This is a genomic window from Stenotrophomonas rhizophila (assembly GCF_000661955.1).
Classification (GTDB): Bacteria; Pseudomonadota; Gammaproteobacteria; order Xanthomonadales; family Xanthomonadaceae; genus Stenotrophomonas; species Stenotrophomonas rhizophila.
Genome location: NZ_CP007597.1, coordinates 1313852 through 1370868, shown reverse-complemented (window position 1 = coordinate 1370868; position 57017 = coordinate 1313852). Strand labels below are relative to the sequence as shown.

Annotated in this window: 52 protein-coding genes (1 of these 52 cut by a window edge); 32 read left to right on the top strand and 20 right to left on the bottom strand. The window is 68.5% G+C overall.

Annotated elements, in window-relative coordinates:
• Positions 1-95 precede the first annotated feature (95 nt).
• Both leuS and DX03_RS05740 read right to left on the bottom strand, forming a co-directional pair.
• On the bottom strand, positions 96-2735 hold the full coding sequence (gene leuS, locus DX03_RS05745) for a leucine--tRNA ligase (RefSeq protein WP_038687096.1): 2640 nt from the start codon (positions 2733-2735) through the stop codon (positions 96-98).
• Between the two features lie 138 nt (positions 2736-2873).
• Complete coding sequence (locus DX03_RS05740) at positions 2874-3479, bottom strand: DUF998 domain-containing protein (RefSeq protein WP_038687094.1); 606 nt, start codon at positions 3477-3479, stop codon at positions 2874-2876.
• A 130-nt stretch (positions 3480-3609) separates the two neighbouring features.
• On the opposite strand from DX03_RS05740, the gene trxA reads away from it, so the two are divergent.
• From trxA to DX03_RS05715, 5 genes are all read left to right on the top strand, one after another.
• Positions 3610-4467, top strand: a complete 858-nt coding sequence (trxA, locus tag DX03_RS05735) for a thioredoxin (RefSeq protein WP_038687092.1) — start codon at positions 3610-3612, stop codon at positions 4465-4467.
• A 205-nt stretch (positions 4468-4672) separates the two neighbouring features.
• Positions 4673-6337, top strand: a complete 1665-nt coding sequence (locus DX03_RS05730) for a FecR family protein (RefSeq protein WP_051598753.1) — start codon at positions 4673-4675, stop codon at positions 6335-6337.
• Complete coding sequence (locus tag DX03_RS05725) at positions 6334-7959, top strand: CHASE2 domain-containing protein (protein WP_038687090.1); 1626 nt, start codon at positions 6334-6336, stop codon at positions 7957-7959. Before DX03_RS05730 ends, DX03_RS05725 begins: the two co-directional genes overlap by 4 nt.
• A 63-nt stretch (positions 7960-8022) precedes the next feature.
• Positions 8023-8496, top strand: a complete 474-nt coding sequence (locus DX03_RS05720) for a DUF4442 domain-containing protein (RefSeq protein WP_038687088.1) — start codon at positions 8023-8025, stop codon at positions 8494-8496.
• 51 nt (positions 8497-8547) lie between these two features.
• Positions 8548-9264 carry a hypothetical protein gene (locus DX03_RS05715; protein ID WP_038691943.1) on the top strand — a complete coding sequence of 239 codons (717 nt, stop codon included), beginning with the start codon at positions 8548-8550 and terminating at the stop codon, positions 9262-9264.
• Between the two features lie 9 nt (positions 9265-9273).
• Here the strand turns inward: DX03_RS05715 and DX03_RS21475 are convergent, their stop codons facing one another.
• Entirely contained in the window at positions 9274-10590 is a 1317-nt protein-coding gene (locus DX03_RS21475) for a hypothetical protein (RefSeq protein WP_185753470.1), read from the bottom strand.
• Between the two features lie 75 nt (positions 10591-10665).
• On the opposite strand from DX03_RS21475, the gene DX03_RS05705 reads away from it, so the two are divergent.
• The 9 genes from DX03_RS05705 to rnfB all read left to right on the top strand — a co-directional run bounded on the left by DX03_RS05705 (position 10666) and on the right by rnfB (position 20036).
• Positions 10666-11343 (top strand): DUF502 domain-containing protein, encoded by a 678-nt coding sequence (locus DX03_RS05705; RefSeq protein WP_038687085.1) that lies wholly within the window; start codon positions 10666-10668, stop codon positions 11341-11343.
• 1 nt (position 11344) lies between these two features.
• A complete protein-coding gene (locus DX03_RS05700) occupies positions 11345-12118 on the top strand; it encodes a queuosine precursor transporter (RefSeq protein WP_038687083.1) in 774 nt (257 codons plus the stop codon).
• A 96-nt stretch (positions 12119-12214) separates the two neighbouring features.
• Positions 12215-14140, top strand: coding sequence for a DUF885 domain-containing protein (locus DX03_RS05695; protein WP_038687081.1), 1926 nt, complete (start codon positions 12215-12217; stop codon positions 14138-14140).
• A 58-nt stretch (positions 14141-14198) separates the two neighbouring features.
• Positions 14199-15260: a serine hydrolase domain-containing protein gene (locus DX03_RS05690; RefSeq protein ID WP_051598751.1), complete on the top strand. Its 1062-nt coding sequence runs from the start codon at positions 14199-14201 to the stop codon at positions 15258-15260.
• On the top strand, positions 15257-15664 hold the full coding sequence (gloA2, locus tag DX03_RS05685) for an SMU1112c/YaeR family gloxylase I-like metalloprotein (RefSeq protein ID WP_038687077.1): 408 nt from the start codon (positions 15257-15259) through the stop codon (positions 15662-15664). The genes DX03_RS05690 and gloA2 overlap by 4 nt, the downstream gene beginning before the upstream one ends.
• 89 nt (positions 15665-15753) lie before the next feature.
• Positions 15754-16197, top strand: a complete 444-nt coding sequence (locus DX03_RS05680) for a DUF2147 domain-containing protein (protein ID WP_038687075.1) — start codon at positions 15754-15756, stop codon at positions 16195-16197.
• Between the two features lie 662 nt (positions 16198-16859).
• Positions 16860-18932: a methionine--tRNA ligase gene (gene metG / locus DX03_RS05675; protein WP_038687073.1), complete on the top strand. Its 2073-nt coding sequence runs from the start codon at positions 16860-16862 to the stop codon at positions 18930-18932.
• Positions 18933-18995: 63 nt separating this feature from the next.
• On the top strand, positions 18996-19586 hold the full coding sequence (locus DX03_RS05670) for an HAD family hydrolase (RefSeq protein ID WP_038687071.1): 591 nt from the start codon (positions 18996-18998) through the stop codon (positions 19584-19586).
• 24 nt (positions 19587-19610) lie between these two features.
• Positions 19611-20036, top strand: coding sequence for an Rnf electron transport complex subunit RnfB (gene rnfB / locus DX03_RS05665; RefSeq protein WP_051598750.1), 426 nt, complete (start codon positions 19611-19613; stop codon positions 20034-20036).
• Positions 20037-20268: 232 nt separating this feature from the next.
• On the opposite strand, the gene DX03_RS05660 is transcribed toward rnfB, so the two are convergent.
• Positions 20269-20616, bottom strand: a complete 348-nt coding sequence (locus DX03_RS05660) for a RidA family protein (protein WP_038687069.1) — start codon at positions 20614-20616, stop codon at positions 20269-20271.
• A 193-nt stretch (positions 20617-20809) separates the two neighbouring features.
• Here DX03_RS05660 and mprF point away from each other — a divergent pair, with 193 nt between their 5' ends.
• Positions 20810-23368, top strand: coding sequence for a bifunctional lysylphosphatidylglycerol flippase/synthetase MprF (gene mprF, locus DX03_RS05655; protein ID WP_038687067.1), 2559 nt, complete (start codon positions 20810-20812; stop codon positions 23366-23368).
• A 487-nt stretch (positions 23369-23855) separates the two neighbouring features.
• Here mprF and DX03_RS05650 read toward each other — a convergent pair whose 3' ends face one another.
• The 4 genes from DX03_RS05650 to DX03_RS05635 all read right to left on the bottom strand — a co-directional run bounded on the left by DX03_RS05650 (position 23856) and on the right by DX03_RS05635 (position 26783).
• On the bottom strand, positions 23856-25199 hold the full coding sequence (locus DX03_RS05650) for a virulence factor family protein (protein ID WP_038687065.1): 1344 nt from the start codon (positions 25197-25199) through the stop codon (positions 23856-23858).
• A gap of 87 nt (positions 25200-25286) precedes the next feature.
• Positions 25287-25928, bottom strand: a complete 642-nt coding sequence (locus DX03_RS05645; RefSeq protein ID WP_051598749.1) for a DUF998 domain-containing protein — start codon at positions 25926-25928, stop codon at positions 25287-25289.
• 12 nt (positions 25929-25940) lie between these two features.
• A complete protein-coding gene (locus DX03_RS05640) occupies positions 25941-26126 on the bottom strand; it encodes an oxidoreductase-like domain-containing protein (protein ID WP_038687064.1) in 186 nt (61 codons plus the stop codon).
• 57 nt (positions 26127-26183) lie between these two features.
• Positions 26184-26783: an HD domain-containing protein gene (locus DX03_RS05635; RefSeq protein WP_038687062.1), complete on the bottom strand. Its 600-nt coding sequence runs from the start codon at positions 26781-26783 to the stop codon at positions 26184-26186.
• A 232-nt stretch (positions 26784-27015) separates the two neighbouring features.
• On the opposite strand from DX03_RS05635, the gene DX03_RS05630 reads away from it, so the two are divergent.
• Complete coding sequence (locus DX03_RS05630) at positions 27016-28155, top strand: tetratricopeptide repeat protein (RefSeq protein WP_038687060.1); 1140 nt, start codon at positions 27016-27018, stop codon at positions 28153-28155.
• Positions 28156-28162: 7 nt separating this feature from the next.
• On the opposite strand, the gene DX03_RS05625 is transcribed toward DX03_RS05630, so the two are convergent.
• Positions 28163-28498 (bottom strand): zinc ribbon domain-containing protein YjdM, encoded by a 336-nt coding sequence (locus DX03_RS05625; protein ID WP_038687058.1) that lies wholly within the window; start codon positions 28496-28498, stop codon positions 28163-28165.
• Between the two features lie 115 nt (positions 28499-28613).
• Here DX03_RS05625 and DX03_RS05620 point away from each other — a divergent pair, with 115 nt between their 5' ends.
• The 3 genes from DX03_RS05620 to DX03_RS05610 all read left to right on the top strand — a co-directional run bounded on the left by DX03_RS05620 (position 28614) and on the right by DX03_RS05610 (position 31509).
• Positions 28614-29975: an Hsp70 family protein gene (locus tag DX03_RS05620; RefSeq protein WP_038687057.1), complete on the top strand. Its 1362-nt coding sequence runs from the start codon at positions 28614-28616 to the stop codon at positions 29973-29975.
• Between the two features lie 1043 nt (positions 29976-31018).
• Positions 31019-31318, top strand: a complete 300-nt coding sequence (locus tag DX03_RS05615) for a YkgJ family cysteine cluster protein (protein WP_081797314.1) — start codon at positions 31019-31021, stop codon at positions 31316-31318.
• 11 nt (positions 31319-31329) lie between these two features.
• Positions 31330-31509 carry a hypothetical protein gene (locus DX03_RS05610; RefSeq protein WP_038687055.1) on the top strand — a complete coding sequence of 60 codons (180 nt, stop codon included), beginning with the start codon at positions 31330-31332 and terminating at the stop codon, positions 31507-31509.
• A 45-nt stretch (positions 31510-31554) separates the two neighbouring features.
• Here the strand turns inward: DX03_RS05610 and DX03_RS05605 are convergent, their stop codons facing one another.
• From DX03_RS05605 to DX03_RS05595, 3 genes are read right to left on the bottom strand one after another with little or no spacing between them, the layout of a single operon-like run.
• On the bottom strand, positions 31555-32439 hold the full coding sequence (locus DX03_RS05605) for a DUF4097 family beta strand repeat-containing protein (RefSeq protein WP_038687053.1): 885 nt from the start codon (positions 32437-32439) through the stop codon (positions 31555-31557).
• A 13-nt stretch (positions 32440-32452) separates the two neighbouring features.
• On the bottom strand, positions 32453-32968 hold the full coding sequence (locus tag DX03_RS05600; protein ID WP_038687051.1) for a hypothetical protein: 516 nt from the start codon (positions 32966-32968) through the stop codon (positions 32453-32455).
• Positions 32965-33549, bottom strand: coding sequence for an RNA polymerase sigma factor (locus DX03_RS05595; protein WP_038687049.1), 585 nt, complete (start codon positions 33547-33549; stop codon positions 32965-32967). Before DX03_RS05595 ends, DX03_RS05600 begins: the two co-directional genes overlap by 4 nt.
• Before the next feature lie 135 nt (positions 33550-33684).
• On the opposite strand from DX03_RS05595, the gene DX03_RS05590 reads away from it, so the two are divergent.
• Positions 33685-33867, top strand: coding sequence for a hypothetical protein (locus DX03_RS05590; RefSeq protein WP_038687047.1), 183 nt, complete (start codon positions 33685-33687; stop codon positions 33865-33867).
• 80 nt (positions 33868-33947) lie between these two features.
• Complete coding sequence (locus tag DX03_RS05585; RefSeq protein ID WP_038687045.1) at positions 33948-34529, top strand: mechanosensitive ion channel family protein; 582 nt, start codon at positions 33948-33950, stop codon at positions 34527-34529.
• A gap of 100 nt (positions 34530-34629) precedes the next feature.
• On the opposite strand, the gene DX03_RS05580 is transcribed toward DX03_RS05585, so the two are convergent.
• From DX03_RS05580 to DX03_RS05570, 3 genes are all read right to left on the bottom strand, one after another.
• Entirely contained in the window at positions 34630-35058 is a 429-nt protein-coding gene (locus DX03_RS05580) for a hypothetical protein (RefSeq protein WP_038687043.1), read from the bottom strand.
• Positions 35059-35205: 147 nt separating this feature from the next.
• Positions 35206-35472, bottom strand: a complete 267-nt coding sequence (locus DX03_RS05575) for a DksA/TraR family C4-type zinc finger protein (protein WP_038687041.1) — start codon at positions 35470-35472, stop codon at positions 35206-35208.
• Positions 35473-35581: 109 nt separating this feature from the next.
• Positions 35582-36133 carry a DUF2058 domain-containing protein gene (locus tag DX03_RS05570; protein ID WP_038687039.1) on the bottom strand — a complete coding sequence of 184 codons (552 nt, stop codon included), beginning with the start codon at positions 36131-36133 and terminating at the stop codon, positions 35582-35584.
• Between the two features lie 73 nt (positions 36134-36206).
• Between DX03_RS05570 and DX03_RS05565 the strand changes: the two genes are divergently transcribed.
• From DX03_RS05565 to DX03_RS05555, 3 genes are all read left to right on the top strand, one after another.
• A complete protein-coding gene (locus DX03_RS05565; protein ID WP_038687037.1) occupies positions 36207-36704 on the top strand; it encodes a M48 family metallopeptidase in 498 nt (165 codons plus the stop codon).
• A gap of 871 nt (positions 36705-37575) precedes the next feature.
• The gene (locus DX03_RS05560) at positions 37576-38286 is read left to right on the top strand and encodes an rRNA pseudouridine synthase (RefSeq protein WP_038687036.1); all 711 of its coding nucleotides are present in this window, start codon (positions 37576-37578) and stop codon (positions 38284-38286) included.
• A gap of 57 nt (positions 38287-38343) precedes the next feature.
• On the top strand, positions 38344-39921 hold the full coding sequence (locus tag DX03_RS05555; protein WP_038687034.1) for a phospholipase D family protein: 1578 nt from the start codon (positions 38344-38346) through the stop codon (positions 39919-39921).
• Between the two features lie 42 nt (positions 39922-39963).
• Here the strand turns inward: DX03_RS05555 and DX03_RS05550 are convergent, their stop codons facing one another.
• Positions 39964-41061, bottom strand: coding sequence for an HDOD domain-containing protein (locus tag DX03_RS05550; RefSeq protein WP_342342001.1), 1098 nt, complete (start codon positions 41059-41061; stop codon positions 39964-39966).
• 327 nt (positions 41062-41388) lie between these two features.
• On the opposite strand from DX03_RS05550, the gene DX03_RS05545 reads away from it, so the two are divergent.
• Entirely contained in the window at positions 41389-42486 is a 1098-nt protein-coding gene (locus DX03_RS05545; RefSeq protein WP_038687030.1) for a Glu/Leu/Phe/Val dehydrogenase dimerization domain-containing protein, read from the top strand.
• Between the two features lie 94 nt (positions 42487-42580).
• Here the strand turns inward: DX03_RS05545 and DX03_RS05540 are convergent, their stop codons facing one another.
• On the bottom strand, positions 42581-45436 hold the full coding sequence (locus tag DX03_RS05540) for an autotransporter serine protease (RefSeq protein ID WP_038687028.1): 2856 nt from the start codon (positions 45434-45436) through the stop codon (positions 42581-42583).
• A gap of 180 nt (positions 45437-45616) precedes the next feature.
• On the opposite strand from DX03_RS05540, the gene DX03_RS05535 reads away from it, so the two are divergent.
• From DX03_RS05535 to DX03_RS05525, 3 genes are all read left to right on the top strand, one after another.
• Complete coding sequence (locus DX03_RS05535; RefSeq protein WP_038687026.1) at positions 45617-46792, top strand: thiolase family protein; 1176 nt, start codon at positions 45617-45619, stop codon at positions 46790-46792.
• A gap of 124 nt (positions 46793-46916) precedes the next feature.
• Positions 46917-47258, top strand: coding sequence for a hypothetical protein (locus tag DX03_RS05530; RefSeq protein ID WP_038687024.1), 342 nt, complete (start codon positions 46917-46919; stop codon positions 47256-47258).
• A gap of 161 nt (positions 47259-47419) precedes the next feature.
• The gene (locus DX03_RS05525) at positions 47420-47824 is read left to right on the top strand and encodes a hypothetical protein (RefSeq protein WP_038687022.1); all 405 of its coding nucleotides are present in this window, start codon (positions 47420-47422) and stop codon (positions 47822-47824) included.
• Positions 47825-48368: 544 nt separating this feature from the next.
• On the opposite strand, the gene DX03_RS05520 is transcribed toward DX03_RS05525, so the two are convergent.
• Positions 48369-50000 carry an isovaleryl-CoA dehydrogenase gene (locus tag DX03_RS05520; protein ID WP_038687020.1) on the bottom strand — a complete coding sequence of 544 codons (1632 nt, stop codon included), beginning with the start codon at positions 49998-50000 and terminating at the stop codon, positions 48369-48371.
• A 109-nt stretch (positions 50001-50109) separates the two neighbouring features.
• On the opposite strand from DX03_RS05520, the gene DX03_RS05515 reads away from it, so the two are divergent.
• The 4 genes from DX03_RS05515 to pdeM are packed head-to-tail and all read left to right on the top strand — an operon-like array spanning position 50110 to position 55814.
• Positions 50110-51117, top strand: coding sequence for a ligase-associated DNA damage response exonuclease (locus DX03_RS05515; protein WP_038687018.1), 1008 nt, complete (start codon positions 50110-50112; stop codon positions 51115-51117).
• The gene (locus tag DX03_RS05510; RefSeq protein ID WP_038687017.1) at positions 51114-52718 is read left to right on the top strand and encodes an ATP-dependent DNA ligase; all 1605 of its coding nucleotides are present in this window, start codon (positions 51114-51116) and stop codon (positions 52716-52718) included. Before DX03_RS05515 ends, DX03_RS05510 begins: the two co-directional genes overlap by 4 nt.
• A gap of 14 nt (positions 52719-52732) precedes the next feature.
• Entirely contained in the window at positions 52733-55180 is a 2448-nt protein-coding gene (locus DX03_RS05505) for a ligase-associated DNA damage response DEXH box helicase (protein ID WP_038687015.1), read from the top strand.
• Positions 55170-55814, top strand: coding sequence for a ligase-associated DNA damage response endonuclease PdeM (gene pdeM, locus DX03_RS05500; protein WP_038687013.1), 645 nt, complete (start codon positions 55170-55172; stop codon positions 55812-55814). The genes DX03_RS05505 and pdeM overlap by 11 nt, the downstream gene beginning before the upstream one ends.
• Positions 55815-55838: 24 nt before the next feature.
• Here pdeM and DX03_RS05495 read toward each other — a convergent pair whose 3' ends face one another.
• Positions 55839-56105, bottom strand: coding sequence for a hypothetical protein (locus tag DX03_RS05495; RefSeq protein WP_038691935.1), 267 nt, complete (start codon positions 56103-56105; stop codon positions 55839-55841).
• Between the two features lie 109 nt (positions 56106-56214).
• Positions 56215-57017 carry the 3' portion of an FAD-dependent oxidoreductase gene (locus DX03_RS05490; protein ID WP_038687011.1) on the bottom strand. Its footprint extends 481 nt past the window's final position, so only the last 803 of its 1284 coding nucleotides appear in the window; the start codon falls outside the window, past its right edge; the stop codon is at positions 56215-56217.

Here is a 57017-nt window from a genome sequence, read left to right as displayed (position 1 = left end):
CGGGGGGCGCCGGGTAGAACCCGGCTCTACGGGGGTGCTGCAGCCGGGTGGAACCCGGCTTTACGGTAGCCGGGTAGAACCCGGCTCTACGTGGATCAGGCAGCGACGATGTTCACGATCTTGCCGGGCACGATGATGATCTTGCGCACCGTCAGCCCGTCCAGGAACTTGGCCGCGTTCGGTTCGGCCAGGCCCAGTGCTTCGATCTGGTCGCGCGGCGCATCGGCGGCCACCTCGATGGTGCCCCGCAGCTTGCCGTTGACCTGCACCGCCAGGGTGACCGCATCGCGCACCAGCGCACTGCTGTCGACCTGCGGGAACGCCTGGTCTTCCAGCAGCGTTTCGCCGTGGCCCAGCACCTGCCACAGCGCATGGCTGGCATGCGGGGTGATCGGGTTGAGCAGCAGCACGGTGGCCTGCAACGCTTCCTGGCGGACCGCACGGCCCTGCCCGCTTGCATCGTCGAACTTGGCCAGCGCGTTCATCAGTTCCATCACCGCGGCAATGGCGGTGTTGAAGCTGTGGCGGCGGCCATAGTCGTCGCCGACCTTGCCGATGGTTTCGTGGGTCTTGCGGCGCAGCACCTTCTGCTCGGCGTTCAGCGCGGCCACGTCCAGCGCCGGGGCCGGGCCTTCGGCAGCGTGCTTCTGCACCTGCGTCCACAAGCGGCGCAGGAACCGCGCCATGCCATCCACGCCGGCCTCGTTCCACTCCAGCGACTGCTCCGGCGGCGCGGCGAACATCGAGAACAGGCGCACCGTGTCGGCGCCGTACTTGCTCACCATCACCTGCGGGTCCACGCCATTGTTCTTGGACTTGGACATCTTCTCGGTGCCGCCGATCACCACCGGCTGGCCGTCGGCGATCAGGGTGGCGCCGGTGATGCGGCCGCGCTCGTCGCGCTGCACGTCCACGTCGGCCGGGTTGATCCAGTCCTTGGAGCCGTCCGGGTTCGGGCGGTAGTAGGTCTCGGCGATCACCATGCCCTGGCACAGCAGGTTCTGCGCCGGTTCGTTGCTGTCCACCATGCGCGCATCGCGCAGCAGCTTGTGGAAGAAACGGAAGTACATCAGGTGCAGGATGGCGTGCTCGATACCGCCGATGTACTGATCCACCGGCAGCCAGTAGTTGCCGCGCTTGTCCACCGCGTCGCGGGCACCGGGCGAGGTGTAGCGCGCGTAGTACCAGCTCGATTCCATGAAGGTGTCGAAGGTGTCGGTTTCGCGCTCGGCCGCGCCGCCGCAGTCCGGGCAGGTGGTCTTGCGCCATTCCGGGTCGGCCTTGATCGGCGAACCGGTGCCGACGAAGTTGACGTTCTCGGGCAGTACCACCGGCAGCTGTTCTTCGGGCACCGGCAACGCGCCGCACTTGGGGCAGTAGATCACCGGGATCGGGCAGCCCCAGTAGCGCTGGCGGCTCACGCCCCAGTCGCGCAGGCGGTAGTTCACGCGGCGCTGGCCCTGGGCCTTGCGCTCGAAGCGTTCGGCCAGCGCCTCGAAGGCGCCCTGGAAATCCAGGCCGTCGAACTCGTCGGAGTTGACCAGTTCGGTGTCGCGGGTCTTGTCGCCGTACCAGTCCTGCCAACGGCTGGCGTCGTAGGCGCTTTCTTCCTTGCGCAACGCCTTCAGCGCGATGACCTGGCGGATCGGCAGGCCGTACTTGGTGGCGAACTCGAAGTCGCGCTGGTCATGGCCCGGCACGGCCATCACCGCGCCGGTGCCGTAGCCCATCAGCACGAAGTTGGCCACCCACACCGGCACCTGGGCGCCGGTGACCGGATGCACGGCGCGCAGGCCGGTATCCATGCCGCGCTTTTCCTGGGTTTCCAGTTCGGCTTCGGACACGCCGCCCTGCTTCATCTCGGCCAGCAGCGCGGCCAGGGCCGGGTTGGACTTGGCCGCGTGCTGGGCCAGCGGGTGTTCGCCGGCGATCGACACGAAGGTCACACCCATCACCGTGTCCGGACGGGTGGTGAACACGCGCAGCGAATCCAGCGCACTGCCGTCGGCGTCGCGCACGTCGAACTGGATTTCCAGCCCTTCGGAGCGGCCGATCCAGTTGCGCTGCATGGTCTTGACCGAGTCGGGCCAGCCCGGCAGTTCATCCAGGCCGTCCAGCAGTTCCTGGGCGTAATCGGTGATGCGCAGGAACCACTGCGGGATCTCGCGCTTTTCCACCAGCGCGCCGGATCGCCAGCCGCGGCCATCGATGACCTGCTCGTTGGCCAGCACGGTCTGGTCGATCGGGTCCCAGTTCACCACCGCGTTGCGGCGGTAGGCCAGGCCCTTGCGCATCAGCCGGGTGAACATGCGCTGCTCGTGCACGTAGTACTCCGGCGTGCAGGTGGCGAACTCGCGCGACCAGTCCACCGCATAGCCCATGGCCTTGAACTGGCCCCGCATGTGCTCGATGTTGGCGTAGGTCCACTTGGCCGGCGCGGTCTTGTTCTTGATCGCCGCATTCTCGGCCGGCAGGCCGAAGGCATCCCAGCCCATCGGCTGCAGCACGTTGTGCCCGGTCATCCGCTTGTAGCGGCTGATCACGTCACCGATCGTGTAGTTGCGCACGTGGCCCATGTGCAGCGCCCCGGACGGGTACGGCAGCATCGAGAGGCAGTAGTACTTCGGTTTGTCCGAAGTCTCGCTCACCTCGAAGGCACGGGTGGCATCCCAGAACTTCTGGGCGGCGGATTCAACCTGCTGCGGATCGTAAACGTTGGGTTCGACGCTGGTCATGGAAACGCTAGTGCGGCGGCAAAGCGGGACAGGGTACCGCAGTGCGGCATGGGGCTCCAATCGAGCGCAGCTACCCTGCCCCACAAAGCCCTCATCCCGTTGAATCGCCAAGGGTTTTCCCCGGACGACGGATTCCGCTCAGCGCAGGCGATGCGCCAATGGCAGCGCCGCGACCAGCCACACCGCCCAGACGGCAAAGGCCAGCCGCTGCGCCAGCGGTGCCGGCATCCAGGCCTGCAGCACGAACGCGGCCACCACCATGCCCACCGCGCAGCCCAGGTGCAGCAGCGCCTGTGGCCGCCAGCCCCGCACGCGCAGCGCGCCCAGCCCGTACAGCAGCGTGCCCGGCACGAACGCCAGCACCCACACCATCCATGCACTGGCATGGAACTGGCTGGCCGGGCTTTCAATATCGCTGGCGTCCAGCGGCAGCAGCCCCATCGCGGCAAATCCGGCTCCCGCCAGTACCAGCAGCTGCACGCCCACGCGCAGCGTCCAGGGCGCCGTGCGCGGCACCCGCACCAGCAGGCGCAGCGCCACCCCGCAGGCCAGTACCCCCGGCAGCACCAGCCCCAGCCAACTGAATGCCTGTGCATGCGGCACCCCGGTGGCGCCCAGCAGCGCCACCGGATGCGACAGCGCGCGGTATCCGGGCAGCGCCGCACCGAAGCCGACGACCGCCACGACGAACACAAGCGCGGCAAGCGCGCCGATGCCGCGATCGATACGGGGCGAAATGTGCATGAAGGTCTGCCTGGGCCAAGGGGAACGCCGCGCATTGTCACCGGTTTGCGCCGATCCCGGGAGCCGGGGTTGCGTCCCGCAACCTGCGCACCCATACACTGCGTACATCTTTAATCGTTGATTGCCGACCATGAGCGAATTGCCGCACGTCTTCGACGCCACCACCGCCACCTTCGAAACCGAGGTCCTGCAGAAGTCCCTGCAGACGCCGGTGCTCGTCGATTTCTGGGCCAGCTGGTGCGAGCCCTGCAAAACCCTCGGGCCCATGCTGGAAAAGCTGGCCGCTGAGTACTACGGCGCCTTCGAGCTGGCCAAGGTCGACGTGGATGCCGAACAGCAGATCGCGGCGGCGTTCCAGATCCGTTCGGTGCCCACCGTGTTCCTGGTCAAGGGCGGCCAGCTGGTGGACGGTTTCCCCGGTGCGATCCCGGAAGGCCAGCTGCGCGAGTTCCTGGCCCAGCACGGCGTCACCCCGGCCGAACCGGCCGCCGACGCGGTGGCCGAGCCCGAACCCCTGGACCCGCAGGCCCAGGTCGACGTGCTGCGCGCGGCGATCGCCGCCGAGCCGGACAAGGACGAGCTGAAGCTGGACCTGGCGCTGGCCCTGCTGCAGACCGGCGGCACCGCCGAGGCCAGCACGTTGATCGATGCGCTGCCGGCCAACCTGGCCACCGACGACCGTGCGGTACGGGCCCGTGCGCGCCTGGATTTCGCCAACGCACTGCAGGACGCACCGGCGGCCGAAACGCTGGACGCACGCATCGCGGCCAATGGCGATGACCTGCAGGCGCGCCACCTGCGAGGCGTGCAGTTGCTGCTGGGCGGCGAGGATGAGGCCGCGCTGGAGCAGTTCCTGGCCATGCTGCGCAGCGACCGTACCTTCGCCGAAGGCCTGCCGCGCAAGCTGCTGATCGATGCCTTCAAGGTGATCGCCGACGAGGATCTGGTGGGCCGCTATCGCCGCCGGATGGCATCGCTGCTGTTCTGATCCGGCGCAGGAGGCGCCACGTGTTCAGTTACTACGGACGGATGCGCCTCGCCCACATGGAATGTGACGGAAGTCACGTTCAGAAACTCTGCACGGGTCCCGGGCAATAATGCGACCGCGGCGTCCACGACGCCGCGATCCATTCGGGGGGATGAGGTCTGGGCCATGGGGGCCGCACGGCTGAGCCCCGCCCAGCAGGGCCCAGATGACCGTGAGTTCGACCCGTTTGCTTCACCTCTGTTCGCTGCCCGCACGCCTGTTGATGGTGGCAGCCCTGCTGTTCTCCGCATTTCCCTTGCTGGCCCAGGATTGGACCTACCGGGTACGCCCCGGCGACACCCTGTGGGACCTGGGGTCGCGCTACCTGAAACCGTCGGTACCGTGGCAACACCTGCAATCCCACAACCGCGTGAGCGACCCCTACCGGTTGCCGCCGGGCAGCCAGCTGCGTTTCCCGGTGGCGTGGCTGGCGGTGCAGCCTGTCCCGGCCCGGGTACTGGCCCTGCGTGGGCCGGTGCAGGTTGGCGACGCGGCGCGCGGTGGCCTGCGCGATGTGATCGAAGGCGAGCTGCTCACGATCGGCCAGCATCTGGTCACCGGGGCCGATGCCAGCGTCACCCTGGTCTTTGCCGATGATTCGCGGCTGCAGCTGCGCGAAAACTCGCGGCTGCGCCTGGACCAGCTCAGCCGCTACGGGCACACCGGCATGGTCGACACCCGCGTGCGCCTGCAACAGGGCCGCACCAGCAACCGGGTAACGCCGGCAACTGGTCCGGCATCGCGCTACATCATCGATGCGCCAACGGCGACCAGCAGCGTACGCGGCACCGTGTTCCGGGTCAGCGCCGGCGGTGACGGGCGCAGCGCGGCCACCGAAGTGCTGCAGGGCAAGGTGCAGGTCGGCAACCCACGCGGCCAACGCCTGGTCACCCGCGGCCAGGCCACCCGCAGCACATCGCAGGACACGCGCCCGGGCCCACTGGAGCCGTTGCTGCCGGCGCCACTGCTGGACCCGGCGCAGCTGCGCCTGGACCCGCTGCCCGCGCAACTGGCGTGGACGGCGGTGGACGGTGCCGCGCACTACCGGGTGGACGTGGTCCGTGCCGACCAACCCGAGATTCTGCTGTTCGCGCAGGACACCACGGCCACCACCCTGACCGTGCCGGACCTGGCGCCCGGCACGCTGCGCGTACTGGTCCGCGCGGTCAGCGCCGACGATGTGGAAGGTCTCGACGCCGAGCACGATTTCGAGGTGCGCGATCAACCGCCGCCCCCGTTGACGGTGCGCCCGGTCAACGAGGAAACCGTCAACAGCGCGCGGCCGCGGTTCCAGTGGAGCCAGGTCGACGGCGCCGCGACGAGCGTGCTGCAGATCGCGCGTGACGCCCAGTTCCTTGAGCCCGTGCTGGAGCAGCAGAGCACCAGCCCGCATGCACGCGCGGCCGCGGACCTGGCCCCGGGCACGTACTTCTGGCGGGTTGCCTCGCGCGATGGCAACGGCCACCGCGGTCGCTTCGGCCACCCGGTCGCGCTTACCCTCACCGATGCCCCCGTCGATCCCGCCCTGCAGCCACCGCAGGCTGCCAAGGGCCAGTTGACGCTGCGCTGGCAGGCCGGTGAAACCGGTCAACGCTACCGCGTGCAGATCGACCGCAAAGGCGATTTCGCCAACCCGTTACTGGACCGCGAGGTCGACCAGCCGGAGGTATCGCTGAAGCGTCCCTGGCACGGCACCCTGCACGTGCGCGTGCAGTACATCGATGACGACGGCTATGCCGGCCCGTTCTCGCCGGCACAGCAGGTCGCGCTGCCCTGCCGCACGTGCTATGGCGCTGGCGGCGGCGCCCTACTGCTGTGGCTGCTGCTGTGAAACCACTGGCACTGTCGTGGCCGCAGCGGCTGGCGCTGTCGGCGCTGGTGGGCGGCCTGGCCGCCGTCGCCAGCCACTGGCAGTGGTTCTGGCAGCAGGACGAGGCGGTTTACGATGCGTATGTCGGGGCGTGGGACTACCCGCCCGACCCGCGCCTGCTGATCGTGGCGATCGACGACAACAGCCTGCAGCAGATCGGACAGTGGCCCTGGCCGCGCTCGACCCACGCACGCCTGCTTGACCGCCTCACCGAGGCGGGCAGCGCTCGGGTGGTACTGGACCTGATGCTGTCCGAACCGGACCGTCAGGATGCAGCGCAGGATGCGGACCTGGCGGCGGCGATCCGTCGCAACGGACACGTGGTGCTGCCGGTGCTGGCCGCGCCGGCCAGCGGCCCGAACATGGCCGAGGAACTGCTGCCGATCCCGCTGATCGCCGCCAACGCAGCCACGCTCGGGCACAGCGATGTCGAAGTGGACGCCGACGGGGTGGCACGCGGCCTGTATCTCACCGCCGGGATCGGCTCACCGCACTGGCCCGCCCTCGGGCTGGCGCTGGCCGATGCGCGCGGCCCGCTGCCCGGCCTGCGCGGTCCGGACCCGGGACAGTCCTCGCCCTATCAATGGCGCCGCGACCATTACGTACGGGTGCGCTACGCAGGCCCACCCGAACGGTTTCCGCAGGTGTCCTACGTCGACCTGCTCAACGGCGACGTCGACCCGGCGCTGCTGCGCGGGCGGCTGGTCCTGGTTGGCATGACCGCCAGCGGCATCGCTCCGCGCCTGCTCACCCCGACCACGCGCGAGCGCTGGATGAGCGGCAGCGAGTACCAGGCCAACGTCGCCTCCATGCTGCTCACCGACAAGGTCATCACCCTGCCACCCACGCTGTGGCGGGACCTGCTCAGCGGCCTGCTGGTGGCGCTGTGCTGCCTGGGCCTGTCGCTGCCCCGGGCATCGGCCAGCGCGCTGCTGGCCTTGCCGTCCACCCTTCTGCTCAGCTTCGTATTGCTGCGCGCCGGCAACCTCTGGTTTGCCCCGGCTGCGGCGCTCACCGGCATGCTGGCCGTCATCTGCGCGTGGGTGTTGTGGCGGATCAGCGCGTGGCGCCGCCAGGCCAACAGCGATGCACTGACCGGGCTGGGCAACCGCCTGCGTTTCGAGCAGACCCTGCAGCAGGAACACGACGCCGGCCGCCGCAGTGGCCGCCCGCTGAGCCTGGCGCTGATCGATGTGGATCACTTCAAACACCATAACGATGTGTATGGGCACCAGGCCGGCGACAACGTGCTGCGCCTGATCGCCACCGAGATCGGCGCACACGCGCGGCGACCGCGCGACATGGCCGCGCGTTTCGGCGGCGACGAGTTCGCGCTGATCCTGCCCGACACCGCGGCCGACGGCGCGGTGCAGGTGATCGAGGACCTGCTGGCACGGGTACGCCTGCTGGAGGTGCCCGGTGCAAACGGGCAATGCGTCCACATCACCCTGACCGTGGGCGTGTACACGCGGGTACCCGCCATCCGCAGCGAACCGCGGCACTTCTTCGAAGGCGCCGATGCGGCGCTGTACAAGGCCAAGGCCGCGGGTCGTGACGGCTACATGGCCGACGACGGCGACTGATTGCCACACCATACGCCTGCGAATGGTAAGATTCATCCCTCGTTCGCAACCTGGGTCGACCCGATGAAAGCCAGCGTGTTCCGCCACGGCATGAACCTGTGGCCGCCGTTCCTGTTCACCGGCATCCATGTCACCGAAGTCAGCCCCGACTACCGCCACGTGCAGGTCGAGCTGCGCATGCGCCCCTGGAACCGCAACTACGTGGGCACCCATTTCGGGGGTAGCCTGTTTGCGATGACCGATCCGTTCTGGATGCTCACCGTGATGCACAACCTGGGCCGCGACTATTACGTGTGGGACCGGGCCGGCGAAATCGAATTCCTCAAACCGGGTCGCGGCACGGTGCGTGCGGAATTCCATCTGGATGACGCGCTGCTGGACCAGCTGCGTGCCGCCACGGCCGGTGGCGAAAAGTATCTGCACTGGTTCAGCAACGACATTCTCGACGCACAGGGCGAGGTGGTCGCGCGGGTACGCAAGCAGGTGTACCTGCGGCTGAAGCCGGACGCGCGCAACGGCGGCGCCCGCAAGGGCTGAGCACGCGGCGTGCTTGCTATGCTCGGCGCCCCCAACGTCGGCCCCTGCATCATGCGTACCCTGCTTATCGCCCTGCCCCTGCTGTGCCTGCCGGTGCTTGCGCACGCACTGGACATACCGCCGGTGGATTATCCGACGCTGCCGGCCACCGCCGCGGATGCGAACGGCTTCGTGCCGCGCGGCTGGCGCATCGAACAGCGGCTGGACGGCGACCTCAACGCCGACCGGCGTGCCGACCTGGTGCTGGTGCTGCGCCAGCAGGATCCCCGCAACGTGCTTGAACACGACGGCATGGGCATCAGCCCGCTGGACAGCAACCCGCGCCTGCTCGCCATCGCCTGGGCGCGGCCGGATGGCAGCTATGCGCTGGCCGCGCAGAACCACCAGCTGATTCCGCGCCACGAGTACCCGAACCTGTCGGACGTGTTCGAGGACGGCGCGGGCGGCGTGTCGATCGTGCGCGGCACGCTGCAGGTGGGCCTGTACGCCTTCTCCAACGCCGGCAGCTGGGCCACCGGGTCCACCCGCTTCACCTTCCGCTGGCAGCACGACGCGTTCGCGCTGATCGGCTATGACAGTGACACGATGATGCGCAATTCGGGCCAGACCGGATCGGTGAGCATCAACTACTCCACCGCGAAAATACGCCGCGCAAGCGGCAGCATCGAAACGGACGGCGAACAGGTGGGCTGGGAGAAACTGGCCTCGACGCAGCGCTGGACGCTGGACAGCATCGGCGACGGCGCGGCGTTCAATCCGCTGCCGTAACTGCGCCGCTCAATGCGGGCGCCACGCCTGCGGCAGCGGTGCGCTGATCCACGCCGGCCCGCCGTCGCCCGCGCGACCGTAGCGCGGCACCTGCACCCGCTGCCCATCGGCGCTCAGCTGCGGCGGGCGCTGCGTGCTGCGCAGCGCCTGCGGCATCGCGGCCAGGCGGGCCAGCGCGTCGGTCTGGCCACGCGGCTGCCCATGCAGCCACAGCATCGCCCCCGCCAGCCGCAGCTGGGCGCCGGCATCCTGCATGCGAAGGGAATAGCCGTCGTATGCCGGCTCGCTGATGGCCAGCGTCATGCAACCGGCCGCGTTGGCCACGCAGGCCAATGACCAGATCGACGGCGCCGCGGGCAGCTGCACGGGGCGATCGTCGCGGATCTGCGCCTGCACCTCGGTGCTGCAGGTACGCGACATCTGCCAGGCATTGCGGGCCTGGGTCTTGCCTTCGTCGTGCAACCAGCCTTGCGCCTGCTCCAGCGCCGGCTGGTTGGCCATCGCCGCCCGCACGAACGCAAACTCGCCGCGCATCGGCAGGCACAGGTCCAGCTCGGCCACCGTGGGGGCGACAAGCGCCTGTCGGCACGTCGCCGGGACAGCGGTGCCCGTCGGCAGCTCGGCCAGGATCTCGGTGAACAGACCCGCGTTGCGCTCGGCCATCGCCGAACCCACCATCGCCACCAGCAGGCTGTCGCTGTGCGCCATCAGCATGCGCCCGGTGCGGATATCCTCGCAGGTGCCCTGCAATGCCTGGGCGCTGTTGCCGCGCACATGCGCCAGCGCGTGCCACGAGGTGCGCTCCATCAGTACCTGGAACGACGGGAAGGGCATCGCCACGTCGGGCACGAACAGCGAGCGGTAGTGATCGTCCTCGCCCAGCGCGGCAATGCGGGCGTGCAACCCGTCATGGCCGGCATGGGCCTGCGCCACCGCATCGGCGTCGGCACGTACCGCGGCCAGACAGGCGCTGACACTGCGCCGGCACCAGCCGGTGGCCGGCATGACCTTGGCAAACCGCGTGTCGTCCGCCACGGCATCGCCGGCCGGGTCCGCGCCGCTGGCCGGCCCCGGCGCCCAACGGCGCGCATCCTCGGCGGTCTGCGCCTGCACCTGCGCCGGTGTCATGCCGTCATGGTCCAGCAGCCAGATCGCCGGGAACGCATTGCGTTCGGGTGCCATCGTGGGCAACCCCGCCTCCATGGCCTGCAGCGCCCGGCGTTCCTCGGCCGGCACCGGCAGCAACCACGACACCAGCAGCACCAGCCCTACCAGCGCGCCCAACCCCAGCACGGTCACCCCCACCCACTTCAGTCCCTTCAACACAGCATTCCCTCCCTGCGCCGCTCCCTGCAGCGGCAGGCAGGGTAATCCGGGCGGCCGCACCGCTACAATGCGCCGATGTCGCCCGAAGCCCCCCAACTCGTTCCGCGCCCCTCCCTGCAGCGCCTGTTCCTGACCGGCCTGCTGACCCTGCTGCCGATCTGGCTGACCTGGGTGGTGGTCAAATTCGTGTTCGTGCTGTTGTCGGGCATTTCCAGCCCGGTGGTGGTGCCCCTGTCCGAGCAGATCGCCGCCTCGTTCCCGCATTACCTGGGCTGGGTCAAGGTCGAGTGGATGCAGAACGTGATCGGCCTGGCTGCCACCCTGCTGGTGATCCTCAGCGTGGGCGTGCTCAGCCGCCGGGTGATCGGCCAGCGCCTGCTGCGCTGGTTCGGCGCGGTCATCAAGCGCATTCCGCTGGCCAGCATCATCTACGACAGCGCCAAGAAGCTGCTGGACATGCTGCAGACCGAACCGGGCAGCACCCAGCGCGTGGTGCTGATCGACTTCCCGCACCGTGACATGAAGTCGGTGGGCCTGGTCACGCGGGTGATCCGCGAACAGGGCACCGACCGCGAGCTGGCCGCCGTGTACGTACCGACCACGCCCAACCCCACCTCCGGCTACCTGGAAATCGTGCCGGTGGAACTGCTGACCCCCACCGACTGGACCGTCGACCAGGCGATGAGCTTCATCATCTCCGGCGGTGCCGTCGCGCCGGAAAGCGTACCGTTCACCCGCGCCGGCGACCGCTGAGGTGAGCGCGCGGCCGCTGCAGGACCGCGCGGTGCTGTTGTTCATCGCGTTGTCGGCGTTCTTCTGCGCCAACGCGGTGCTGGCCGAACTGATCGGGGTGAAGATCTTCGCGCTCGAAGACACCCTCGGGGTGGCGCCGTTCAACTGGAACCTGTTCGGCCAGACCGGCTCGCTCAGCTTCACCGCCGGCACGTTGTTGTGGCCGGTGGTGTTCATCATGACCGACACCATCAACGAGTTCTTTGGCCGCCGCGGGGTGAAGTTCATCTCATGGCTGGCGGTGGTGTTGATCAGCTACGGCTTCCTGTTCGCCTTCGCCGCGATCTCGCTGGTGCCGGCCAGCTGGTGGGTCACCTCGATGAGCGCCCATGGCGTGCCCGACTACCAGGCCGCGTTCGCGGCGGTGTTCGGCCAGGGCATGTGGACCATCGCCGGGTCGCTGGTGGCGTTCCTGGTCGGGCAGCTGATCGATGTCTCCATTTTCCATCGCATCCGCCGGGCCACCGGCGAACGCCACGTCTGGTTGCGCGCCACCGGCTCCACGGCGGTGTCGCAGCTGGTGGACAGCTTCGTGGTGATCTGGATCGCGTTCGTGCTGGGCCCGCAGCAGTGGCCCACCTCGCTGTTCCTGGCGGTCAGCAGCGTCAACTATGTCTACAAGATGGGCTTTGCCATCGCCCTGATTCCCTTGCTGTACCTGATGCGGCGCGCCATCACCCGCTACCTGGGCGCCGAGCGCGCCGCGCAGCTGCGGGCCGATGCCGCAGCTGACTGAGGCCCGTACCGCACGAAACTGACCAGGGGCCGGCGCTGGCCGTATGCGCACGGATCGGGCAAGCTCCCCGGTCTGTGTGTTTTACGGATACCGCCGATGCCCCATCCCGCCCGCGCCCTGGCGCTCGCCATCGCCGCCCTGCTGCTGTTCGGCAGCGCCGCACCGGCTGAAGCTGCCAAGAAGAAGGCCAACCGACCGGCTGCCGCGCAGACCCGCGCTGCCGCCAAGCCCAAGGCCAAGCCGCGCGCACGTCCGGCCGCCGCGCCTACGCGCCAGCCGCTGGTCCGCCAGCAGAGCAAGGCCGCCCAGCTCAACCGCATCTACGATGAATACTGGGATGCCTCGATGCGGCTCAACCCGCTGCAGGCCACCTTCCAGGGCGATGCCCGCCACAACGACCAGCTGCCCAACATCCTGTCGGCCGCCTACCGCCAGCAGTCGCATGATTTCACCGTGGAATGGCTGGGCAAGGTCGAAAAGATCGGCACCGATGGCCTGACCGGCCAGGACCTGCTCAGCTACGAAATCTTCGTGCGCGATGCGCGCATGTCGCTGGCCGCCGAGAAGTACCCCAGCTGGATGCTGCCGGTCAGCCAGTACTACAACCTGGGCAGCATCATGGCCATCCTGGGCTCCGGTTCGGGCGCGCAGCCGTTCAACACCGTGGCCGACTACGACAGCTGGTCCAAGCGCTCGCTGGGCATCGCACCGCTGTTTGACCAGGCCGTGGCCAACATGCGCGACGGCATGAAGGCCGGCGTGGTGCAGCCGCGCGACCTGATGGAAAAGGTGCTGCCGCAGCTGGATGCCGTGATCAAGCCGACCGCAGAGGAGAGCATCTTCTGGGCGCCGGTACGCAACATGCCCGAGGATTTCCCCGAGGCGGACAAGGCGCGCATCACCGCCGAATACAAGCGCATGATCGAGTACCGCATCATGCCGGCCTACCGCGCCCTGCGCGGTTTCATCGCCACCGAATACCTGCCGGCCACGCGCACCAGCGATGGCCTGGGCGCGCTGCCCAACGGCCAGGCCTGGTACACCCAGAACATCGTGCAGAGCACCGCCGCCACCCTGGACGCCAAGCAGATCCACGCCGTGGCCGAACAGCGCGTGGCCAGCCTGCAGGCGCAGATCACCGCGACCCTCAAGGACAACAAGATCCGCGGGTCGCAGCAGAAAGTGCTGCGCAACATGCGCACCGACCGCAGTTTCCAGTACGCCAACAGCGAGGCCTTGCTGACCCGCTACAAGCAGTTGCAGGCCCAGGTGGGCAGCCGCCTGCCGGCCCTGCTGGGCACCCTGCCGAAGGCGCCACTGGAGGTGCGTGCGGTGGAACCCGAACGCGCGGCCAGTGCGGCGGCGGTGGCCTACCAGCCGCCCCTGCCCGATGGCATGCGCCCGGGCATCCTGTACGTCAACACCGCCAACCTGCCTACCCGCCGCCGCTGGTCGGCGCCGATGCAGTTCCTGCACGAAGGTGTGCCCGGCCACCATGTGCAGCTGGGCCTGCAGCAGGAGCTGGACAAGCTGCCGCGCTTCCGCCGCCTCGGCGGTGATATCGCCTTCATCGAGGGCTGGGGCCTGTATGCCGAATCGCTGGGCGAGCAGCTGGGCGTGTACCAGGACCCGTACGAGCGCATCGGCTACCTGCAGGCCGCGTTGACCCGCGCCGCCCGCATGGCCGCTGATACCGGCGTGCATGCGCAGGGCTGGAGCAAGCGCCAGGCCGTGGACTACCTGGTCAAGACCGCCGACATGCCCACCGAAGATGCCACTGCCGAAGTCGAGCGTTTCATGGCCCTGCCCGGGCAGACCCTGCCCAATGGCCTGGGCGAACTGAAGATGGTGGAGCTGCGCGAGCGCGCCAAGGCCGCGCTGGGCCCGCGCTTCGACCTGCGCCGTTTCCATGAGGAAGTCCTGCGCGACGGCTCGATGCCGCTGGATATCCTGGACGCCAAAATGACCCGCTGGATCGCGGCCGAGACCGCTGGCACAGCGGCGCCCGCCGCGACCCCCTGACCCATGCACGGAGCCGGCCATGCAGCCTCGTGATCGCCGGCGTTACCGCAGCAGGCTGATGGCGGGCGGTCTGGTCTGGCTGGGCCTGCTGGCGGCGGGCGGCACGCCGGCAGCGCCGGTACTGTCGCCGCCCGACCCTGGCATCGACGCGCTGCTGCAGCGCTACGACGGCCAGGTGCCGGGCGCGGCGGTGCTGGTCCTGCACGATGGCCAGCCGGTGTTCCAGCGCGGCTACGGGCTGGCGGTGGTCGAAGACCACACGGCGGTGACCGCCCGGACCAACTTCCGCCTGGCCTCGGTCAGCAAGCAGTTCACCGCCGCGGCGATCCTGCTGCTGGCCGAAGACGGCGCACTGCGCCTGGACGACCCGCTCAAACGCTGGCTGCCCTCGCTGCCGGCCGCCGCCGACGCGATCACCCTGCGCCACCTGCTCAGCCATACCGGTGGCCTGCTCGACTACGAAGACCTGATGCCCGCCGCGGCCACCGCGCAGGTGCACGACATCGACGTGCTGCACCTGCTGGAGGCCCAGGACCGCACCCTGTTCGCCCCGGGCAGCCGGTACCGGTACAGCAACAGCGGTTACGCGCTGCTGGCGCTGGTGGTGGCCAAGGCATCGGGCCAGGATTTCGCCACGTTCCTTCGCGCACGGATCTTCCAGCCGCTGGGCATGCGCGACACCGTGGCCCACCAGGACGGCGTGGACGACGTGGCCCGGCGCGCCTATGGCTACAGCGCGCTCGACGGGCGCTGGCAGCGCACCGACCAGAGCCCGACCAGCGCGGTGCTGGGCGACGGCGGCATCTATTCCTCGCTCGACGACCTGGCCCGGTGGGACGCGGCGCTGTACGACCAGCGCCTGCTCACGACCGCCTCCCTGCGCCAGGCCTTCGCCCCGGCCACGCGCACCAACGAGCCGGACGTGCCGTTCTACGGCTTCGGCTGGCGGCTCAATGGCGACGCGCAATGGCACAGCGGGGAAAGCATCGGCTTCCGCAACGTGATCCTGCGCTATCCCCGCCAGCACCTGACGGTGATCATCCTGACCAACCGCGACGGCCCCGAACCCTATCCGCTGGCGCTGCAGATCGCCCAGCGCTGGCTGGACACCCTGCAATGACGCCTCCAACCGACACCCCGCTGCTCGGCATCCACCACGTGGCCGTGATCGGCGCGGACTACGCCCGTTCCAAGGCCTTCTACACCCAGGTACTGGGCTTGCGTGTACTGGACGAAAACTACCGCGCCGAACGCGATTCCTGGAAGCTGGACCTGGCCCTGCCCGACGGCAGCCAGCTCGAACTGTTCTCCTTTCCCGGCGCCCCGCCCCGGCCCAGCCGCCCCGAGGCCCAGGGCCTGCGTCACCTGGCCTTCCGGGTAGCGGCCCTGGAACCGATGATCGCGCGCCTGGCCGCCGCCGGCGTGGTGTGCGAACCGATCCGCATCGATGAGTACACCGGCCGCCGCTTCACCTTCTTCGCCGATCCGGACGACCTGCCGCTGGAGCTGTACGAAATCGGCTGACCCCCGTTGCCCATACCCCGGCGAATGGGTATACAGTCGGCCTGTACCGGCACTGCGCCGGCCTTCACCGACATCCCTGGGAGGGGAACATGCGCAAGACTTTCAAGACCCTGTTGCTGGCGCTGCCGCTGATGCTGGCCGCGATGTCGGCCAGCGCCGCCGACGGTGCGGTTGGCCGCTGGAAGACCATCGACGACAAGACCGGCAAGGTGAAGTCGATCGTGGAGATCACCCAGGCCGCCAACGGCGCGCTGACCGGCAAGGTCGTGGACATCCTGCATTCGGACAAGGGCCCCAACCCGGTCTGCGACGGCTGCGAAGGCGCCAACAAGAACAAGCCGGTCAAGGGCATGACCATCCTGTGGAACCTGAAGGCCGACGGCGCCAACGCCTGGTCCGGCGGCACCATCCTGGACCCGGCCAACGGCAAGACCTACAAGTCCAAGGTCAAGCTCCAGACCGGCGGCGCCAAGCTCGACGTCTCCGGCTGCATCGCCTTCATCTGCCGCTCCCAGACATGGGTGCGGGAGTAATTTGGCGCTGTTTGTCTAGTCATTTCAATGGTGTGGTCGAGGCGGGTTAACCCCCACCGGGACACGCCGTGAACCCATCCATGGGGGCTCGTCCACGGCATCCATGCCGTGGACGGTCCCGGTGGGGGTTAACCCGCCTCGCCCTCCAGGCATGTGCATCGCCGGTTGGGAGGAAGAAGAAGGCCGAAGCGGCTGCGCCGCTTCGGCCTTTTGCATTTCTACTCTTCCCCACACCCCGAACCAAACCGCTCTGTCTCCGGCTTCGGCACGCAGAAGCTCCTTTCGGTTCGGTTCGGTTCGGTTCGGTTCGGTTCGGTTCGATCGGCCCGGTTCGCTTCGCTTGGTCTTCGGCCTCTGCCCCTGCCCCCGCCTTTCCCATGCACACCAGCCAACTGTGGAAGGGCTGGGGTGGGTGAGGATGCGGGGCCCTCCACCGCATGGATGCGGTGGCGGAGCTTACACGGACGTACTTGCAGCGTGCCCCGCGGCCTCACCCACCCCAGCCCTCCCCCAGCAGACCGGTCAACAGGCCTCGGCTTCGGCTGTGGCTTCGGCTGTGGCTGTGGCTGTGGCTCTGGCTCCGGCTTCGAAAAAAAAGCCCGCCGCAGGCGCCCACCCCCTCCATGCGATAATCCCCGGTCCCCAAGGCAACAACGCAGACCATGACCCGCACCGCTCTAGTCACCACCGCACTGCCCTACGCCAACGGCCCCCTGCACCTGGGCCACCTGGTCGGCTACATCCAGGCGGACATCTGGGTGCGTGCGCGTCGAATGAGCGGCGGCAAAACCTGGTTCGTCTGCGCCGATGACACCCATGGCACCCCGATCATGCTCGCCGCCGAAAAGGCCGGCGTCACCCCGGAAGCCTTCATCGCCAACATCCAGGCCAGCCACGAGCGCGACTTTGCCGCCTTCGGCGTCGCGTTCGATCATTACGACTCGACCAACTCGGCCGCCAACAAAGCGCTCACCGAAGCCTTCTACCTCAAGCTTGAGGCCGAAGGCCACATCGCGCGCCGCTCCGTGGCCCAGTTCTACGATCCTGCCAAGGGCATGTTCCTGCCCGACCGCTACATCAAGGGCATCTGCCCGGTCTGCAGCAGCCCGGACCAGTACGGCGACAACTGCGAAGTGTGCGGCGCCACCTACGCCCCCACCGAACTGAAGGACCCGCGCTCGGTCATCTCCGGGGCCACCCCGGAAATGCGCGACTCCGAACACTTCTTCTTCGAAGTCGGCCACTTCGACGCCTTCCTGCGCGAGTGGCTCGCCGGCGACGTCGCCCTGCCCGGCGTCAAGGCCAAACTCGGCGAATGGCTCAATGCCGACGGCGGCCTGCGCGCCTGGGACATCTCCCGCGATGCCCCCTACTTCGGCTTTGAAATCCCCGGCCAGCCCGGCAAGTACTTCTACGTCTGGCTGGATGCCCCGATCGGCTACCTGTCCAGCTTCAAGACCCTGTGCGACAAGAACGGCGAAGACTTCGACGCCCACCTGCGCGCCGGCACCAGCACCGAACTGCACCATTTCATCGGCAAGGACATCGTCAACTTCCACGGTCTGTTCTGGCCGGCCGTCCTGCACGGCACCGGCCACCGCGCGCCCACCCGCCTGCACGTCAACGGCTACCTGATGGTCGACGGCGCCAAGATGTCCAAGTCGCGCGGCACCTTCGTCATGGCCCGCACCTACCTCGACGTCGGCCTGGAAGCCGAGGCCCTGCGCTACTACTTCGCCGCCAAGTCCGGCGGCGGCGTCGAAGACCTCGATCTGAACCTGAGCGACTTCACCGCGCGCGTCAACGCTGATCTGGTGGGCAAGTTCGTCAACCTGGCCAGCCGCTGCGCCGGCTTCATCAGCAAGCGCTTCGACGGCCGCCTGGCCGACAGCCTGCCCGATGCCGCCCAGTACGACCGCTTCGTCGCCGCCCTCGCCCCCATCCGGGAGGCATACGAGCGCAACGACCCGGCCGCCGCCGTGCGCCTGACCATGACCCTGGCCGACGAAGCCAACCGCTACATCGACGACCAGAAACCGTGGGTGATCGCCAAGCAGGAGGGCGCCGACGCGCAGCTGCAGGCCGTCTGCACCCAGGGCCTGAACCTGTTCCGCGTGCTGGTCACCGCGCTCAAGCCGATCCTGCCGGCCACCGCCGCCCAGGCCGACGCGTTCCTGGCCGCCCCCGTGCAGGACTGGACCGACGTCGCCCGCCCGCTCACCGCGCACACCATTGCCGTGTATGCCCCGCTGTTCACCCGGATTGACCCGAAAATGATCGACGCCATGACCGACGCCTCCAAGGACACCCTCGCCGCTGCCGCCCCGGCTGCCCCGGCCAAGCCCGCCAAGCCTGCTGCCGCACCGGCACCGGCGGTGCCCGCCGCACCTGCCGACGGCCCGGCCTACATCGGCATCGACGACTTCGCCAAGCTCGACCTGCGCATCGGCAAGGTGCTGGTCTGCGAATGCGTGGACGGCTCGGACAAGCTGCTGCGCTTCGAACTGGATGCCGGCGACCTCGGCAAGCGCCAGATCTTCTCCGGTATCCGCGCCAGCTACGGCGAACCGGAGAAGCTGGTCGGCCGCAGCGTGGTCTTCATCGCCAACCTGGCCCCGCGCAAGATGCGTTTCGGCCTGAGCGAAGGCATGATCCTGTCGGCTGGCTTCGACGGCGGCGACCTGGCCCTGCTCGACGCCGACAGCAGCGCCCAGCCCGGCATGCCGGTACGCTGATCGCATCCGGGGGCGGCGCTGCCGCCGTCCCCGCCTGCTGGCCTGCACGGACGGAGGTGCGGTTTGGAACTGGCGTTGTTCGATTTCGACCACACGGTCACCACCTGCGACACCTACGGCCGCTTCCTGCGCCGCGTGGCCACCCCTGAGCAACTGGCCCAGGCCTGGTGGAAAGTGGGTCCGTGGCTGCTGGCCTACCGGCTCAAGCTGATCTCGGCCGCACGGATCCGCGCCCGCGTTACCCGGCTGACCTTCAGCAACCGCCACAGCGAGGACATCGCCACCCAGGCCGTCGGCTATGCCCGCGACGTGCTGCCCGGCGTGGTGCGCCCGCAGATGCTCGAACAGATCCGCTGGCACCTGCAACAACGACACACCGTGGTGATCGTGTCCGGCTCGCTGGACCTGTACCTGCGGCCGTGGTGCGAATCGCTGGGGCTGGGCCTGATCTGCAACCGCCTGGAAAGCCACGACGGCCGCCTGACCGGGCGCTATGCCGACGGCGACTGTGGCCCGCGCAAGGTCGAACACATCCGCCAACGCTACGACCTGTCACGCTTCCAGCGCATCCACGCCTACGGCGACAGCCGCGAAGACCGGCCCATGCTGGCGCTCGCCCACGACCGCTGGTATCGCGGCAAACCCCTTACATAACGCCCCGCGCAGCCGACGCCACGCATGCCCAGCACCACCGCCAGTTTGATCGAACGCCTCGACCGCCTGTTGCCGCAAACCCAATGCGGCCAGTGCGGCTATGACGGCTGCTACCCGTATGCGCAAGCCATGGCCCGTGGCGAGGCCGGCGTCGACCACTGCCCACCGGGCGGTGACGATGGCGCCCGTGCGCTGGCCCATGTGCTGGGCGTGCCGGCGCTGCCGTTCGACCGCAGCCGCGGCGCGCACAAACCCGCGCAGGTCGCGCTGATCATCGAAGCCGACTGCATCGGCTGCACCAAATGCATCCAGGCCTGCCCGGTGGACGCCATCGTGGGCGGTGCCAAGTACATGCACACCGTCCTGCCCGACCTGTGCACCGGCTGCGAGCTGTGCATACCCCCGTGCCCGGTGGATTGCATCGCATTGATCGCAGCGCCCGCCCGGTAACGCCGGACGTTGATCGCGGCACCTGTCCCGTAGCGCCGGACGTTGATCGCGGCCCCCGCCCCGTAACCCCGGACGTTGATCGCGGCACACGCCCGTAGCGCCGGGCTCTGCCCGGCTGCCGTTGAATTTGCATGTCTGGCGAGCAGCCGGGCAGAGCCCGGCTCTACTGGCTGCTGTTGAATCTGCATGGCCGGCGAGCAGCCGGGAAGAGCCCGGCTCTACATGCTGCTGTTTACGGCAACGCAGCGGTAATCACGATCTCCACCTTCCAGCTCGGGTCGGCCAGCTTGGCTTCCACCGTCGCGCGCGCCGGGGTCATGCCCGCCACCACCCACTCGTCCCACGCGGCGTTCATGCCGGCGAAGTCGTTGATGTCGGCAAGGAACACTTCCGCACGCAGCACGTGCTGCTTGTCGCTGGCCACCAGGGCCAACAGCTTGTCGATCTCTTCCAGTACCTGCCGGGTCTGGCCGGTGATGTCCTGGCTGGTGTCTTCCGGGATCTGCCCGGACAGATAGGCAACCTTGTTGTGCACGGTCATTTCAGACATGCGCGGACCGACGTCGAAACGTTCCAACATGGCGATGGCTCCTCTGGGTGATGGGCCATTGTCACCGATGCGGTGTGAGCCTGTCCTTGCCCTGGATCATTGCCGCCACGGCAGGCACAGCGCACACCCTTGGCAAGCGTGCGCATCAGGCGCACGATGCGCGCGCACCACCGCGCCGCCTGTCTTGACTCTTTCATCGCCCGCCCCGGAGCACGCTTCACCGATGACCGAAACAACCCCTGCTCCCGCACCGGCCCGCCTCGCCTGGCGCCGTGCCGCCACCGTCATCTTCAGCCTGGCGATCCTGGCGCTGGCCCTGCGCGGGCTGGCCAGCGAATTCGACGAACATGGCTACCGTGCCATCCGCGAGGCCTTCCGCCATCTCGGCGCGGGGCAGATTGCACTGACCGTGGTGCTGGGCCTGGCCAGCTACGCCTGCCTGATCGGTTTTGATGCCATCGGCCTGCGCCGCAGTGGCAAGCGCCTGCATCCGGCGCGCGTGGGCATCACCGCCTTCCTGGCGCACACACTGGGCCAGACCCTGGGCTTTGCCGCCCTCACCGGCGGTGCGGTACGGCTGCGCGGCTACGGCGGCGCCGGGTTGAGCCTGGGCGAGATTGGCCAGGTGGTGCTGATGAGCACGCTCGGCTTCGTGTTCGGTGCCTGGCTGCTGCTCGCCCTGGCCTTCGTGCTGGAACCCGGCGCGGCAGCGCTGGCGTTGCCGGTATCGGTGCAGGCGGTGCGCGTGGCCGGCATCGTCGGCCTGCTTGGCTATGCCGCCACGCTGCTGCTGGTCGGCCGCGACGGGCGCAGTTTCAGCATCCGCGGCCACGCCCTGTGGCTGCCCGACCGCCGCACCATGCTCTGGGTCACCGCGCTGAGCGTGGTCGAACTGGTGCTGGCCAGCGCCGCGTTCTACGTGCTGCTGCCGATGGACACCCCGACCGGTCTGCCCGGCTTTGTCGGCCTGTACCTGGTGGCGGTGCTGGCCGGGCTGATTTCCAGCGTGCCGGCGGGTCTGGGCGTGTTCGAGTGGAGCTTGCTCAAGCTGTTGCCGCAGGTGGCACCGGCCGCCGTGCTGGCCGCGGCGCTGATCTACCGTGTCACCTACTACGTGCTGCCGCTGCTGCTGGCCACGCTGCTGGCGCTGGGCCCGGCCCTGCGCAAGCCGCTGCGGGTCGGCGCCGGGGCCACCCGCGCCGGCTGGACCGCGCTGCGCCCGTGGCTGCCGCAGATCATCGCGCTGGCGGTGTTCAGCGTGGGCGCGGCGCTGGTGATCGACGGCACCCTGCCCACGCCGCGCCGGCACCTGCTCAACGCCTCGCTGCCGATCCTGGAAACTTCGCACCTGCTCGGCAGCCTCGCCGGCGTGGCGCTGCTGCTGATCGGCCAGGGCCTGCAGCGGCGCAGCCACGCCGCGTGGATGCTGGCGCTGGGCATCTGCGTGATCGCGCCGCTGCCGATCTGGCTGCGCGGCGGCCAGGTGCTGATCGCGCTGTCGGCGCTGCTGGTGGCCATGGCGCTGTGGGCCTCGCGTCGCGAGTTCTACCGCCAGGGCGCGCTGCTGGACGAAGCCTGGTCATGGCCGTGGATCCGCAACCTTGGCCTGGTGCTGGTGGCGGTGATCTGGCTGTTGTTCTTCGTCTACAGCCACGTGGAATACCAGAACGAGCTGTGGTGGCAGTTCGCCCTGCAAGGCAATGCGCCGCGCGCCCTGCGTGCGCTGCTGGTGGTGGCCATCGCGCTCACCATCTTCGGCCTGGCGCGGCTGCTGCACAGCACCCGCAGCCCGCTGCCGCCGGCCGACACGCCCACGCTGGATGCGCTTGCGCCGATCCTGCTCGCCGCCGAAGACACCCAGGCCTGCCTGGTGCTGACCGCCGACAAGGCGGTGCTGCGTGATGCCGACCAGCGCGGCTTTGTGATGATGCAGCGCTACGGCGGTTCGCTGATTGCCATGGGCGACCCGGTGGGACCGCCGGACGTGGCGCGTGGGCTGATCTGGCGCTTCCGCGAGGAAGCCGACCGGCTCGGCCTGCGCCCGGTGTTCTACCAGGTTGGCGAGGCCTACTGGCAGACCTACCTCGACCTGGGGCTGACCCTGGTCAAACTGGGCGAGGAGGCGATGGTGCCGCTGCAGGATTTCGGCCTGGAAGGACGCGAGCGCGCCGACCTGCGCCAGGCCTGGAACCGCGGCAAGCGCGGCGGCCTGAGCTTCCGCGTGGCTGCACCGGCAGAGGTGCCGGCGCTGCTGCCGGCACTGGCCGCCATTTCGCAACAGTGGCTGGACGACAAGGCCGGCGACGAAAAGGGCTTCTCGCTGGGCAGCTTCGATCCGGACTATCTGGTGCGCTTCCCGGTCGCGCTGGTGGAGGCTGAAGGCCGCATCGTGGCGTTCGCCAATCTGTGGCAGGCACCGGCCGGGCATGAACTGTCGGTGGACCTGATGCGGCACGTCGACGACGCGCCCAAGGGCACCATGGATTTCCTGTTCATCGAGTTGTTCCTGTGGGGCCGCGAACACGGCTTCCACCGCTTCTCGCTGGGCATGGCGCCGCTGTCCGGGCTGGCCCAGCACCGGCTGGCCGGCCGCTGGAACCGCTTTGCCAACATCGTGGCCCGCCACGGGGAACGCTTCTACGGGTTCAGCGGGCTGCGCCGCTTCAAGTCCAAGTTCGCCCCGCAATGGCGCGCGCGTTACCTGGCCGCACCGGGCGGCGTGCATTTGCCTGCGGCGCTGCTCGATGCCACCCGGCTGATCTCGCTGGACCCGCGCCGGTAAAACCCACCATTGGTCGGCTGCTTGGATGCGTGGCGTTACGGCAGCCGACCAACGGTCGGCTCTACCCGCGCGGCGTTACGGTAGCCGACCAACGGTCGGCTCTACCCGCACGGCGTGACGGCAGCCGACCAACGGTCGGCTCTACCCTCCAGCAGCGTCTGCGCCAAGCGGCGTGGAATTCGTCGTCGGCGTTCTTGCCGACCGACATCAAGCCGATCATCGCCACGCCCTACACCCGGCGGATGGCGCTGGACCCGAGCCGGTAGAGCCGACCGTTGGTCGGCTGCTCTGATGCGCGGCGCTACAGCAGCCGACCAACAGTCGGCTCTACCTGCGCGGCGTTACGGTTGCCGACCAACGGTCGGCTCTACCTGCGCAGCGTTACGGCAGCCGACCAACGGTCGGCTCTACCTGCGCAGCGTTACGGCAGCCGACCAACGGTCGGCTCTACCTGTGCGGTGTTACGGCAGCCGACCAACGGTCGGCTCTACCGGGCGGGGAGGTGGTCCAGCAGCGTCTGCGCGAGGCGGTCGTAGTCGCCCTTGAAATGGTGGTCGCCCGGCAGCTTGATCACCTGCGCGTTGCCCGTCGGCAGCGACGGGCACAGTGCGTCGTCGTCATCTTCGCCATACAGGCACAGCGTCTTGCCCGCCGGCAGCTTGGCGATCTCCGGCGCAATCGGGATGCCGCCGCCGCCACCGCCCAGCCAGTTGCTGACGTGGAACTCGTAGTCGGCGTTCTTGCCGACCGACATCAAGCCGATCATCGCCACGTTGGCGCGCGTGGCCGGGGACAGCTGGTTGATCGCCGCGGGGAGCACGTCGGCGCCCTGCGAGAACCCGACCAGCACCACCCGCTTGCGCTGCCATTGCTGGCTGTAGTGGCTGGCAATGCGCTCCAGGTCGCGCGCGAAGCCTTCCGGGGTGCGTGCCGTCCAGAAGTAGCGCAGCGAATCCACGCCGACCACCGGCACCCCCGCCTCGCCCAGCGCCGCCGCCACTTCCTTGTCCAGTCCGGCCCAGCCACCGTCGCCGGACACGAAGATGGCGAACGTGTCGCCAGGCTTGCTGGCAGGCACCTCGACCACGGGCAGGCCCTTGAGCGCATCCGGCGGCGGCGCCAGGCTCACGCTCTTCTGCGCCCCGACTACCTGCGCGGCCGCCAACAGCCCCGGCAGGTCGTCACCGTCGGCGGTGCGCTGGAAATCACGCCCCGTCGCCACCTTGCGCACGAATGCGGCCGCGTTGCCGGCGGTGCAATGGTTCTCGCCCGCCGCGTTCAACCACGGAAAATTGAGCTCGGCCGGTTGCAGCCGGCCATGGCTGCTGCCCGCACCGCAGACCTTGCGCTCGCGCGCGTGGTCGGGGCAGAAGCCGGTGGTCAGCAGGCCGGCGAATACCTGCGTATCGGCCTGCGCGGCCACCGCGTAGGCCAGCTCGGCCCCTTCGCCATCACCGCCGATCAGCGGCAGGTGGTAGCCGGGTACGTGCAGGTAGGCCTGGAACCAGCGCGAGAAATTCTCCACGTCACCGGCGCCAAATGCGCAGGTGCCACTGCCTTCCTTGGCCAGTACCTGGCGCAGCCGGGCCACGTCCACTTGGGCCACCAGCGCGCCCTGTGCGCGCAGGGCGTCGATGCGCCCGCGGCTGCGCTCACGCTCGTGGCCGCCGTCGAACCACACCACCACCCGCTGCGGGTGGCCGTCGGGCAGGTACACCGGCACCTGCTGGAACCGCCCATGGCTGACCTGTTGCGGGGTCGCGGCTGCTGCCATCGACACCCAGCCCCCGATCACCAGACCCAGAACCTTCCCCCACCCGGCTCGCCGCATCGTTACGCATCCCAAAAGAGTCCTCGCCACGATACGCCGGTCCCCCGGCAACGGCATGTACACAGACTGGCTGCAACTTCGCGCCGCTCAACCGGCCCGGCGGCGCGCGTGCCGCCACTGGCGCAGCGCCACCGCCAGCAGCCACACCACCACGGCGGCAATCACCAGCTTCTGCCCCGCCCCGCGCGGCGGCCCCCGCCACAGCACGTGCAGCCACAGCAGCACGAAGCAGCCCCAGGCCCACCACCAGGCCGGGGCCGCCCAGCGCGACCACAGCGGGTCGGCGCGCAGGTACCAGCTCTGCAGCAGCATGGCCACGCTCACGCACAGGAACGCGGTGTTGGCCGCCACCGCGTGCACCAGCGGCGCCAGCAGCGGGGCGAGCGCCGGCAACCAGCTGTCGCCGATCGCCACGCCCATCAGGCCCAGCCCGGCCACGCAGAACAACAGCGGTGCGGCACTGCTGCGCCGGGGCGAACGGCTGCCGGCGTGCAGCGACCAGGCGAGCAGCATGATCGCCATCGCCAGCACGCAGTACGCGCTGCGCAACGCCAGCCCGCCCGGGCCGTGCAGGTAGAGGCTGAGCGTGGCCTGCACCCAGTCCAGATCCTGGCGTGCCCATTGGAGCCACAGCGCGGTGGCGGCAAACACACTCAGCGCCGCCACCGCCGCCAGCGCGGCATGGCCGTGCCGGGGCGATACACCGTGTGCAGCAGGCGCAATGGTCATCCGGCCGCCCGCTCAGTCGGTAGCGTCGGGGTGGCGCACCCGCCACGCCGCCAGCGCGGCCCGGTAGCGCTGCAGCTCGTCGCTGTACAGATCCAGCACGCACAGCGGGCAGCCACTGCCACAGCACTCGTTGGGGCCGGGCTCTTCGGGCGGCTGCGGACGCGGGTCGGGATCAGGGAAAACGGCAGGCAGGGACATGGGCGGACGGGACGTGGTGGTGGGAGAACGAGGGCGCCGGACCGGCGCCCGCCGCCATTATCCGATGCGGCGGCGCAGGTTGGCGCGCGCGGCGGCATCCAGCCGCGCATGGAAGAACGCACTCAGGAAAATGCGCGGCTTGAGCAGCAGCTGCTTGAGGAAGCGGCGCCGGTTGAGTCGGAACAGGAACCCGGGCACGTGGCCGGCGTACTCCTCGGCGATGCCCTGGTCATAGGCGTCGAACACCGCGGCCGGCGCCCCCAGGATGGCCATGTCGCAGTCCAGGAACAGGGCCGCCTCCGCATCGATGTCGGCTGCCCCCAACGCGCCGTGGCGGGCCGTCAGTTCGATCAGCTGCACCACCCGGGCCACGTCGATGCCGGCGTCAGGCAGCCAGCGCTGGATCGCCTCGCGCGCCATCACCGCCGAGCGCGCCTCGTTGTCACTGCGCCCGGCGTCGTAGATCGCGTCGTGGTACAGCGCGGCCAACTGCACCTCGCGCGGGTGCTCCCAGCCCGGCCCGTCGGCCACCGCGCGGCAGTGCTGCAGCACCGCCTGCACGTGCGAGAAATTGTGGTACGCCCGCGCCGGCATCGCGTAGGCGGCTTCAAGGTCGGCCTGCATGGCCGCTGGCAAGGTCATCGGTTCAAAGCGCATGGGCCAACAGTGGCGTTCCTGCCAGCGGCTGGCAAGCAGGCGCCGCTGGCAGTTTTTTGACCACCCATCGCGAAGGCCCGCCGCACGGCGCGTGCACCGGCTTATCCACAGGTTTGCCCATGGCTGGTCCACACCGACTGTGGATGGCGATCGCGCCGACGGACGGCACCCCGGCCGCCTCGCGCAGGCCTAGACTGAAGTCGGCAACGACCGTCCCCGCGAGGTGAGCGACATGTCCGCCTGGAGAATGCTGTGTGTGCTGGCCCTGCTGTCGGCGCTGCCCGCGCTGCCGGCCGCCGCCGCTGCGCCGGTCCCCGCGCCCGCACCGTGGACCGCCGCCCCCCCGCCGACGCCTGAACAGATCCTGGCGATACCGCCGGAGCTGCAGGCACTGCTGAAACAGCGGGTGATCGCCCCGGTCTACTCACGCGAGCAGCGCGTACAGCGGCTGGTGCACATGATCTTCGACGAAGACGCCATGCACCTGTCCTACGACCCGTATGCCACCCAGACCCTGACCGAAACCTGGCAGAACCGGCGTGCCAACTGCCTGTCCTTCACCTTGATGTTCGTGACGCTGGCGCGCGCGGCCGGCATCGATGCGCGCGTGCAGGAGGTGGCCCAGGTGGTCACCTGGTATGAAGACCAGGGCGCCATCTACAACATCGGGCACGTCAACGCCGGGGTGAACCTGGACGGCCGCATCGCCCTGGTAGACCTGGACCGCAACGTGCTCTACGACCGCTACGGCCCGCAGCAGATCGACCAGCCGCGTGCCTTGGCGCACTTCTACAACAACCGCGGCGCCATGCGCATGAGCGAGGGCGACCTGGTGCAGGCACGCGCCTACTTCCAGGCCGCGCTGGCGCAGGACCCGGCATTCGTGGCGGGCTGGAACAACCTTGGCGTGCTGGATGCGCGCAGCGGCAACCTGGCCGATGCCGAGCGCGATTACCGCACCGCGCTGCGGCTCAAGCCGCGCAATGCCGCCAGCCTGACCAACGCCAGCGCGCTGTACCGCCGCATGGGCGACACCCGCCAGGCCGGCCTGCTCGCCCGACGCCTGCAGCAGGTGCAGCGCAGCGATCCGTTCGTGCAGTTCCGCCTCGGCAACGAGGCCGAGCAGCGCCGCGACTATGCCGACGCGATCCGTGCCTACCGGCGCGCGATCAGCCTGTACGGCACCGCGCACCAGTTCCATTTCGGGCTGGCCCGCGCCTACTTCCTGGCCGGCGACAACCGTCGCGCCTCGGTGGAAATGTCCAAGGCGCGCGACCTGGCTGGCACCAACGCCGATTTCCTCAAGGCGCAGTACCAGGCCAAACTGGACACCCTGCACCGCCTGCGGCAAGGCACCGCGGCGGTCAACTGAGCCCGGCTCAGGCCTTCTTGAGGAAGCAGGTCTTCAACACCAGGCCCTTGATCTTGTCCGAGTTGCCTTCGATATGCTCGGCGTCGTCTTCGACCAGGCGGATGTTGCGGATCACCGTACCCTGCTTGAGCGGGATGGAGGAGCCTTTCACCTTCAGGTCCTTGATCACGGTGACGGTGTCGCCCCCGGCCAGCACGTTGCCGTTGCTGTCGCGCACCACCACGCCCCCGGCGCTGGCTTCGGCGGCGGTCCACTCATGCCCGCAGTCGGCGCAGATCCACAGCGCGCCATCGGCGTAGGTGTTTTCCAGGGTGCATTGCGGGCAGGCGGGAGCGGTAGACATGGTGAAGCCTTCGAAAACTGAACAACCCCTATTGTAACCGCCCGCCTTCCGGCCCTTGCACCGCTGGCCCGCTTGCCGCACAGTGCGCGCCCCCTGACCTCCGGCCCGGCCCCGCATGAAAATCGGCATCGACTTTGGTACCAGCAACTCCGCCGCCGCCGCGGTGGTGGACGGGAGGGTCGTGCCGATCCAGTTCGGCCAGGCCGAGCAGTTCCGCACGACGGTGTATTTCCCGGAAGTGATGCGCGACCCGAACGACTTCGAGCTGACCCCGGCGCTGGAACACGAGCTGGCCCGGCTGATCGACGCCGCCGCGCGCGATGCACGTGCGGCCGGCCAGGAACGCGCCCACGACGCCCTGCGCCGCGAAGCGCTGCGCGTGGTGCGCCGGCAGTGGATGGAAGAGCAGATGCGCGCGCCGCTGACCTCGACCAAGCTGCTGCAGAACGCGGTGTATGGCGATGAGGCGCTGGAAGCCTATTTCGAAGAGAACGAGGGCAACCTGGTGCAGAGCCCGAAGTCGATGCTGGGCTACAACCTGCATCCGCGCGCGCGCCAGACCATCACCGGCATCGCCACCCACATCCTGGAACACATCCGCCTGACCGCTTCGCGCCAGCTGGACCGCCCGGTCCGCACGGCCACGCTGGGGCGCCCGGTGCAGTTCCGCAGTTCGATCGGCGCGGCGGGCAACGACCAGGCGCTGGAGATCCTGCACAGCGCGGCGATCGCGGCGGGCTTTGACGATGTGGATTTCCTTGAGGAGCCGGCCGCGGCGGCGATGCATTACCACGCCGAAAGTGCCCAGGAGCACGAGGCCATCGTGGTGGACATCGGCGGCGGTACGACCGATATCGCGCACGCGCGGGTGGGTGGGCAGCACGCCCCGAAGATCCACCGCGCGTGGGGTATTGCGCGCGGTGGTACGGATATCGATCTGGCGTTGAGCCTGGGCGCGTACATGCCGTTGTTCGGCCGCGGCGTGAGCCGGGTGCCGGCGCACCACTATGTGGAAGCGGCGATGGTGCAGGACATGACCCGCCAGCGCGATTTCCGCCAGCACACCTATCGCGATGCGGAAGCGCCGTGGGGCAAGCGGTTGCAGGCGCTGCAGGACACGGGCAACACGGCGCGGCTGTACCGTGAGGTGGAGCAGTGCAAAATCGCGCTGAGCAGCGCGGTGGCGCATGAGAGTGCGCTGGATTTCATCGAGCGCGGGATGGCGGTGCAGGTGGAACGCGCGCGGCTGGAAGCGGCGGCGGGCAACTACCTGGCCGAGCTGACGACGCTGTTGGAGCAGGTGCGCGCGGACATCGGCCACGACCCGGCCGCGGTGTTCCTGACCGGCGGGATGTCGCGCGCGGGGTACCTGCAGGACGCCGTGGCGGCAGCATTCCCGGGCGCAACCCTGATCCGCGGCAACCCCTCCTTCGGCGTAGTCCACGGGTTGGCATGGGCGGCTGCGGAACAGCGGTGAATCTACGGCGGGGCTGACGGCCTTCTGATTTGGGCGGGGTGGGTGAGGTTGCGGGGCACGCTGCAAGTACGTCCCTGTAAGCTCCGCCACCGCATCCATGCGGTGGAGGGCCCCGCAACCTCACCCACCCCGCCCCTCGATAGTTGGCCGGTGCGCATGCAAAAAGCACCGCAGCTTTTTTTGGGGGGGGAGGATGCCGAGCGTAGCTCGGCACTTTCGAAGCGACGGCAACTGCAACGGCAACGGCCACCGCAAAAGCCACTGCAAAAGCCAAGGCAACAGCTACAGGCGCGCCCACTCCCGCTGCCCTTGCCACTCCCGCTGCCCTTGCCACGCCCACACCCGAACCCACACCTAGACCGCAGCCGCAGCCGCAGCCGCAGCCACGCTACAGATCGATTTGCGTGCCCAGCCCGCCAGCCAAAACGGCTTATCTGCCGTTGCTCCCGCTATTCCCTTGCGCACCGACCTAGTGTGTAGGTGCGTCGTGTGTGGGTTGGCAGGGCCCTCCACCGCATGGATGCGGTGGCGGAGCTTACAGGGACGTACTTGCAGCGTGCCCTGCCAACCCACACACGACGCGCCCCACCCAGGACCACGGAGCCCAAGGCTTTCGGCTTCGGCTTCGGCTTCGGCCTCGGCTTCGGCTCTGGCTTTGGACCTGGACCTGGACCTGGCTCTGGACGTTGCCCTTCGCTCTTGAATTCCACCCCTCCCACCCCCATCAAAGGGAAGGCAAGGAAGGCGCAAAGCCAGGCCCCGCAAGGGTTTCGCCCCAGCACCCGCGAGCATTAACAAAACGTTACGCCAAAAGCGCTATCATCTTTCGGCGTCAATGCGCAATGCGCACGTCGTCCCGGGCCTAGTACAGGCCACCGTCCTTCTCGATGCTGCCGCCTTGGACATGTCCCGGGCGCCGGGATCGCTTTTACGCTGTGATCCGGCTCGTTCCCAGCATGTAGCGCCCTGAGCCGCCAAGAGATATCCGATTGGGCGAACGCCTGGTTGTACCAGCCCCAGTTACCGCTGCCGAACCCGACCCCATCGACTGCCGCCGTTGTGACGCGGTCTGTTGCCGGATGTCGGTGACCGTCATGCCCGACGACAACGTACCCAGCTACCTGCTGGATACCGACGAAGCCGGCCGCACCGTCATGGCGCGCAACGACGAAGGCTGGTGCGCCGCCATCGACCCCTATCACCTGCGCTGCACCATCTACTCGCAGCGTCCCGCCATCTGCCGCCAGTTTGACATGGGCGGCGATGACTGCCGCCTTGTGCGGCAGGACTACCGTCGACAACAGCACGATCTGTCGACGCTTTTTCCCTCGTTCCAACCATGACAGGAGCATCCATGGCTCGTACGCCAAAGACCTCCCCCAAGGCAGGCAACACCGTTCGCGTCGACCGTAAGCAGGGTTCCAGCACGGCCGTCAACAGCACCAGCATCGCAGCCGACCTGGCCGCGTTCCGCAAGGGCGGTGGCAAGATCGAAGTGCTTGGCAACACCTTGGCACTGAAGAAAACCGGCTGACCTGCAGCCGTCCGCACCGGCCCCGTGCCGGTGCGGGGGCCGCATTCAACGCCCGCCCAGCCCCACCCGCACGCTGCCCGAATGGGCATTGATCGCGATGTCGCCGTCGCCGCCCCCCAGTTTTGCATCCAGACTCCGGCCCGGCCCGTACCGCGGCCGCTCCACCGTGCCCGAATCGGACTGGATGTCGCCACTGAACGTCTTCACGCTCAGCTGCGCCGACACCGACCGCGGCAACTGCAGCCCGATCGACCCGCTCACCGTCTGCAACGTCACCTTGCCGCCCGGCGCCAACCCGGCCGCCGCCACCGTCACGCTGCCCGACACCGCTTCAGCCGACAGCCGCTGCACCCGGCCCGCGTCCACCTTGATGCTGCCCGACACCGTCTCCAGCGCCACCTCGCCCGACGCACCGCCGCCGGCCTGGATCCCGCCGCTGACCGCCCGCAGGTCCAGCCGCGGCGTCTGCACCTGTGAACGGATCCCACCGCTGACCGTGGTCAACGCCGTCTCACCGCTGCGCCCGGCGGCCGAAATGCCGCCGCTCACCGCATTGGCCTGCAACCGCCGCACGTCCACGTCGGCCACATCGATGTCTGCGCTGACCGTCCCCAGTTGTACTTCCACCGCACGCGGCACCCGCAGTTCCAGCGTTGCGCCGCCGTTGCTCCGACCGCGCGGATAGACCACCTCCCATCGCACCCGGTTGGCGCTGCGGTCCTGCTTGAGCGTCAGCCCATCGGCCATCGAACCGGTCAGCGCGACCTCGTTGCGGTCCCAGCCGCGCACACTGACCTTGCCGGCGATGTTGCTCACTTCCACGCGCCCGCCCGCTCCCAGCGGGGCGCGCTCATCGACACGGGTGGCCGCCTGCGCCGCCAACGGCAGCAGCAGGGCCAGGGCTGCGATCAGACGCAATGAATGGTGCATGGTGGTGTCTCCTTCAGGATGGCAGGCCAGCGGCCATCACGGCCTGCTGGGTAAGTTCAAGGCGCAGCGCGTAGGTGCGCTGCAGTTGCCCGAGCAGAACGCGCGAGCGGGGGTTTTCACTGAGGGCGGCGCGGATATGGTCGGCACTGCTGTCCAGCTCGCGCAGCGCCGGCTGCCATTCGCCCCCCACCTGGGCGGTGGGCAGGGTCGCCATCGCCTGCTGGTACTCGGCCACCATCGCCTCGGCCTGGCGCTGCACAAGCGTCGGCGGCGGGGTCTGCGGCACCGGTGTCGGCACCACCATCAGCAGGCCCAGTGCGGCGGCCATGCCCAGGCCAACCCGCAGCGGCCAGCGTCGGCGCCGGGCCAACACGGTCACGGCGGCCGGTGCCGGCGCGGGCATCGGCATGGCCGGCAACTGCGCGGCAATGCCCTGCCATACCCGTGCCGGCGGCAGCCGCTCGGCCGGCAGCGCGCGCAACCGCGCCTGCAGCTCATCGGAATTGTCGGGGTGGTTCATGTCGTTCATGCGGTTTCTCCCAGGCGTGCGCGCAACAGTCCGCGTGCACGGTGCAACTGCGCCTTCGAACTGCCCACAGCCATCTGCAGCTGCTCGGCGATCTCGTGGTGTTTCCAGCCTTCTATGTCATGCAGCACCAGCACCGCACGGGCGCGCGGCGGCAGGGTTTCCAGCGCGCGCTCCAGGTCCAGCGTGGTGCCCGCGCAGCGGTCCACCGCCACCAGCGTGGCCAGGCTGTCGTGCCCTTCCTCGCCGGCATCGGTCAGCTGCCAGTGCGCACTGGCGCGCAGTTCCATCAGCGCCGCGTTCACCCCCAGCCGGTGCAGCCAGGTGGCCAGGCTGCTGTCGAAACGGAACCCCGGCAACGCCTTCCATGCCTGCAGGAATGCGTCCTGCAGGGCATCCTCGGCGCGTGCGGCGTGGCCGCCACACAACCGCCACAGCACGGCGTAGATGCGCGGCGAATGGCGTCGGTAGATCTGTTCGTAGGCGGCCATGTTGCCCGCGACCGCGGCGCGGACCAGGGCGTGGTCGTCGGCGGGATCGGCCTCGGTCGGGGCACGGGATGCGGGCATGGTGGCGTTGAGCATATCCGTTGGATGCGGGGTCCAGCGAAAAGGTTTAAACCGGTTGCCGCGATGTTCGCCGGTGCCGGTTCTAAACCTTTTGGCCGCCGCCCGCATCCAAGCCTGCGTACCCCCACGGGCCATCGCCAAGGAATCGCCATGTCCACCAGTTGCCTCGTCCTGCTGTTGTCGCTGGCCAGCAGCTGCACCCTTCCCTGGAGCCCGGTGACTGTCCGCCTGTCGGTGTCGCCGCAACCGGACCTGTGCGTGCAATATGCCGCGCATGACCCGGTCTGCGCCTCGGTACTGATCGCACGGCTGGCATCGCAGCCCGTGGTTTGAACGACGGGGGCGGCCCTCGGCGCGCAGCCGCATTAAGATAGGGGCTCGACGCACTATCGCTGCAAGGATCCACGCTGCACATGAAAGACCATCTGCCTACCTGGACCCACGAATGGCTGCATTACGGGGTTCCTGCCCTGCAGATCCTGCTGACCCTGCTGGCCGCCTGGCTGCTGCGCCTGGTCGCGCGGCGGCTGATGCGCCGCGTCGGCGAGCACTACACGCTGCCTCCGGAAATGATCATGGGCGTGCGCCGTGCCTTCAGTTTCGTGGTCTATACAACCGCCCTGCTGGTGATCCTGAGCATCGTCGGGGTCAAGGCGAGCGTGCTGTGGACCGCCTTCACCGGCTTTGCCGCCGTGGGTGCGGTGGCGTTCTTCGCCGCCTGGAGCGTGTTGTCCAACATCTTCTGCACGCTGCTGATCTTCACCACGCGCCCGTTCCGCCTGCACGACTACATCGAGCTGCTGGAGAACGGCGAGAAGCCGGGGTTGAAGGGCCGCGTGATCGACGTGAACCTGATCTACACCACGCTGCAGGAAACCGACGGTCACCACGAGGGGACCGTGCTGCAGATTCCCAACAACATGTTCTTCCAGCGCACCGTGCGCCGCTGGCGTGATCCGTCGCAGGCACCGGGCGGGATTCAGGGGGACGGTTGAGGGCGTCGCACTTTCGTGGGCATCCAACAGGGCCCAGCCGCCGCCTCCATGAGCGATGGAGGCATACGCCGGGTCGAGCTGCCCCGCTGTGCGACGTCACTCAGTGCTTTGCTGCATCGGCTTTTGCCAGCAGGCTATAGAACTCAGGCTCGATCTCATCCAGCGGGGTGGATGCGATAAGAGCCCGAATCAGCGGCCCATAGTCGCTCTCCAGGGCTACTTCGGCCCAGTCCAGTTCGTAAACCGCCTCTACCCTCACGTTTCGATGCTGCGAATGAACGAGCAGCAGCTTCATGATGTCGATGGCGCGCTCCGTCCTGTCTTGCCCCAGCGCTACTGCGCAACGGTGCTGCCAGTACTCAGGCTGATTCAATATCTCACTCTGCAACTGGTCCCATTGCCGGTCCCTGAAATCCACCAGCACTGTCTTTGCGACTAGTTCGCTGCTGTAGTGGGTCCAGTTCGAGTCCTCGGTTCCAATCCATGACGACAATCGATGGAGAGGCTCGTCTTCATGCCCGGTGGTCATCCGCCTGCGCCTGGTAGAGGGTGCTATCTCGCACCAGTATGGCGCGTCGCGGTGATCTCAACCACGCATAGGGCTGCCGTCCATCGAGGTCGGCGCAGCACCGTTCACGCCTCCCGCGACGCACGACAGGAGAACGACCCGCACGCGTCAGCGCAGCTGGCTGTCCTTGCTGCCGCGGCGGTTGTAGCCGCCGTTTTCGTGCTGGGCCGCGTCGTCTTCTTCCTGGCAGCGCACACACAGCCGCACGCCGGGCACGGCCTTGCGCCGCGCCTCGGGAATGGGCGCGTCACAGTGTTCGCAGTGGGTCAGCCCGGGGCCCTGTTTGAGCTGCGCGCGGGCGCGCTGGATGGCGTCGTCAACGGTGGCGTCGATCTGGTCCTGCACCGCGCCGTCGCCTGCCCAACCTGTCGCCATGATGTGTCTCCCATGCCGGTGTCAGGCCACCAGCATAGACCCGGCCCGGCGCGGCCAGCCGACGTGGGGCTGAACGCGCACGGCGCCGGGTGAATGCTTCAGGCAGCGCTTACCAGACCAGGTCGTCGGGCACCTGGAACTGGGCGTAGTACGCATCATCCTCGGCATTGCCGGTGCTCGGCTCGCTGCCGGGCTGGCTGTTGTCGAGCACGATCACGCTCGCGTCGCGCTCGCGGACCTTCTCGGCCGCCGCACGCGGCAGCAGTTCGAAGCCCTCGCCGTGGCGGGCAATCACCAGGCTGCCCGAGGCCAGCTGCCGGCGCAGCACGTTGTTGACCAGCAGGGTGCGGATCACGGTGCCGTCGTTGAAGCGGTATTCGCTCTCGCCCTCACGCTTGACCTTGTGCGCCTCGATGATCTGGCGGACCTGGGCCAGCAGCTCCTGCGCGTGGGCCTTGGCCTTGCGCTCGGCTTCCAGCGCGCGATCACGCTCGGCTTTTTCCGCACGCAGGCGCTCGGCCTCGCGCTGGCTTTCGCTGGGCGCGACCGGGGCCTTGCCGTGGCGGGCTTTCACCTGTTCACGGGCGGCCTGGGAGACCTGGGATTTCTTGACCAGCCCGGCCTTGAGCAGCTGCTCCTGCAGGGGATTTGCCTTCGCCATACGCTTGCATCTGTTGTTGCGGGATTCCGGAGGCCATCATACTGGTCTGCCCGCCCAGCCCCAACCGTCGTCCATGACCGCCCTGAAGTACCTAGCCGGTTACCCCGAGGCCCTGCAGCAGCAGGTGCGCGAGCTGATCGCGGGCGACCGCCTGGGGCCGTGGCTGGAAAAGCGCTACGCGGACCTGCACACGGTGCGCAACGATCGGCAGTTGTACGACTACACGCAGGGGCTGAAGGAGCGCTATCTGCGGCAGTCGGCGCCGTTGTCCAAGGTGGTCTACGACAGCCGGCTGCAGGTGCTGAAACATGCGCTGGGCACGCACACGACGGTGTCACGGGTTCAGGGGAGCCGGTTGAAGGCGAGCCGCGAGATCCGGATCGCGACGGTTTTCCGCGAGGCCCCAGCGCCCTTCTTGAAGATGATCGTAGTGCACGAGCTGGCCCACCTGAAGGAATCGGACCACAACAAGGCGTTCTACCAGCTGTGCACGCACATGGAAGCGGATTACCACCAGCTGGAATTCGATCTGCGCCTGTACCTGACCCACCTGGAGCGCCCCACCCGCTGACCACCCGACGCGCTGCTGCGGGCCGCTGGCCGGTGGGTGCGCGGTAGTGCCGGCCGCTGGCCGGCTGTCAGGTAGTGCCGGCCGCTGGCCGGCTCCGCGCAAAGCCAAAGCGGAGCCGAAGCGGAGCCGAAGCAACAGCAACAGCAACCGCAACCGCAACCGCAACTGCTTCTGGCGCAACGATCGCTGGATTGGGTGGGTGTGTGTGGATTCGCGGGACACGCTGCAAGTACGTCCATGTAAGCTCCGTCGCCGCATCCATGCGGCTCAGGGTCCCGCGAACCCACACACCCCCACCCCAGACAGACCGCCGGTGGCCTATGAAGAGCTAGAAGCGGGGGCGAAAGCAGGAAAAAGCCAAGCCAGAGCCAAAGCTCAGAATTCGATTTCAATCTGAATTTTAATTTGAATTTCTATTCAAATTTATATTTCAATTTCAAATTCAATTTCAAATTGAATTCATATTAGAAATCAAATCCAAAAAACCAGATTCAGATCAGACATCAGCTTCGGCCTTCCGGCCGAGCACCCAGCCACCAAGTCACCCGCCGGCCCAAAAGCCGTCCGATCGCCATCCGCCGTTGCCTCCCCCAAAAGGCCACCAGCCAACTGTCGGGGCTGGGGGTGGGTGGGTTGGCGGGACCGTTGGGCGCCATGGATGGCGCCCACGAGCCTCCAGGGATGGATTCACGGCGTGTCCCGCCAACCCACCCCCAGCCAACCCAAGCCGCCCGGCCAACCGGCTGTGGCTGTGGCTTTGGCTGTTAGCTCCGGCTCCGGCTCCGTCTCCGGCCCAGCCGGGCCCACCCCCCCCCACCCACCCACACCCAGTACACTCCTCGCCCGTATCCCGCTTTTCGTTGCCAGCCCCATGACCGACCCGATCCGACTCGACAAACGCCTGACCAGCCTCATCGGCTGCTCCCGTGGCGACGCCCAGCGCTACATCGAAGGCGGCTGGGTCACCGTGGACGGCACGGTCGTCGAACAACCGCAGACCCTGGTCACCGACGAAACCATCGTCCTGCGCGACAACGCCGAAGCCACCCGCACCGAAACCGTCAGCATGCTCCTGCACAAACCCGCCGGCATGCGTGCCGACGAACTGTGCGCCCTGGTCACCCCCGACAGCCACAGCGAACTGGACGCCACCGGCGTCACCCTCCTCCAGCGCCATTTCCACGCCCTGCAACTGGTCATGCCCCTTGCCGACGAAGACAGCGGCCTGGTCGTCGTCAGCCAGGACGGCCGCGTCGTGTCCCACCTCAAGGATCGCGGCGCCACCCTCGAACAGGAATATCTGGTCGAAGTCAGTGGCGAACTGGCGCCCTATGGCATGAAGCGCCTCGCCCATGGCCTCAGCTTCCGCAACTGGCCCCTGCCCCCATGCAAGGTCAGCTGGCAGAACGAAACCCGCCTGCGCTTTGCCATCAAACCCGTACAGCCCGGCCAGCTGCGCGACATGTGCCGCCAGGTCGGGCTCGACGTCGTCAGCGTCCGCCGCCTGCGCATCGGCCGCGTCGCCATGGGCAAGCTGGTGCCCGGCCAGTGGCGCTACCTCGCGCCCGACGAACGCTTCTGATGCGGCCGTGCGCGCCCGGCACTCGCCGTGCACGCACGCCCGGCTTAGCATCGGCACATGACTGAACGAAAACCGCTCTGGCGCCGGATGCTGCGCTGGCTGGGAATCGTGCTCGCGGTGCTGGTGCTGTTGGTGCTCAGCGGCTTGCTGCTGGCCGACCACCTGACCCCGAAGGCGATGGGCGCCCCCAGCAGCGTACTGCCGGTCCAGCCGGCGCAGACTGTCATCGACCGCGAACTGACCCGCCTGCAGGCCAGCCACCCCGACCAGAGCGGTGTCGCCTTCCTGGCCGACGGGCTGGATGCCTACGCCGCGCGCGCCGTCATCACCGCCCATGCCGGCCGCAGCCTGGACCTGCAGTACTACATCTGGCACGACGACCTGATCGGCCACCTGATGGCGCAGTCCCTGTACCAGGCCGCCGAACGCGGCGTGCGGGTGCGCCTGCTGCTCGATGACATGAATGCCCAGGACAAGGATGCCCTGCTGATGGCGCTCGATGAACATCCCAACATCGAAATCCGCCTCTACAACCCCTTCCGCAACCGCACCGGGCTGTGGCGGCTGGTGGAAATGGTGCAGCGCTTTTTCAGCGTCAACCATCGTATGCACAACAAGGCATGGATCGCCGATGGTCGCGTGGCCATCGTCGGCGGCCGCAACATCGGCGAAGAGTATTTCAGCGCGCGGTCGGATGTGAACTTCCGCGATCTGGACCTGCTGGTTGCCGGTCATGCGGTAGACCAGGCCAACCGTATTTTTGACGAGTACTGGAACAGCGAAACCGCCGTTCCAATCGCCGCGCTGGCCTTCCACACCCCGGCCCAGCTGCGCCTGCTGGTGCGCGAATCCGAGAACGAAGCCAGGCGCGATGTCGCCCAGCCGTACCTGCGCCGTGTCCAGCAATCGCAGTCGGCGCGCTCGTACTACCGCGACGCGGTCGAGCTGCACTGGTCACCGAACGTGGAGATCGTCTCCGACCCGGCCATGAAGCACCGCCGCGATGACACGTCGAACTGGCTGGTCACCCGGCTGGTCAGCGAGATGCAGGCCACCCGCCACAAGGCGCTGCTGATCTCGCCGTACTTCGTGCCCGGTGAGGAAGGCACCGACGGCATGGGCGCCATGGTCAAGCGCGGCGCCCTGGTCGGGGTGGTGACCAACTCGCTGGCGGCCAACGACGTCGCCGCCGTACACGGGGGCTACATGCACTACCGGGCACCCCTGCTGCGCAGTGGCGTGCACCTTTACGAACTGAAGGCGCACGGCTATGGCGACCGCAGCGGCCTGTTCGGCAGCAGCGGGGCCAGCCTGCACACCAAGGCCTTCCTGCTGGATGACCGGCGCGGTTTCGTCGGCTCGTTCAACCTCGACCCACGCTCGGCCTACCTCAACACCGAGATGGGCGTGCTGTTCGACGATGCGGTGCTGGGCGCGCAACTGCGTGCCGAGTACCTGCGTCTGGCCGACCCGGCGCAGAGCTACTGGGTAACGCTGGACGCACAGGACCGGGTGCGCTGGCTGGATCGGGCCGCCCAGCCACCGGTACTGCTCGATCGGGAACCGGACACCTCGTTCTGGCTGCGGGCCAGCGCACGCGCCATCAGCTGGCTGCCGCTGGAATCACAGCTGTAACCGGGCGCTGGCGGCAGACGCCGTCTGCGCCCCGCCCTGCCCTCAGGCCTCCGCCTCGTCGGCGTCCAGGGTTTCCACCGCGCGCCCATGCAGGCGCCGCCAGATCCACTGCAGCGCGTGCGGCGGGGTGCCGTGCTGCTGTTCCAGGATGGCCAGCGCCTGGGCCTGGCCGATCCGGCCATGCCGGCACAGCAGGCTGGCGGCGGCCGCCGCCCGCGCGAAGCGCAGGCTGGCCGACAATCCTCCCTCGGCAGTGCCGGCGTCGCGCAGCAGCGCTTCGTGCACCGCACCCGGCAGTTCCCAGGCCGCCGCGATGCGCCCGGCCACGGGCAAGGTCCAGGCATCCAGCAACTGCATGGCCAGCGCGCGCGATGGCAGCGCCCCGTCCTGCGCGGCGCAGGCGTCCAGCAACTGCCGCATCACCAACGCCGCGCCCAGGCCTTGGGTCAGCCCCAGCCACTGCGCGGCGAACGCGTCTTCATGGGTCACCAGCCGCGCATGATCGGCCGCCGCGCGCGAGGCAAGCAGCGCGTGCTCCCAGATCACCGTGCCGAACTGCGGGAAGGCCTCGCAGTGCACCTGCATCACCGGCTGCACGAGCACCGCGCTGATGATCAGGCGGATACCCTCGGTACCCACCAGCGTCACCGCCCGCTGCAGGCTGTCCACCGGCTTGGACTGCAGGCGGTACACCGGGCTGTTGGCAATGCGCAGCAGGTTGCCGGTCAACACCGGGTCCTGGCCGATGATGGCGGCCATCGCGCGGGCCGAAGCGTCGCTGTCGTTGACCGTCTGGATCAACTGCGGCAGCAGTTGCGGGCGCCGGGGCAGCTGCCGGGCCGACCAGTCGCGCTGCTCCAGTGCCGCCACCACCGCCGCGTGCAGCGCGCCATCGTGGTGCCGGTCGTCGGCGGCGGTGTCGCCACTGCGCCGCACCAGCGCCAATGCGTGCAGGCCCGCCTGCAGCGCCTCGGCGGGGGCAGTAGCGGTGACAGTGCCGGGCTGCGCAGTCGGTAGCGTCACGGGCGCACGCGCACGCGCGGCCCCCGCCGGCGCGGAGGCGCGCCACCTGCGCTGCCAGGTCACCGCCACGCCCAACGCGACCGCTCCCGCCAGCCCCGCCGCCACGATCACGTTCATGTCCATCCGCGCGGCCGCCTTGGGCGGCACTGCTTCTGTGTTGTCACTGCACCCACGTCGTCCGTCCTGGCATTGCTGGTACTGCGCACCGTTGCCACGGCATCGGCGCCATCTTCAGCAACTTTAATGGCCCGTGCCGTCGCAACCGGGGCCGATGCCTGTCGCGGGGTCGGGGCAAGCCCTGACAACACCCTCCGGCGGAATGCACTAGAATGGCGCCGCGCGACCCGTCCCCCGATCCGACGAAGTCGCTTTTTTTGTTTTACAACCCACCTTTTGCTGGTGCGTTCGACGCTGTTCCCAGCCGTTCGCCCCATCGGAGCCACCATGTTATTTGAAACCCTCGAAACTTCCGGTCACGAACAAGTGGTGTTCTGCCACAACCGCGATGCCGGCCTGAGGGCGATCATCGCCATCCACAACACCACCCTGGGCCCTGCCCTGGGTGGCGTGCGCATGCGCCCGTACGCCAGCACCGATGATGCGCTGGCCGACGCGCTGCGCCTGAGCCGCACCATGACCTACAAGAACGCCCTGGCCGGGCTGAACGTGGGTGGCGGCAAGGCGGTGATCATCGGCGACCCGCGCCAGGACAAGAGCGAGGTGCTGTTCCGCGCGTTCGGCCGCTACGTCGACTCGCTCGGCGGGCGCTACATCACCGCCGAGGACGTGGGCACCGATGTCAACGACATGGAAAACATCTACCTGGAAAGCGAGTACGTCACCGGCGTGCACCAGGTCCATGGCGGCTCCGGCGATCCGGCCCCGTTCACCGCCTATGGCGCGCTGCAGGCGCTGATGGCCTCGATGCAGCACAAGCTGGGCCATGAAGAAGTGGGCAAGACCAGCATCGCGGTGCAGGGCCTGGGCCACATCGGCATGGAGTTGGTGAAGCTGCTGCGCGACCGGGGCGCCAAGCTGTTCGTCACCGACCTGGACAGCGCGCGGGTCGAACGTGCGGTCACCGAATACGGCGCCGAGGCCGTGAAGCCGGACGACATCTACGACGTCAACGCCGATGTGTTCGCCCCGTGCGCGCTGGAAGGGGCGATCAACCCGCAGACCCTGGCCCGGTTGAAGTGCAAGATCGTCTGCGGCACCGCCAACAACCAGCTCTCCAGCCTGGAGGTCGGCGATGAACTGCATGCGCGCGGCATCCTGTATGCCCCGGACTATGCGGTCAACGCGGGCGGGGTGATGAATGTCTCGCTGGAAATCGACGGCTACAACCGCGAACGCGCGATGCGTCTGATCCGCAGCATTTACCACAACCTCGGCCGGATCTTCGCCCTGTCCCAGCAGGAGGGCATCGCGCCCCAGCGGGCGGCCGACAAGATCGCCGAAACGCGCATCCATTCCATCGGCAAGCTGAAGATGCCGCTGGGCCGGGCCACGCCGCGACTGGGCACGCTGCGCGGCAACTGAGCCGCTCTGCCGCACCATGAAGAAGGGCGCGATTGCATCGCGCCCTTCTGCGTTTCAGACCGTTACGTTGGTCGCCCCGACAGCGGCCGGGTGCTCAGAAGGCAGCCGAGTAGCGCAGCGCCACCTGGCTCAGGTCACCGCGCGGCCCGAAGCGCTGGTCGTAACCGAACGCCACCCGCGTGTTGCGGGTCAGCCACGATTCCACCGACAGGCCGAACAGCCCACCCGACCGCGCCGGCTGCAGGCCCGCCATCGGCGCCCAGGCATCCACGCCGACAAAGCTGGCGTCCTGCACCAGCCCATCACTGGACAGCAGCTGCTGCCATTCGGCATAGCCGCGCAGCGCCCAGCTGCCCCACTGACGTTCGGCGCGCACGCCGGCCAGTGCCTGGCTGCGCGTGCTCACCCCGCCCTGGGTGCGCAGGCCGAAGCCCAGCCCGCCCTGTTCGCTGAAGCGGTCGCTGTCCACGCGGGCGTAGTCGGCCCCCAGGTACGGGGTCAACGAGGCGCGGCCATCGCCGAGGCGATAGCCGGTTTCCACGCTGGACGCCGTGAACTGGCCGCCGTAACGGGCATTGACCCCGTACTGGCCGGCACCGAGCAGCAGCTGGCGATCGATTTCCCGCGTGAACTGGCCGGCGCCCAGCTGGCCAAGCGCATAGGCTCGCCCCGTGCCCCAGCCGGCATACACCTGCGCCTGCGATTGGCGATCACGGCCACGGTCACTGCCCCAGTCGCGGCTGTTGTGCGTGCGGGTCTCGCCAAAGGCGAAGCCAAGCACACCGTTGCTGCCAAAGGCCATGTCCTGGCCCATCATCCAGCCGCGGGTGTCGGCGCCGCTGGCAGAGAAGCTGCCCTGCCCGACCTCGCCGAGCTGGTTCTGCCAGGCACCGCGCAGACGGGGTGCGCCCTGCACCTGGCCAAATCGCGCCGACAGCGCGCGGCGGTTGAGGTCGACGCTGTCGAAGGTGGCCGCGGTGGCCAGCGCGTGGGCCTTGCCCGACAGGCTGTCCAGGCTGGCCTGCAGTGCCTGGTTGCCCTGCACCTGCTGCAGTTGACCTGCACCATTGGCGAAGGCACTGCCGGCCATGCTGCCGCCATCGAGCACTTCAAATGCGGTCTCCACCCGCGCCGCCGACGCCAGCGCAGCCCCGCCCACGCCGGCACTGAGGCTGGCGCTGGTGATGTTGATCTGGTCGGTAGTCAGCGTGACGGTGGTGGCGCTCTGTTGCAGCGACATCTGCAGCAACGTGGCCTGGGCCAGACTGTGGGTGACCCCATCGAACTGCCCGCTGATGCCCTGGCCAACCTGCAGCACCGTCTGGGTGCGACCGTTGGCAGGCACGTAGCCGCTGACGATGCTGCTCACATGCACATTGCCGGCCAGGGCCGCGCTGCCGGTGACATTGAGCGGGCCGGCTCCCAGCGCGATCATCAGCTGCGCGCCGGCGCGCTGGGTGTAGTTGCCCTCGATGGTAGCCGAGCTGTTGGCATCGCGCACGATGACGCTGGCGCCGTTGTCGACATCGCCCTTCACCCGGCTGGTTCCGGTCATGAACTGCAGCGCCGCGTTGTTCGGGCTGCCGCCCTGGGCCACCACCAGCACGTTGGAGGTGATTGACCCGCCATCGCGCAGCGCCAGCGTGCCCTGCTCGATCCGCGTGGCACCGGTGTAGGTGTTGGTACCGGACAGGCCCAGCGCACCGACACCCTGTTTGATCAGCCCGCCGCTGCCGGTGATGCTGTTGCTCCAGACCGAGTTCAGCCCCGCCTGGTTGACGTTGACCGTGGTGTTGCCCCAGTCCAGGCGGCCCGGCCCATTGATTGCCTTGGCGATGTTGAGCAGGCCGTAACCGAAGGTACTGTCCACGCCGGACGCGCCAAGATCGGTGGCCGTACCCAGCAGGGTCTGGCGCACCAGATCGTTGCTGAAATACGGGTACTTCTGCCACACCAGCGCCGCTGCGCCGGATACCAGCGGGGCGGCGAAGGAGGTGCCGTAGTTCCACAGGTAGTTCGGCGTTGCACTGGTGGACGCCGGGTCGACGTACACCGCCGCGCCGGGGGCGGCCAGGCAATACCGCGCGGCGACACCGCAGGCATTGGCGTAGGACGCCAGCTTGCTGGGATCGGTGGAATCCACCGCGGTCACGCTGAGCCAGCCGCGCTCCAGGTCGGCCGCCGGCAGCGTGCCGCCCGGACCGGCCTGGCTGGGCAGCGCCGCCATGCTGGAGGGATTGGGCTTGCTCTCGTTTCCGGTGGCGAACACCACCAACCCGCCATTGGCGATGATGAAGGGGCGGTACTCCTGGGCGATGGGCGCGGTGGCCGCCGGGTTGGTCCAGTACAGACCGCCCCACGAGTTGTTCATGACCTTCACGCCCTGGCTGATCAGGTCCTGGTGGACCTGGTCCAGGCCCAGTGCGCCGTTTACTTCATTGCCGCTGCCCGAGCCGTCGTCGGTGGGGCGCTGGTCGGCGATGATGCGCGCCGACACGATCTGTGCACCGGGCGCGATGCCACCGGGCCAGCTGCCGAGCGCCTTGCCGGCCGCCAGTTCAGCCACTGCCGTGCCATGGCCGACCACGTCGTCGACATTGAGGTTGTTGGTGCGCGGATCGATGTAGGTGTAGTTGGCCAACACCCGGCCCGCCAGCGTGGGATGGTTGCGCATCACGCCGGAATCAACCACGCCGATACGCACGCCGGTGCCATCCAGGCCCGCGGTGCGCGCCGCACCGGCCTGGGTGATGGCAAGGTGCGCGTCGAACGCGGGCTGCTGGGGCGTGGGCGGGGTGACCGGGGGCGTGGTCGGCGGCGTAGTGGGCGGGGGCGACACCGGTGGCGGATCCACGCGCACATTGTTACCGCCGCCCCCACCGCCACAGGCGCCCAGTACCGCTGCCATGGCCGTGACCAGCACCGACCGCCCCACTGCTGCCTTGTTCATCCCTGCATCCCCGTTGACGTGGTGGTATCGCCGCCGATCGGTCCTCCTGGACCTGACCCGGCGGCCAGTGCCAAGCCTCTATACTTGGCCGGTAGTCCGCAGTCTGCCGGGAAAACCCGCTGCCGCCAATGGCACGCGGTCCCACTCTTGAAACCTGCTCACGCACCAACGAGATTGCCCATGTCCAACATCGTCATCGCCGCTGCCAAACGCACCGCCATCGGTTCCTTCCTGGGCCAGTTCACCGGCGTGCCCACCCCGACCCTGGGCGCCAGCGCCATCGCGGCGGCACTGCAGCAGTCCGGTATCGCAGCGGGCGATGTGTCCGAAGTCATCATGGGCTGCGTGCTGCCGGCCAACCTGGGCCAGGCACCGGCGCGCCAGGCCGCGATCGCGGCGGGCATTCCGGTCTCCACCGGCGCCACCACGCTCAACAAGGTGTGTGGTTCGGGCATGAAGGCCATCATGCTGGGGCACGACCTGATCAAGGCCGGGTCGGCCAGCATCGTGGTGGCCGGAGGCATGGAATCGATGTCCAATGCGCCGCACCTGCTGCCCAACTCGCGCACCGGCAACCGCTTCGGCAACTTCCAGGCGGTCGACCACATGGCCCACGACGGCCTGGTCAATGCCTACGACGGCAAGGCGATGGGTGAATTCGCCGAATGCACGGTGGACAAGTACCAGTTCAGCCGCGAGGAACAGGATGCGTTCGCCATCGAATCGGTGCGTCGCGCCCAGGCCGCGCAGGCCGCCGGTGCCTTCGACGACGAAATCGTTGCGGTGAAGGTGGCCGGCCGCAAGGGCGAGGTTGAATTCAGCCAGGACGAACAGCCGAGCCGCTCGGACATCGCCAAGATCCCGACCCTGCGTCCGGCCTTCAAGAAGGACGGCACGGTCACTGCGGCCAGCTCTTCGAGCATTTCCGACGGCGCCGCCGCGCTGGTGCTGCTGGGCGAAGAAGACGCCGCTGCACGCGGGGTGACGCCGCTGGCACGGATCGTGGCCCACGCCACGCATTCCCAGGAACCGGAATGGTTCACCACCGCCCCCATCGGCGCCCTGCACAAGGTGCTGGAAAAAGCGGGCTGGAGTCTGGACCAGGTCGATCTGTTCGAAATCAACGAGGCGTTTGCGGTGGTGGCCATGGCGCCGATCCGTGAATTGGGCATCCCGCACGAGAAGGTCAACGTCAACGGCGGTGCCTGCGCATTGGGCCATCCGATCGGCGCTTCCGGCGCGCGCCTGGTGGTGACGCTGGTCAACGCATTGCGCACGCGCGGCGGAAAGCGCGGCATCGCTACCCTGTGCATCGGCGGCGGCGAAGCCACGGCCATTGCCATCGAATTGATTTGATTGAACTTAACGCGCATTTCGCAAAAATGAATGCGCGATCGCTTGACAGCCAAACGTGGCTTGTCATCATGTTGCCGGGCGCGCAATAGCGCGTTGCCTAATCTAACGACGAGGATTCACACAAATGAGCATCAACAAGCTGCTGATCGCGATGGCCCTGGGCCTGGCTCTGACCGCCTGCTCGAAGCAGGAACAGGCTGCTGACGCCGCTGCTTCGGCCAACGAAGCTGCCGCTGACGCCCAGGTCGCCGCCGACCAGGCCGCTGCTGCTGGCGCCCAGACCGCCGACGCTGCCCAGGCTGCTGCCGACACCGCTGCCACCGCTGCCAACACCTCGGCTGACGCCGCTGCTCAGGCTGGCGCTGCTGCCACCGACGCTGCTGCCGACACCGCTGCAGACGCTGCCAAGGCCGGTGAAGCCACCGCCGAACAGGCCAAGGACGCTGCTGAAGAAGCCAAGAAGTAATAACTTCTTTCTTCACGCAAGTCTGAAGAAGCCGCTGGTTCGCCAGCGGCTTTTTCTTTGGGCGCGATCCGGCCGGGGGCATGGCCGGTGCGCACCGACCCTGTCTTCACGCAGGCATGAATAGGCTGGCCTCCCCTACGATCACCGTACTGGAGACCGCCATGAAGATTCGTCCGTTCACCACGTCCCTGCTGGCCGCCTCCCTGCTGCTCGGCCTGGCCGCATGCAAAGGCCCGGAAGCGGAGAAGGCGCGCGATGACGCCGCGCAGGCCGCCGACAGCGCCAACGCCGCCGCACGCGAAGCGGTGGACAAGGCCGCCGCCTCCACGCGCAACGCCGCCGACGATGCCGCTGCCGCCTCCGAGCGCGCCGCTGCGGAAACCCAGCAGGCGCTCGACCGCGCCGCGGCAGCCACCTCCGAAGCGGCTGGCGAAGCCAAGACGGCCGCCAAGGATGCAGGCGTGCACGCCAGCGACGCCACCGCCGATGCCGCGCAGAAGGTGGCCGACAAGGCACGCGACGTGGCCGATGAAGCAAAGAAGAACGCCGACGAAGCCAAGCGCTGAGTCTGCCGTTTCCGCAGCACCCGAGACGCCCCTTCGCAGGAAGGGGCGTTTTTTTTGGGTGTTCGCACATCGGAGGGGATGCGTCGTTTTGCAAGGGCCGTCGCAGCGCGAGCACGACGCTACGCGGGTGGTCGGGTGTGCAGGCTTTGGATCGGCTGGCGTCTCCGATCAGGCTGGTCGCGAGCGTGAGGGCCCCGTAGCAGCCGGTAGGCCCCTGGCGCAAATGTCCCCCGGCCGCGTGGCGGCCTCCTCCTTTATTTTGCCCAGGGGCCTACCGACTGCTATGGGGCTCGGCTTGTGGTGAGCAGGGGAAGCCAGGCTTTTCTGGCGCTGTCGGTGGGTCGGGCGCTGGGCCCCCATGCCCTTGGAGGCGAAATAAAGGGGGAGGGGGCGGCCGCAGGCCGACGCCGGAGGACATTCGCCGGAAAGGGTATGGGGGCCCAGCGCCCGACCCGCCGACGGCGCCAGAAAAGGCCTGGGGAGCGAGCGCCCGACCCGCCGATCAACAGCTCGCACCAAGCGCGTCACCACCAACGGTGGTGACCTACGGCAGCGCCCGCGCCAGCACCGCCGCGGTGTCCAGGTCCGCCGGCAGCGTCCCGAATGCCATGCCATGCTCGCCGCCCAGTCGCGAGCGCACGAACGCGCTGGCGATCGGACTGTTGGCACGCAGCAGCACCGCCGCCTGCAGCAGCAGCGCCACCTGCTCGGTGATGCGCCGCGCCTGCGCCTCGCCCGGCGACGCCGCCAGCGCACTGCGCAACGCCTGCAACGCCGCATCGAACATGCCATCGCGGCCCGCCACACCATCCAGCTCGGCGTCCAGCACCGGCACCACCTGCGGCTCGCGCGACAACGCGCGCAGCACGTCCAGGCACTGGATGTTGCCGCTGCCCTCCCAGATCGAATTCAACGGCGCCTGCCGGTACAACCGCGGCAACATCGACTCCTCCACGTATCCCGCGCCGCCCAGGCACTCCTGCGCCTCGTTGACGAACACCGCCGCGCGCTTGCACACCCAGTACTTGCCCACCGCCGTGGCAATGCGCGCGAACGCCGCCTCCGCGCTGCTGTGGCCCGCACGATCGACCGCACCGGCCACGCGAATCGCGAACGCGGTTGCCGCTTCGGATTCAATCGCAAGATCGGCCAGCACGTTGGCCATCAACGCGTGGTCGCACAACCGCTTGCCGAAGCTGGTCCGGTGCCGCGTGTGGTGCAACGCCTGCGCCAGCGCCATGCGCATTTCCGCCGCCGCCCCCAGCATGCAGTCGAGCCGGGTCATCATCACCATGCCGATGATCGTCGCCACCCCGCGGCCCTCCTCGCCCACCCGGCGTGCCCACGCGCCACACAGTTCCACCTCGCTGGACGCGTTGGACCAGTCGCCCAGCTTGTCCTTCAACCGCATCAACCGGAACGCATTGCGGTTGCCATCGGCAAGACGGCGCGGCATCAGGAAACAGCTCAACCCCGCCGGTGCCTGCGCCAGCACCAGGAAACCGTCGGACATCGGCGCCGAGAAAAACCATTTGTGCCCCACCAGGCGATAGCTGCCATCGGCCTGCGGTTCGGCCCGCGTGGTGTTGCTGCGCACATCCGAACCGCCCTGCTTCTCGGTCATGCCCATGCCCAGCGTGATGCCGCCCTTGTCGGCGATCGGCACATCGCGCGGATCGTACTGCGGCGCCGCCGCCTTGTCGGCCCACTCGGCCAGCGCCGGGTCCTGGCGCAACACCGCCACCGCCGCATGGGTCATCGTCAGCGGGCAACTGGTGCCTGCATCGGCCTGGTGATGCAGGTAACTCAATGCCGCGCGCGCAACATGCGCACCTGCAGTGCCATCGTGCCAGGACAGTCCCGCCACGCCATGCGCCTTGGCCGCGTCCATCAACTGGTGATACGCCGGATGAAACTCCACCGTGTCGATGCGATGCCCCTGCGCGTCGTGCGTGCGCAGCCGCGGCTTATCGCGGTTGGCGTCAAACCCCAGCTGGTACAGTGCGTCGCCGGCCAACCCGCCATAGCCCGCCAGCGCCGCCGCAAACCCCTCGCCGCCTTCGCGCTGCACCGCCTCGGCCAGGGCCACGTCATCGGCCCACAGGTTGCGGCCACCGAACGGCGGTGGCTGGTTGAATACCTCATGGGTGTCGAATGCGGGCAGTGCAGAGGACATCGCAGCGGCCTCCTGGCCAAGGGTTCACCCGATTCTGCCGCATCCGGTTGTCGTGCGCCGTTCAGGTGGATTCTCACCTCCTGCACGAGCGCGACAGCACAGTGCAGCCATGAGCCCTGGCAGCACGAATGACGATCTGGTGGTACTTCGCCCGGAAGGGCTGTATTGCCCGGCCGGCGATTTCCATATCGACCCGTGGCGGCCCGTGCCGCGTGCGGTGATCACCCATGGCCACGGCGACCATGCGCGCAGTGGCATGGGCCAGTACTACTGCGCCACCGACAGCGTGCCGATCCTGCGCTGGCGGTTGGGCGATGTGCCGCTGCAGGCGCACGATTACGGCCGCCCGTTCCGCGTGGGAAATGTCGAGGTGTCGCTGCATTCGGCCGGGCATGTGCTGGGCTCGGCGCAGGTGCGCATCGACGATGGCCAGCAGGTCTGGGTCGCCTCGGGCGACTACAAGCGCCAGCCCGACCCCACCTGCGCGCCGTTCGAGGTGGTGCCCTGCGATGTATTCATCACCGAGGCCACCTTCGCCCTGCCGATCTACCGCTGGCAGGACACCGCCGAAGTCGCCGCCGAGATCGTGGCGTGGCGGCACGAGTGCGCCGCACGCGGCGAAGCGGCCATCCTGCTCTGCTATGCCTTGGGCAAGGCGCAGCGGGTGCTGGCCGAACTGCTGCCGCTGGATGACCAGCCGGCTTGGCTGCACGGCGCCATTGCCAACGGCGTGGCGGTGTACCGGGAGGCCGGCATTGCCATGCTCGACACCCACACCGTGGCCGAACAGGGCCGCCAACCCGATGCCGCCGGGAAGCTGATCCTGGCACCGCCGTCGGCCGCCGGCACGCCGTGGCTGCGGCGCTTCGGCAAGCATCAACTGGGCTTCGCGTCGGGCTGGATGCAGCTGCGCGGCAACCGGCGCCGACGCAACTACGACCGGGGGTTCGTGGTGTCCGACCATGCCGACTGGCCGGCGCTGCTGCAGACCATCACCGAGACCGGCGCGCGCCGGGTGATCGCCACCCATGGCAACACCGATGCCCTGATTCCCTTCCTGCGCGAACGTGGCATCGCTGCCGAAGCGTTCCGCACCGATTTCGGGAGCGAGGAATGAAGGCCTTCGCCGCGCTGTATGAGCGTCTGGACCGCAGCACCGCCACCCTCGACAAACGCGCGGCCCTGGTCGCCTATTTCCGCGATGCGCGCCCGCATGATGCCGCGTGGGCGCTTTACCTGCTCAGTGGCGGCAAGGTCGGCGGGGCGCGCCGCAAGATTGCCGCCAGCGGTGAACTGCGCGCGTGGATCAGCGAGGCCTCCGGGTTGCCACCCTGGCTGGTGGAAGACAGTTACACGCAGGTGGGCGACCTCGCCGAAACCCTGACCCTGCTGCTGGATGATCCGCCCGGCCGCAGCCCGGACCGGCCCCTGGCCGAATGGATTGAAACGCATCTGCTGGCGGTGGCCAACCAGCCCGAACCGGTGCGCCACGCCGCGGTGCTCGACGGCTGGCGGCAGCTGCCGGCCAACGAACGCCTGGTGTTCAACAAACTGCTGACCGGCGCACTCCGCGTGGGTGTGTCGCAGCGACTGGTGCAGCAGGCACTGGCTGAGCTGTCGGGTATCGACATCGCGCGCATTGCCCAGCGCATGCTCGGCGAGTGGGTGCCCTCCCCCGGGCTGCTCGCGGCGTTGCTGTCGCCGCAGGAGCGCCCGGAAGACCGCCAGCAGCCGTACCCCTTCTTTCTGGCATCACCGCTGGAGGCCGACGTCGAGAGCCTCGGACCGATCACCGACTGGGTGCTGGAATGGAAGTGGGATGGCATCCGCCTGCAGCTGCTGCGCCGCAAGGGCGAGGCCGCACTGTGGTCGCGTGGCGAAGAACGCCTGGACGGGCGCTTCCCGGAAATCGAGGCGGCGGCCATGGCGCTGCCCGACGGCTGCGTGATCGATGGCGAGCTGCTGGCGTGGCGCGACGGCGAGGCGCAGCCGCTGCCGTTCACCGCGCTGCAGACGCGCATCCAGCGTCGCAAGCCGGGGCCGAAGACACTGCGCGATACGCCGGTGCGTGTGCTCACCTATGACCTGCTGGAGATCGACGGCGAGGACCTGCGCACGCAGCCGCTGCACGCCCGTCGCGCACGCCTGGCCACCCTGCTGCAGGCACTGGATGATCCGCGCATCGTGCTCTCGCCCACGCTGGAGGCCAGCGACTGGCCGGCCGCGGCCGCGCAACGCGCGCTGGCACGCGAACGCGGCGTGGAAGGGCTGATGCTCAAGCGCCACGATTCGCTGTACCAGAGCGGGCGTCGCCGCGGCGACTGGTGGAAGTGGAAGATCGATCCGCTGACCATCGATGCGGTGATGATCTACGCGCAGGCCGGGCATGGCCGGCGCAGCACGCTGTACACCGACTACACCTTCGGGGTGTGGAACGGCGACACGCTGGTGCCGGTTGCCAAGGCGTACTCGGGGTTGGACGACACGGAAATCCTCGCGCTCGATCGCTGGATACGGGCCAACACCGTGGAGCGGTTCGGGCCGGTGCGCAGCGTGCGCGGCGAGCAGGTGTTCGAACTGGGCTTTGAAGCGGTCAACCGCAGCACCCGGCACAAATCCGGTATCGCAGTGCGCTTTCCGCGCATCCTGCGCTGGCGTCGCGACAAGCCCGCCAGCGAGGCCGATACGCTGGCCCAGTTGCAGGCCCTGGCGCGGTGACGCGGCGCGAGGCGATGGCGCGGCTGGTGGCGTGGTTTGCCAGCCGCGGCTGGGCTCCCCTGCCCTTTCAGAAGACCGTGTGGCGCCATTACCTGTCGGGCGCGTCCGGGCTGTTGCACACGCCCACCGGCAGCGGCAAGACCCTTGCCGTGTTCGGTGGCCCGCTGCTGCAGGCGCTGAGCGCTACGCGACCGGCGCCAGCGGGTGGTCGCGCACGCAAGCCGGTGCCGGCCCTGCAGGTGCTGTGGATCACCCCGTTGCGCGCGCTGGCCGCCGATACCGCCCGCGCCCTGCGCGAACCGCTGGCCGCGGTGGGGCTGGACTGGCAGGTGGGGCTGCGGACCGGCGATGCCAGCGCGCGGGACAAGCGGCTGGCGCGCGAGGGCCGCGTGGATGTGCTGGTGACCACACCCGAATCGCTGGCGTTGCTGCTCAGCTATCCCGACGGGCTGGCGAAGATGCGCCAGCTCCGCTGCGTGGTGGTCGACGAGTGGCACGAACTGCTGGGCAACAAGCGCGGCGTGCTGCTGCAGTTGAACCTGCGGCGGCTGCGCGATGCGCTGCCTGCGCTGCAGGTGTGGGGCCTATCGGCGACGCTGGGCAACCTGGAGCAGGCGCGCGAGGTGCTGCTGCCCGATGTTCCCGATGCCCCGTTGGTGGCCGGTGCACGGCCGCGCCCGGTGCATCTGGACACGCTGCTGCCCGCCCACGGCGAACGCTTCCCGTGGGCCGGCCACCTGGGTTTGTCGCAGTTGCAGCGCGTGCTGGAAAAGCTGCTGTCGGTGCGCACCAGCTTGCTGTTCACCAATACCCGCGCCCAGGCCGAGCTCTGGCACCAGGCGCTGGCGGCAGTGTGGCCGGAAGATCCGTCCACGCTGGCGCTGCACCACGGGTCGCTGGATCCAGCCGTGCGCCGCCAGGCCGAACAGGGCCTGCGCGAGGGCCAACTGCGCTGCGTGGTGGCCACCTCCAGCCTGGACCTGGGCGTGGACTTCCCGGCGGTGGACCAGGTGCTGCAGATCGGCAGCCCGAAGGGCATCGCGCGACTGCTGCAACGCGCCGGGCGTGCGCGGCATCGGCCGGGCGAATCGGGCACCCTGGTGTGCGTGCCGTCGCACGCGCTGGAGCTGGTCGAATATGCCGCGGCACGGCATGCACTGGCTGCCGGCGTGATCGAAGCGCGCCCCCCGCCCACGCTGTCGCTGGACGTGCTGGCCCAGCATTGCGTGAGCTGCGCGCTGGGCGGTGGCTTCGATGCCGAGGACTTGTTCGCGCAGGTTCGCCGCACCTACGCGTTCGCGGCACTGGATGCCGCGCAGTGGCAGGGCGTGCTGGAGTTCATCGTGCAGGGCGGCCGCGCGCTGTCGCAGTATCCGGACTTCCACAAGGTGGTGCGCGACGAGGACGGCGTGTACCGGGTCCATGACCGGCGCGTGGCACTGCGCCACCGGCTGTCGATCGGCACCATCACCAGCGATGGCAGCGTAAGCGTGCAGTTCCTGCGCGGTGGCCGGCTGGGTTCGGTGGAAGAGCAGTTCCTGGGGCGGCTGCGCCCGGGCGACCGCTTCCAGTTCGCCGGGCGCCTGCTGGAACTGGTGCGGCTGGAAAACCTCACCGCCTACGTGCGCCTGGCCAAGGGCGGCGATGGGCTGGTGCCGCGCTGGCAGGGCGGCCGCCTGCCGCTGTCCGAAGCACTGGGGCAGGAAATGGAAGCGGTCTTCGCCGCGCCGCCGACTTCACCGGAGATGCGCTGGCTGGCGCCCCTGCTCACCCTGCAGTCGCGCATCTCGATGCTGCCGGGCCCGACGTCGTTGCTGGTGGAAGTGGTGCGCCGTCGCGAGGGACAGTTCGTGTTCGTGTATCCATTCGCCGGGCGCCAGATCAACGAAGGCGTGGCCGCGCTGATGGCGCTGCGCCTGGCTCGCCTGCAGCCCAACACGCTGGGCTACGCCGCCAACGACTACGGATTCGTGCTGGCGCCGGCACGCGCGGTGGAGTTGGACGTGGCCGGCATGCGCGCCCTGCTGCAGCCTGCGGGGCTGTTGCACGACCTGCGCGACAGCCTCAACCTGGCCGAACTGGCCCGCCGCCAGTTCCGCGATATCGCCCGGGTGTCGGGCATGCTGGTACCGGCATTGCCCGGACGCACCCCGCGCAGCCTGCGCCAACTGCAGGCGTCCAGCGGCCTGCTGTACGACGTGCTGCGCCAGCATGATCCGGACCACATCCTGCTGGGGCTGGCCGAACGCGAGGTGCTGCACGGCCAACTCGACCTGGACAGCCTGGCGGCCACGCTGCACCGCCTGCAGGGGCGTACGCTGTGCCTGCAGTCACCGCGCACGCTGGGTCCGCTGTCATTTCCGCTATGGGCCGAACGCCTGCGCGGCCAGCTCAGCAATGAAGACTGGAAAACCCGCGTCAAACGCGCTGCCGCGCAATTGGAGAGCCGCCATGGCACCTGAGTTGCCCACCACGCTCGCCGGCGAGCAGGTCCTGCTGCTGGGCGCCCGCGCGCTGTACTGGCCAGCGCGCAAGGCGCTGCTGATCGCCGACCTGCACCTGGGCAAGGCCGATGTGTTCCGGCGCGCCGGCATCGGCCTGCCCAGCGGCGGTACCGGCGACGATCTGGAGCGCCTGTCGGCGCTGCTGCACCAGCACGCCGTGGATACCCTGTGGATTCTCGGCGACGTGCTGCACGGCCCAGCGCATCGCGCGGCGTGGTATCGGCAATGGCAGGGCTGGCGCGAGCAGCACGCCACGTTGGAGATCGGCGCCTTGGCCGGCAATCACGACCGGGCGTTGCCCAAGGCCGATCTCGGCCTCACGCTGCTCGGCGAGCAACTGCAGGTGGGGCCGTTTCTGCTGCGCCACGATCCGCACCCGCACCCGTCATTGCATGTGCTGTGCGGGCATGTGCATCCGCTGGCCCGCCTGCCCGGCATGCAGCGGCGTTGGCCGGCGTTCTGGCTGCGTGAGCGGCTCACGGTGCTGCCGGCCTACTCGCGGTTTACCGCGGGCATCGCGCCAGTGCTTGCCACCGGCGAACAGCTGGTGGCCTGCGTGGAAGACGAGGCCATTGCATTGCCGGCGCGTTGACGCGCCAGCATCAGGAAGCAGGCCTTACGCGGCCGCCAGCACCTGCGGCATCAGCTGGATTTCCGACCGCGGCGGATCGGGTCGAACCGGCCGCCGTTGAATGTCGGTCAGCATCGCGTGTGCGGCATCGCGGATGCGGCGGTGGTGCTCTGGTGCGGTATGCGTGATCAGGCTGGTGACATGGAACTCGAAAATGTCGTGCATCACGTCGGGCTGATCCTCGTGCAGCATCTGCAGCAGTCCGCGCAATTTGCAGATTTCAGCATCCAGGATTTCGGCCGGGAACAGCATGTCCATCTCCTTCAGGTAGCGGTTGGCAGGTGCACGGGTGTGCGGGGCCAACCGGTTACTTGTGACAGGTCGTGGGTGAGTTCATCGTCAATCCAGGTTAATTCTGCCTTCACTCCCCCGCAGAAGCCCGCCACGCGGGGTTATCAGCTGATGACGGTTGGTCCGCATGGGCGTGCATCGCCGCGATGAAGCCGGGATTCAGCGCCAGTTTGCCCATCCAGCCGCGCTGGGTGCCGCTGAGCACGCGCAGCATGTGGCCGTTGCCACCGGGCATGCGCCCCATCGGCTTGAACAGCACGTCGCGCGCACGCGCCAAGGTGTCGCGTTCGGATTGGAACAGCGGCGTCAGCCAGCGGCTCCAGAAGTGGTAGACGGCCACGTGTGCGCGCCGCTGCGCCGCATAGGCCTGCAGCGCTGCGTCGCGGTCGGCATGCGCGCGCAACGCATCGCGCAGCGCCAGGGCATCCATCAGCGCCATGTTCACGCCCTGCCCCAGCTGCGGGCTCATCGCGTGTGCCGCATCGCCGGCCAGCACCAGCCGCTCGCGGCTCCAGCGCGACATCACCGCATCGCGATACCCCGCACGCGCCAGCTGCGCACTGTCGCGCACACTGTCCAGGCGCGCATGCGCTTCGGGCCACAGCGCGGCAATCTCATCGAGCCAGCGCTGCAGACCGTCGCGTTCCCATTGCGCGAACTGCTCGCGCGGCAGGCTCCAGAAGAAGCTCAGCCGCGGCTGCGCATCGCCCGGTCGCGTGCCGACCGGCAGCAACCCGATCATCTTGCGCGCGGCCACGTAACGCTGGCGCAGCTCATCGGGATACGCCCAGTCGCCGCGCGGCAGCAGGCACCACAGCGCGCCCCACGGGTATTCGCGATCCAGCTGCGTGGCCTGCACCTGGGTGCGCAACG

Bases quoted from the DNA above. Each gene is read 5' to 3' on its own strand.
- leuS (WP_038687096.1), bottom strand. From the start codon at position 2,735: ATGACCAGCGTCGAACCCAACGTTTACGATCCGCAGCAGGTTGAATCC.
- DX03_RS05740 (WP_038687094.1), bottom strand. From the start codon at position 3,479: ATGCACATTTCGCCCCGTATCGATCGCGGCATCGGCGCGCTTGCCGCG.
- trxA (WP_038687092.1), top strand. From the start codon at position 3,610: ATGAGCGAATTGCCGCACGTCTTCGACGCCACCACCGCCACCTTCGAA.
- DX03_RS05730 (WP_051598753.1), top strand. From the start codon at position 4,673: ATGACCGTGAGTTCGACCCGTTTGCTTCACCTCTGTTCGCTGCCCGCA.
- DX03_RS05720 (WP_038687088.1), top strand. From the start codon at position 8,023: ATGAAAGCCAGCGTGTTCCGCCACGGCATGAACCTGTGGCCGCCGTTC.
- DX03_RS05715 (WP_038691943.1), top strand. From the start codon at position 8,548: ATGCGTACCCTGCTTATCGCCCTGCCCCTGCTGTGCCTGCCGGTGCTT.
- DX03_RS05705 (WP_038687085.1), top strand. From the start codon at position 10,666: ATGTCGCCCGAAGCCCCCCAACTCGTTCCGCGCCCCTCCCTGCAGCGC.
- DX03_RS05695 (WP_038687081.1), top strand. From the start codon at position 12,215: ATGCCCCATCCCGCCCGCGCCCTGGCGCTCGCCATCGCCGCCCTGCTG.
- DX03_RS05690 (WP_051598751.1), top strand. From the start codon at position 14,199: ATGGCGGGCGGTCTGGTCTGGCTGGGCCTGCTGGCGGCGGGCGGCACG.
- gloA2 (WP_038687077.1), top strand. From the start codon at position 15,257: ATGACGCCTCCAACCGACACCCCGCTGCTCGGCATCCACCACGTGGCC.
- DX03_RS05680 (WP_038687075.1), top strand. From the start codon at position 15,754: ATGCGCAAGACTTTCAAGACCCTGTTGCTGGCGCTGCCGCTGATGCTG.
- metG (WP_038687073.1), top strand. From the start codon at position 16,860: ATGACCCGCACCGCTCTAGTCACCACCGCACTGCCCTACGCCAACGGC.
- rnfB (WP_051598750.1), top strand. From the start codon at position 19,611: ATGCCCAGCACCACCGCCAGTTTGATCGAACGCCTCGACCGCCTGTTG.
- DX03_RS05660 (WP_038687069.1), bottom strand. From the start codon at position 20,616: ATGTTGGAACGTTTCGACGTCGGTCCGCGCATGTCTGAAATGACCGTG.
- mprF (WP_038687067.1), top strand. From the start codon at position 20,810: ATGACCGAAACAACCCCTGCTCCCGCACCGGCCCGCCTCGCCTGGCGC.
- DX03_RS05650 (WP_038687065.1), bottom strand. From the start codon at position 25,199: ATGCGGCGAGCCGGGTGGGGGAAGGTTCTGGGTCTGGTGATCGGGGGC.
- DX03_RS05645 (WP_051598749.1), bottom strand. From the start codon at position 25,928: ATGACCATTGCGCCTGCTGCACACGGTGTATCGCCCCGGCACGGCCAT.
- DX03_RS05640 (WP_038687064.1), bottom strand. From the start codon at position 26,126: ATGTCCCTGCCTGCCGTTTTCCCTGATCCCGACCCGCGTCCGCAGCCG.
- DX03_RS05635 (WP_038687062.1), bottom strand. From the start codon at position 26,783: ATGCGCTTTGAACCGATGACCTTGCCAGCGGCCATGCAGGCCGACCTT.
- DX03_RS05630 (WP_038687060.1), top strand. From the start codon at position 27,016: ATGTCCGCCTGGAGAATGCTGTGTGTGCTGGCCCTGCTGTCGGCGCTG.
- DX03_RS05625 (WP_038687058.1), bottom strand. From the start codon at position 28,498: ATGTCTACCGCTCCCGCCTGCCCGCAATGCACCCTGGAAAACACCTAC.
- DX03_RS05620 (WP_038687057.1), top strand. From the start codon at position 28,614: ATGAAAATCGGCATCGACTTTGGTACCAGCAACTCCGCCGCCGCCGCG.
- DX03_RS05610 (WP_038687055.1), top strand. From the start codon at position 31,330: ATGGCTCGTACGCCAAAGACCTCCCCCAAGGCAGGCAACACCGTTCGC.
- DX03_RS05605 (WP_038687053.1), bottom strand. From the start codon at position 32,439: ATGCACCATTCATTGCGTCTGATCGCAGCCCTGGCCCTGCTGCTGCCG.
- DX03_RS05600 (WP_038687051.1), bottom strand. From the start codon at position 32,968: ATGAACGACATGAACCACCCCGACAATTCCGATGAGCTGCAGGCGCGG.
- DX03_RS05595 (WP_038687049.1), bottom strand. From the start codon at position 33,549: ATGCTCAACGCCACCATGCCCGCATCCCGTGCCCCGACCGAGGCCGAT.
- DX03_RS05590 (WP_038687047.1), top strand. From the start codon at position 33,685: ATGTCCACCAGTTGCCTCGTCCTGCTGTTGTCGCTGGCCAGCAGCTGC.
- DX03_RS05585 (WP_038687045.1), top strand. From the start codon at position 33,948: ATGAAAGACCATCTGCCTACCTGGACCCACGAATGGCTGCATTACGGG.
- DX03_RS05580 (WP_038687043.1), bottom strand. From the start codon at position 35,058: ATGACCACCGGGCATGAAGACGAGCCTCTCCATCGATTGTCGTCATGG.
- DX03_RS05575 (WP_038687041.1), bottom strand. From the start codon at position 35,472: ATGGCGACAGGTTGGGCAGGCGACGGCGCGGTGCAGGACCAGATCGAC.
- DX03_RS05570 (WP_038687039.1), bottom strand. From the start codon at position 36,133: ATGGCGAAGGCAAATCCCCTGCAGGAGCAGCTGCTCAAGGCCGGGCTG.
- DX03_RS05565 (WP_038687037.1), top strand. From the start codon at position 36,207: ATGACCGCCCTGAAGTACCTAGCCGGTTACCCCGAGGCCCTGCAGCAG.
- DX03_RS05560 (WP_038687036.1), top strand. From the start codon at position 37,576: ATGACCGACCCGATCCGACTCGACAAACGCCTGACCAGCCTCATCGGC.
- DX03_RS05555 (WP_038687034.1), top strand. From the start codon at position 38,344: ATGACTGAACGAAAACCGCTCTGGCGCCGGATGCTGCGCTGGCTGGGA.
- DX03_RS05550 (WP_342342001.1), bottom strand. From the start codon at position 41,061: ATGAACGTGATCGTGGCGGCGGGGCTGGCGGGAGCGGTCGCGTTGGGC.
- DX03_RS05545 (WP_038687030.1), top strand. From the start codon at position 41,389: ATGTTATTTGAAACCCTCGAAACTTCCGGTCACGAACAAGTGGTGTTC.
- DX03_RS05540 (WP_038687028.1), bottom strand. From the start codon at position 45,436: ATGAACAAGGCAGCAGTGGGGCGGTCGGTGCTGGTCACGGCCATGGCA.
- DX03_RS05535 (WP_038687026.1), top strand. From the start codon at position 45,617: ATGTCCAACATCGTCATCGCCGCTGCCAAACGCACCGCCATCGGTTCC.
- DX03_RS05530 (WP_038687024.1), top strand. From the start codon at position 46,917: ATGAGCATCAACAAGCTGCTGATCGCGATGGCCCTGGGCCTGGCTCTG.
- DX03_RS05525 (WP_038687022.1), top strand. From the start codon at position 47,420: ATGAAGATTCGTCCGTTCACCACGTCCCTGCTGGCCGCCTCCCTGCTG.
- DX03_RS05520 (WP_038687020.1), bottom strand. From the start codon at position 50,000: ATGTCCTCTGCACTGCCCGCATTCGACACCCATGAGGTATTCAACCAG.
- DX03_RS05515 (WP_038687018.1), top strand. From the start codon at position 50,110: ATGAGCCCTGGCAGCACGAATGACGATCTGGTGGTACTTCGCCCGGAA.
- DX03_RS05510 (WP_038687017.1), top strand. From the start codon at position 51,114: ATGAAGGCCTTCGCCGCGCTGTATGAGCGTCTGGACCGCAGCACCGCC.
- DX03_RS05505 (WP_038687015.1), top strand. From the start codon at position 52,733: ATGGCGCGGCTGGTGGCGTGGTTTGCCAGCCGCGGCTGGGCTCCCCTG.
- pdeM (WP_038687013.1), top strand. From the start codon at position 55,170: ATGGCACCTGAGTTGCCCACCACGCTCGCCGGCGAGCAGGTCCTGCTG.
- DX03_RS05495 (WP_038691935.1), bottom strand. From the start codon at position 56,105: ATGCTGTTCCCGGCCGAAATCCTGGATGCTGAAATCTGCAAATTGCGC.